44 protein-coding genes, 2 tRNA genes and 1 pseudogene (1 of these 47 running past the window's edge) are annotated in these 57,671 nt (G+C 70.4%); 19 read left to right on the top strand and 28 right to left on the bottom strand.

Features of this window, described 5'->3' with window-relative positions:
* The 11 genes from ACLJQF_RS40715 to ACLJQF_RS40665 form a co-directional block, all read right to left on the bottom strand.
* Positions 1-201: the 5' end (the start) of a transglutaminase domain-containing protein gene (locus ACLJQF_RS40715; RefSeq protein WP_410615636.1), read on the bottom strand. The gene continues 372 nt to the left of window position 1, outside the view; 201 of the gene's 573 nt are visible here — the first part of the coding sequence; it begins with the start codon at positions 199-201; its stop codon lies beyond the left edge, outside the window.
* A gap of 74 nt (positions 202-275) precedes the next feature.
* The gene (locus ACLJQF_RS40710; protein WP_410615635.1) at positions 276-881 is read right to left on the bottom strand and encodes a histidine phosphatase family protein; all 606 of its coding nucleotides are present in this window, start codon (positions 879-881) and stop codon (positions 276-278) included.
* A 143-nt stretch (positions 882-1,024) separates the two neighbouring features.
* Positions 1,025-2,458, bottom strand: a complete 1,434-nt coding sequence (locus ACLJQF_RS40705; RefSeq protein WP_410615634.1) for an MBOAT family O-acyltransferase — start codon at positions 2,456-2,458, stop codon at positions 1,025-1,027.
* Positions 2,459-2,574: 116 nt separating this feature from the next.
* The gene (gene rlmB / locus ACLJQF_RS40700) at positions 2,575-3,531 is read right to left on the bottom strand and encodes a 23S rRNA (guanosine(2251)-2'-O)-methyltransferase RlmB (RefSeq protein WP_410615633.1); all 957 of its coding nucleotides are present in this window, start codon (positions 3,529-3,531) and stop codon (positions 2,575-2,577) included.
* A gap of 29 nt (positions 3,532-3,560) precedes the next feature.
* Positions 3,561-4,949 (bottom strand): cysteine--tRNA ligase, encoded by a 1,389-nt coding sequence (cysS, locus tag ACLJQF_RS40695; RefSeq protein ID WP_410615632.1) that lies wholly within the window; start codon positions 4,947-4,949, stop codon positions 3,561-3,563.
* Positions 4,950-4,990: 41 nt separating this feature from the next.
* Complete coding sequence (locus tag ACLJQF_RS40690; RefSeq protein ID WP_410615631.1) at positions 4,991-5,677, bottom strand: HAD family hydrolase; 687 nt, start codon at positions 5,675-5,677, stop codon at positions 4,991-4,993.
* 57 nt (positions 5,678-5,734) lie between these two features.
* The gene (locus ACLJQF_RS40685) at positions 5,735-6,130 is read right to left on the bottom strand and encodes a PPOX class F420-dependent oxidoreductase (RefSeq protein WP_410615630.1); all 396 of its coding nucleotides are present in this window, start codon (positions 6,128-6,130) and stop codon (positions 5,735-5,737) included.
* Between the two features lie 10 nt (positions 6,131-6,140).
* A complete protein-coding gene (locus ACLJQF_RS40680) occupies positions 6,141-6,536 on the bottom strand; it encodes a PPOX class F420-dependent oxidoreductase (RefSeq protein WP_410615629.1) in 396 nt (131 codons plus the stop codon).
* A gap of 28 nt (positions 6,537-6,564) precedes the next feature.
* On the bottom strand, positions 6,565-7,044 hold the full coding sequence (gene ispF / locus ACLJQF_RS40675; RefSeq protein ID WP_410615628.1) for a 2-C-methyl-D-erythritol 2,4-cyclodiphosphate synthase: 480 nt from the start codon (positions 7,042-7,044) through the stop codon (positions 6,565-6,567).
* Positions 7,041-7,655, bottom strand: coding sequence for a 2-C-methyl-D-erythritol 4-phosphate cytidylyltransferase (locus tag ACLJQF_RS40670; protein WP_410615627.1), 615 nt, complete (start codon positions 7,653-7,655; stop codon positions 7,041-7,043). The genes ispF and ACLJQF_RS40670 overlap by 4 nt, the downstream gene beginning before the upstream one ends.
* Positions 7,656-7,709: 54 nt before the next feature.
* The gene (locus ACLJQF_RS40665) at positions 7,710-8,201 is read right to left on the bottom strand and encodes a CarD family transcriptional regulator (RefSeq protein ID WP_004559016.1); all 492 of its coding nucleotides are present in this window, start codon (positions 8,199-8,201) and stop codon (positions 7,710-7,712) included.
* A gap of 285 nt (positions 8,202-8,486) precedes the next feature.
* Between ACLJQF_RS40665 and ACLJQF_RS40660 the strand changes: the two genes are divergently transcribed.
* Both ACLJQF_RS40660 and radA read left to right on the top strand, forming a co-directional pair.
* Positions 8,487-9,176, top strand: a complete 690-nt coding sequence (locus tag ACLJQF_RS40660; RefSeq protein WP_410615626.1) for a hypothetical protein — start codon at positions 8,487-8,489, stop codon at positions 9,174-9,176.
* Between the two features lie 39 nt (positions 9,177-9,215).
* Positions 9,216-10,574 (top strand): DNA repair protein RadA, encoded by a 1,359-nt coding sequence (radA, locus tag ACLJQF_RS40655; RefSeq protein WP_410615625.1) that lies wholly within the window; start codon positions 9,216-9,218, stop codon positions 10,572-10,574.
* On the opposite strand, the gene ACLJQF_RS40650 is transcribed toward radA, so the two are convergent.
* The 8 genes from ACLJQF_RS40650 to ACLJQF_RS40615 all read right to left on the bottom strand — a co-directional run bounded on the left by ACLJQF_RS40650 (position 10,575) and on the right by ACLJQF_RS40615 (position 20,775).
* On the bottom strand, positions 10,575-11,693 hold the full coding sequence (locus tag ACLJQF_RS40650; protein WP_410615624.1) for a hypothetical protein: 1,119 nt from the start codon (positions 11,691-11,693) through the stop codon (positions 10,575-10,577).
* Complete coding sequence (locus ACLJQF_RS40645) at positions 11,686-12,279, bottom strand: RNA polymerase sigma factor (protein WP_410615686.1); 594 nt, start codon at positions 12,277-12,279, stop codon at positions 11,686-11,688. Before ACLJQF_RS40645 ends, ACLJQF_RS40650 begins: the two co-directional genes overlap by 8 nt.
* Before the next feature lie 229 nt (positions 12,280-12,508).
* Positions 12,509-13,783: an alpha/beta hydrolase family protein gene (locus ACLJQF_RS40640; RefSeq protein WP_410615685.1), complete on the bottom strand. Its 1,275-nt coding sequence runs from the start codon at positions 13,781-13,783 to the stop codon at positions 12,509-12,511.
* Positions 13,784-13,831: 48 nt separating this feature from the next.
* Positions 13,832-14,410 (bottom strand): ArsR/SmtB family transcription factor, encoded by a 579-nt coding sequence (locus ACLJQF_RS40635; protein WP_410615623.1) that lies wholly within the window; start codon positions 14,408-14,410, stop codon positions 13,832-13,834.
* A gap of 157 nt (positions 14,411-14,567) precedes the next feature.
* Positions 14,568-15,104: a hypothetical protein gene (locus ACLJQF_RS40630; RefSeq protein ID WP_410615622.1), complete on the bottom strand. Its 537-nt coding sequence runs from the start codon at positions 15,102-15,104 to the stop codon at positions 14,568-14,570.
* 78 nt (positions 15,105-15,182) lie between these two features.
* Positions 15,183-17,717 carry a trehalose-phosphatase gene (otsB, locus tag ACLJQF_RS40625; RefSeq protein ID WP_410615621.1) on the bottom strand — a complete coding sequence of 845 codons (2,535 nt, stop codon included), beginning with the start codon at positions 17,715-17,717 and terminating at the stop codon, positions 15,183-15,185.
* Positions 17,718-17,750: 33 nt separating this feature from the next.
* Positions 17,751-19,193, bottom strand: coding sequence for a trehalose-6-phosphate synthase (locus ACLJQF_RS40620; RefSeq protein ID WP_410615620.1), 1,443 nt, complete (start codon positions 19,191-19,193; stop codon positions 17,751-17,753).
* 82 nt (positions 19,194-19,275) lie between these two features.
* Positions 19,276-20,775 carry a threonine/serine exporter ThrE family protein gene (locus ACLJQF_RS40615; protein ID WP_410615619.1) on the bottom strand — a complete coding sequence of 500 codons (1,500 nt, stop codon included), beginning with the start codon at positions 20,773-20,775 and terminating at the stop codon, positions 19,276-19,278.
* 180 nt (positions 20,776-20,955) lie between these two features.
* Between ACLJQF_RS40615 and ACLJQF_RS40610 the strand changes: the two genes are divergently transcribed.
* A tRNA-Thr gene (locus ACLJQF_RS40610) sits at positions 20,956-21,028 on the top strand.
* A 74-nt stretch (positions 21,029-21,102) separates the two neighbouring features.
* On the opposite strand, the gene ACLJQF_RS40605 is transcribed toward ACLJQF_RS40610, so the two are convergent.
* Positions 21,103-22,245, bottom strand: coding sequence for a Fic family protein (locus tag ACLJQF_RS40605; RefSeq protein WP_410615618.1), 1,143 nt, complete (start codon positions 22,243-22,245; stop codon positions 21,103-21,105).
* 235 nt (positions 22,246-22,480) lie between these two features.
* Here ACLJQF_RS40605 and ACLJQF_RS40600 point away from each other — a divergent pair, with 235 nt between their 5' ends.
* The 7 genes and pseudogenes from ACLJQF_RS40600 to ACLJQF_RS40570 all read left to right on the top strand — a co-directional run bounded on the left by ACLJQF_RS40600 (position 22,481) and on the right by ACLJQF_RS40570 (position 33,484).
* On the top strand, positions 22,481-23,050 hold the full coding sequence (locus tag ACLJQF_RS40600; protein ID WP_410615617.1) for a hypothetical protein: 570 nt from the start codon (positions 22,481-22,483) through the stop codon (positions 23,048-23,050).
* Positions 23,051-23,055: 5 nt separating this feature from the next.
* Complete coding sequence (locus ACLJQF_RS40595) at positions 23,056-25,065, top strand: flotillin family protein (RefSeq protein ID WP_410615616.1); 2,010 nt, start codon at positions 23,056-23,058, stop codon at positions 25,063-25,065.
* Entirely contained in the window at positions 25,062-29,927 is a 4,866-nt protein-coding gene (locus ACLJQF_RS40590; protein ID WP_410615615.1) for a DNA repair ATPase, read from the top strand. Before ACLJQF_RS40595 ends, ACLJQF_RS40590 begins: the two co-directional genes overlap by 4 nt.
* Before the next feature lie 240 nt (positions 29,928-30,167).
* Positions 30,168-30,239: transfer RNA gene (locus tag ACLJQF_RS40585), tRNA-Glu, on the top strand.
* Between the two features lie 231 nt (positions 30,240-30,470).
* Positions 30,471-31,335: pseudogene (locus ACLJQF_RS40580) on the top strand (alpha/beta fold hydrolase).
* A 112-nt stretch (positions 31,336-31,447) separates the two neighbouring features.
* Positions 31,448-32,845 (top strand): MFS transporter, encoded by a 1,398-nt coding sequence (locus ACLJQF_RS40575; RefSeq protein ID WP_410615614.1) that lies wholly within the window; start codon positions 31,448-31,450, stop codon positions 32,843-32,845.
* 15 nt (positions 32,846-32,860) lie between these two features.
* Positions 32,861-33,484: a TetR/AcrR family transcriptional regulator gene (locus tag ACLJQF_RS40570; RefSeq protein ID WP_410615613.1), complete on the top strand. Its 624-nt coding sequence runs from the start codon at positions 32,861-32,863 to the stop codon at positions 33,482-33,484.
* A 6-nt stretch (positions 33,485-33,490) separates the two neighbouring features.
* Here ACLJQF_RS40570 and ACLJQF_RS40565 read toward each other — a convergent pair whose 3' ends face one another.
* Positions 33,491-33,655 carry a hypothetical protein gene (locus tag ACLJQF_RS40565; protein WP_410615612.1) on the bottom strand — a complete coding sequence of 55 codons (165 nt, stop codon included), beginning with the start codon at positions 33,653-33,655 and terminating at the stop codon, positions 33,491-33,493.
* 161 nt (positions 33,656-33,816) lie between these two features.
* Positions 33,817-36,015, bottom strand: a complete 2,199-nt coding sequence (locus ACLJQF_RS40560; protein WP_410615611.1) for a tetratricopeptide repeat protein — start codon at positions 36,013-36,015, stop codon at positions 33,817-33,819.
* 379 nt (positions 36,016-36,394) lie between these two features.
* Between ACLJQF_RS40560 and ACLJQF_RS40555 the strand changes: the two genes are divergently transcribed.
* Together ACLJQF_RS40555 and ACLJQF_RS40550 are read left to right on the top strand one after the other, a co-directional pair.
* On the top strand, positions 36,395-37,378 hold the full coding sequence (locus ACLJQF_RS40555) for a hypothetical protein (protein ID WP_410615610.1): 984 nt from the start codon (positions 36,395-36,397) through the stop codon (positions 37,376-37,378).
* 184 nt (positions 37,379-37,562) lie between these two features.
* The gene (locus tag ACLJQF_RS40550; RefSeq protein WP_410615609.1) at positions 37,563-38,405 is read left to right on the top strand and encodes an ion transporter; all 843 of its coding nucleotides are present in this window, start codon (positions 37,563-37,565) and stop codon (positions 38,403-38,405) included.
* Here ACLJQF_RS40550 and ACLJQF_RS40545 read toward each other — a convergent pair.
* Positions 38,394-39,083 carry a MerR family transcriptional regulator gene (locus ACLJQF_RS40545; RefSeq protein ID WP_410615608.1) on the bottom strand — a complete coding sequence of 230 codons (690 nt, stop codon included), beginning with the start codon at positions 39,081-39,083 and terminating at the stop codon, positions 38,394-38,396. The two genes, ACLJQF_RS40550 and ACLJQF_RS40545, sit on opposite strands and share 12 nt — an antisense overlap.
* Before the next feature lie 29 nt (positions 39,084-39,112).
* Here ACLJQF_RS40545 and ACLJQF_RS40540 point away from each other — a divergent pair, with 29 nt between their 5' ends.
* Positions 39,113-40,108 carry an erythromycin esterase family protein gene (locus tag ACLJQF_RS40540; RefSeq protein ID WP_410615607.1) on the top strand — a complete coding sequence of 332 codons (996 nt, stop codon included), beginning with the start codon at positions 39,113-39,115 and terminating at the stop codon, positions 40,106-40,108.
* A gap of 108 nt (positions 40,109-40,216) precedes the next feature.
* Here the strand turns inward: ACLJQF_RS40540 and ACLJQF_RS40535 are convergent, their stop codons facing one another.
* Positions 40,217-42,541, bottom strand: a complete 2,325-nt coding sequence (locus tag ACLJQF_RS40535; protein ID WP_410615606.1) for a chitobiase/beta-hexosaminidase C-terminal domain-containing protein — start codon at positions 42,539-42,541, stop codon at positions 40,217-40,219.
* 266 nt (positions 42,542-42,807) lie between these two features.
* On the opposite strand from ACLJQF_RS40535, the gene ACLJQF_RS40530 reads away from it, so the two are divergent.
* Entirely contained in the window at positions 42,808-44,040 is a 1,233-nt protein-coding gene (locus ACLJQF_RS40530) for a peptidase S8 (protein ID WP_410615605.1), read from the top strand.
* Here ACLJQF_RS40530 and ACLJQF_RS40525 read toward each other — a convergent pair.
* Positions 44,029-45,192 (bottom strand): DUF2716 domain-containing protein, encoded by a 1,164-nt coding sequence (locus ACLJQF_RS40525; RefSeq protein WP_410615604.1) that lies wholly within the window; start codon positions 45,190-45,192, stop codon positions 44,029-44,031. The genes ACLJQF_RS40530 and ACLJQF_RS40525 overlap by 12 nt on opposite strands.
* Before the next feature lie 77 nt (positions 45,193-45,269).
* Between ACLJQF_RS40525 and ACLJQF_RS40520 the strand changes: the two genes are divergently transcribed.
* A complete protein-coding gene (locus ACLJQF_RS40520; protein ID WP_410615603.1) occupies positions 45,270-45,926 on the top strand; it encodes a hypothetical protein in 657 nt (218 codons plus the stop codon).
* Between the two features lie 58 nt (positions 45,927-45,984).
* Here the strand turns inward: ACLJQF_RS40520 and ACLJQF_RS40515 are convergent, their stop codons facing one another.
* Positions 45,985-48,789 (bottom strand): alpha-L-fucosidase, encoded by a 2,805-nt coding sequence (locus tag ACLJQF_RS40515; protein ID WP_410615602.1) that lies wholly within the window; start codon positions 48,787-48,789, stop codon positions 45,985-45,987.
* 594 nt (positions 48,790-49,383) lie between these two features.
* A complete protein-coding gene (locus tag ACLJQF_RS40510) occupies positions 49,384-50,265 on the bottom strand; it encodes a hypothetical protein (protein WP_410615601.1) in 882 nt (293 codons plus the stop codon).
* A 332-nt stretch (positions 50,266-50,597) separates the two neighbouring features.
* Between ACLJQF_RS40510 and sigJ the strand changes: the two genes are divergently transcribed.
* Complete coding sequence (gene sigJ, locus ACLJQF_RS40505; RefSeq protein WP_410615600.1) at positions 50,598-51,479, top strand: RNA polymerase sigma factor SigJ; 882 nt, start codon at positions 50,598-50,600, stop codon at positions 51,477-51,479.
* On the opposite strand, the gene ACLJQF_RS40500 is transcribed toward sigJ, so the two are convergent.
* Positions 51,448-54,585 (bottom strand): SpvB/TcaC N-terminal domain-containing protein, encoded by a 3,138-nt coding sequence (locus ACLJQF_RS40500; protein WP_410615599.1) that lies wholly within the window; start codon positions 54,583-54,585, stop codon positions 51,448-51,450. The genes sigJ and ACLJQF_RS40500 overlap by 32 nt on opposite strands.
* 198 nt (positions 54,586-54,783) lie before the next feature.
* Between ACLJQF_RS40500 and ACLJQF_RS40495 the strand changes: the two genes are divergently transcribed.
* Genes ACLJQF_RS40495 through ACLJQF_RS40485 form a run of 3 tightly spaced genes read left to right on the top strand, consistent with a single transcriptional unit; the run spans position 54,784 to position 57,469 of the window.
* A complete protein-coding gene (locus tag ACLJQF_RS40495) occupies positions 54,784-56,415 on the top strand; it encodes a S8 family serine peptidase (RefSeq protein WP_410615598.1) in 1,632 nt (543 codons plus the stop codon).
* On the top strand, positions 56,412-56,987 hold the full coding sequence (locus tag ACLJQF_RS40490) for an RNA polymerase sigma factor (RefSeq protein WP_410615597.1): 576 nt from the start codon (positions 56,412-56,414) through the stop codon (positions 56,985-56,987). Before ACLJQF_RS40495 ends, ACLJQF_RS40490 begins: the two co-directional genes overlap by 4 nt.
* The gene (locus ACLJQF_RS40485; RefSeq protein ID WP_410615596.1) at positions 56,984-57,469 is read left to right on the top strand and encodes a hypothetical protein; all 486 of its coding nucleotides are present in this window, start codon (positions 56,984-56,986) and stop codon (positions 57,467-57,469) included. Before ACLJQF_RS40490 ends, ACLJQF_RS40485 begins: the two co-directional genes overlap by 4 nt.
* The last annotated feature ends 202 nt before the right edge of the window (positions 57,470-57,671 follow it).

Here is a 57,671-nt window from a genome sequence, read left to right as displayed (position 1 = left end):
GGTGACGCGGGGATCGGCGGCGTCGATGACGTGTTCGACCTCGTCCCGCACGAAGAGGAACGCGGCTTCGGCGGGGTCGCCCCCGGCGGGGCGCAACGCGTCGGCCAGTGCTCGGATCGACGGGTGCCCGTGATCGACGACGGCGTCGGCGGCGAGGTAGTCGCTCAGCCGATCGGACGTGGGCGTCGGGGTGGGATTCATCCACGCATCCTGACAGGCTCGGCCATTCGGGCGAGAGCCGTTTTTCCGGGGCGGCCACGCTCCGCGTCCGGCGATTACGGAACGTAGAAATCGGGTGGGAAGCCGGTCCAGCGGAGATCGGCGGGGAGGTGGCTCAGGTCGTTGTAGGTCAGCAGCGCCGCGGGGCGGCCCGGGGAGTACCGGATGACGGTCAGGCCCGCGTTGGCGTGGGTCAGGGTGAGCCAGCGCCACGGCGGCGCGTCCTGCGAGGCGCGGATGAGCCAGCCGACGAGGAAGTTGTGCGTGACGACGACTTCGTACCTCGGCTCGCTTCCCGGCACCGGTCCGGTGAACCGGCGTTCGGCCTCGGTGGCCAGGTCTTCGTCGGCCGGGGGGAACTGGCGGGTGAAGGCGAGCAGGAGGTCGCCGGACGTCTCGGGGAGTTCTTCTCGCTTCGGCGTGTACGGGACGAAGTCGTCTGCCGCTTTGTCGACGTGGAGCGGCACGCCGGGGAGCTGGTCGGCGATGAGGTGGGCGGTCTGGGTGGCGCGCGGGAGGGGGCCGTGGTGGATCGAGGTGACCGGCACGTCCCGGAGGCGGCGGCCCAGCAGAACGGCTTGGCGTCGGCCCGCTTCGGTGAGGCTTCCGTCCCGGCCTGCTTCCGCGTGGCGGGTGAGGAAGAGGTACCGCGTGGTCAGCACGGGGTCAGGGTGTCACGCATGGGCCGTTCGGGTGAGCGGGTTGGGCATACTCAGCCGACCTGCGGTTCATTGCTTGGATCATGCCGCCAGGAGCCCCCACCGACCCGAGCGCCGGATTGTTCAACGGCCGTCTGACGACGGCGCTAGAATTGGTAGTACAAGAACGGGCTGAACGTCCCTGTCGCTATCAGGATTGCCGCGTACAGCAAGCCCACCGTCATCACGCCGATGCGCAGGGCCGTCGCCGAGCGGCTTCGGGACGACTCCAGCAGTGGTCCGGTCACCGGGTGGGCCGGGAGCAGGAACACCGCCAGTGCGGCCAGCAGCAGGACCAGGCGCTGGTTCGTGAATGCCTGCTCCACGCCCGCTCCCAGGCCGTCGGCGTCCGGGATCAGCATGTGGCCGAGCATCGACCATGCGTGGGTCAGGTCCGCTGACCTGAAGAACACCCAGCCGATCACCACCAGCAGCATGGTCAGGGCCCTGCGGAGATAGCGCTTCCAGGGGGTCGCCGGGTTCAGGTCAAGGCCGAACCGGCGCTCGATCACCAGGAGCGCTCCGTGGTAGCAGCCCCACACCAGGAACGTCCACTGGGCGCCGTGCCAGAAGCCCGTCAGGACGAACACGATGCAGAGGTTTCGGTAGGTGCGGGCCGCTCCGTGGCGGTTGCCGCCCAGGGGGATGTACACGTAGTCGCGGAACCAGCGGCTCAGGCTCATGTGCCAGCGGCGCCAGAACTCCGTGATCGTCACCGAGGAATACGGCCTCGCGAAGTTCTCCGGGAGGCGGAAGCCCAGCATCCGGCCGAGGCCGATGGCCATGTCCGAATAACCCGAGAAGTCGAAGAACAGCTGGAGGGTGTAGCCGATTGCGCCCAGCCAGGCCGTGGCGAACGTCATCTGGTCCGGGGGGACCTTGAAGCACGCGTCCACCAGCGGGCCCAGTGAGTCCGCGATGATCGCCTTCTTGCACAGCCCGAGCGCGAACCTCGGGAAGCCCGCCGCGATGTCGTCGAGGCGGTGGGAACGCTGCTGGGGGAGCTGGTCGGCGATCTCGCGGTACCGGACGATCGGGCCCGCCACCAGCTGCGGGAACATCGCGATGTACGCCGTGAACGACACCGGGTTGCGCAGGGCCTGGCGCTCGCCGCGGTAGATGTCGACCACGTACGAAATGTGGTGGAACGTGTAGAACGAGATGCCGATCGGGACCACCAGGCTCGCCACCGGCACGCTGCCGCCGAACCAGTGGGCCACCGCCGCGATCTGCTGGGTCGCGAAGCCCGCGTACTTCCAGATCAGCAGCACCGCGACGTCGAGGGACACCACCGCGATGAGGATCCGGCGCCTTCGGACGCCGTGGACATCCCAGGGGTTCGGGGCCAGCAACGGCCCCACCAGGAAGTTGACGACCATGCAGCCGAGCAGCAGGAACACGAAGCCGCCGGCGCCGATCGTGTAGAACAGCAGGCTGGCGACCGCGATGATGCCGTTTCGCCAGCTCCGCGGGCACACCAGCACGGCGATGAGCACCGCCGGCATGAAGTACCACAGGAAGAGCGGCGAAACGAACGACATCGGGTCCCCTCGATTTATCCGACGGTGACCTTAACCCGACTGGGTGGTCTGCCGCGGCCGGGGTCGTGAGTGGTAATTCGGGTTCTAACCCGAATTACCACTCACGAGGAGCCGCGTCAGACTCGACCGGTGAGACGACGGCGGCGCGCGACCTCCGCGAGCAGGACGCCCGCCGCCACCGAAGCGTTGAGGGACTCGACGCCCGCCGCCATCGGAATCGACACCGTCGCGTCGCACGTCTCGCGGACCAGACGGGACAGGCCGCGGCCCTCCGAGCCGAGCACGATGACCAGCGGGTCGGCCGCCAGTTCCAGCTCGTCGATGCCCACCGAACCGTCCGCGTCCAGGCCGACCAGCATCAGGCCGTCGTTCGCCCACGTCTTGAGCTGGCGCGTCAGGTTCGTCGCCACCGCGATCGGCAGCTTCGCCGCCGTGCCCGCGCTCGTGCGCCACGCCACCGCCGTCATGCCCGCGCTGCGCCGCTCCGGCAACAGCACGCCGTGCGCGCCGAACGCGGCCGCCGAGCGGATCACCGCACCCAGGTTGCGCGGGTCGGTGACGCCGTCGAGCGCGACGAACAGCGGGACCTCGCCCGAGTTGCGCGCCACCGCCATCAGGTCGTCCGGGTGGGCGTACTCGAACGGCGGGACCTGCAGGCCCAGTCCCTGGTGCATGGCCCGGTTCGTCTTGCGGTCCAGCTCCTCGCGCGGGATCTCCAGGATGGAGATGCCCTTGTCGCCGGCCAGCCGGACGGCGTCGTTGACGCGGTCGTCGACGTCGATGTTCAGCGCGACGTACAGTGCCGTCGCCGGGACGTCGGCGCGCAGCGCCTCGACCACCGGGTTGCGCCCGGCGATCAGCTCCGGCTTGTCGGCCTTCTTCTGCCGGGCCTGGTCGCGCTTGGCCTGGGCGTTATTCTGGCGGTAGGCCTTGTGCCCGGGGCGGTCCTCCGCCTTCGGGGTCGGGCCCTTGCCTTCGAGAGCCTTGCGGCGCTGACCGCCCGAGCCGACGACGGCGCCCTTCTTGGTGCCCGTCTTGCGGATCGCGCCCTGGCGCCGCGAGTTGCCTGCCATGGTGAAAGTTCCTTGCGTAGAAAGCCGGTTCAGTCGGACTTCACAGTCCACTGAGGACCGTTGGGGGTGTCCTCCACCACGATGCCCGCCTGCTGGAGGCGGTCACGGGCGGCGTCCGCGCGCGCGAAGTCCTTCTCGGCCCGGGCCTGCTGGCGCTCGGCCAGCAGCCCTTCGACGATCCGGGACAGCGCTTCTTTGGTGGGCGTTTCGGAACCGCCCGCCTCGGACCAGCGCGCGGACAGGGGGTCGAGGCCGAGCACGTCGGTCATCGCGCGGACGGCCGCGGCGAATTCGAGTGCCTTGGAGGTGTCGCCCGCGTCGAGGGCGGCGTTACCGTCGCGCACCGTGTTGTGCACCACGGCGAACGCCTGCGGGGTGGCGAGGTCGTCGTCGAGCGCGTTCGCGAACGCCGCGGGGACCGTGCCGACCGGCACTTCGCCCGACGCGACGGCGCGGCGCAGGAACGTCTCGATCCGCCGGTAGCCCTGTGCGGCTTCGGAGACCGCGGCGTCGGAGTACTCGATGGTCGACCGGTAGTGCGGCTGGACCAGGTAGTACCGCAGCTCCGGGGCCCGGTAGCGGTCCAGCATCGCGGGGATCGACACGGTGTTGCCGAGCGACTTCGACATCTTCTCGCCCGACATGGTCACCCACGCGTTGTGCAGCCAGAACCGCGCGAACTCGTCGCCCGCCGCGTTGGACTGGGCACGCTCGTTCTCGTGGTGCGGGAAGACCAGGTCGATGCCGCCGCCGTGGATGTCGAACTCCGCGCCGAGGTACGCCGTCGCCATCGCCGAGCACTCGAGGTGCCAGCCCGGGCGGCCGTTCCCCCACGGCGTCGGCCACGACGGCTCGCCCGGCTTCGCGCTCTTCCACATGGTGAAGTCGCGCGGGTCGCGCTTGCCGCGGGTCGGCGTCTCGCCCTGCTGGACGTCCTCCAGGACCTGGCCGGAGAGCTTGCCGTAGCCGTCGAACGACTTCACCGAGAAGTAGACGTCGCCGTCCGCGACGTAGCCGTGGCCGCTCTCGATGAGGCGTTCCATCAGCTCGACCATCTGGGTGACGTGCCCGGTCGCGCGCGGGTTGATCGACGGCGGCAGGCAGCCCAGCTGCTCGTACGCGGTCTCGAAGGCGCGCTCGTGCGTCGCGCCCCACTCCCACCAGGGCCGCTCGTTCTCGGCGGCCTTGGTCAGGATCTTGTCGTCGATGTCCGTGACGTTGCGGACCAGCAGCACGTCCAGTCCACTGTGGACGAGCCAGCGGCGCAGGATGTCGTAGTTCAGGACGCCGCGGACGTGCCCGATGTGCGGAACGCCCTGCACGGTGGCTCCACACACGTAGATCGACGCCGTTCCGCTACGGACGGGGTGGAACTCCCGTACGCTCCGGGTCGCTGTGTCGAAAAGGTGAAGGGCCACCCTCGAAGGGTACGGGGTCGGCGTGAGGGACGTCGCAGCCCCTAGCCGATGCCGAAGCCTCGCAACGCCGTGAGCAGGGCATCCGGCCGGCCGGCCGTCGGCAGCGGATCGACCAGCGCGAACTCGCAGCCGAGCGCGCGGGCACCGCCGTCGGCCTCTTCGCTGTCGCCGACCATCAGCGTTTCGGTGGCGGGTACGCCGAGGCTGCCGACGGCCTTGCGGAAGATCTCCAGCTCCGGCTTCACCGCGCCGACCTCGAAGGACAGCACGAACTCGTCGACGTAGGCGTCCCACCCGCGAGCCGTGAAGGCGGGCCGGATGTCGAAGGCGATGTTGCTGAGCACGCCCACCTTCAGGCCCCGCTCGGCGGCGGCTTTGAGCGCCGCTTCGGTGTCCGGGTACGGCGTCCACTGGCTGGGATCGATGAGCCGGTCGTACAGCGCGACGGCCTGCTCGGCCCGCGGCACGCCCGACTTCTTGAGCACCTCGAGGTACACCTTCCGGTGCAGCACCGGGTCGCGATCGCGGTGCTGCCAGGCGTGCAGGTGCTCGGCGTCGAGTTCGACGACCTGCCCGACCGGGGCGGTCATCCGGCGCATCAGCTCGGCCTGCGCCTCGATGTCGAGCGGCGAGCCGGCGTGGTCGGTGAGCTCGGTGAGCCACGACTCGTCCTGCTCGAGCCGGAACAGCGTGCCGGAGAAGTCGAACAACACCGCCCTGATCGTCATGGCGTTCAGCCTAGCGAGGTCGCGGGCACCCGAGCGGCGCCCGCGACCCGCGTCACGTCACGCGGCGTAGCCGGTGACCTTGTCGGGGACCAGGCGCACGACCACGCGGACGGCCTCCGGCGGTTCGGTGCGGAAGTCCTTGCCGTCGTACTTGTGCGAGAGCTCGTTGATGAGCTCGCGGCCGCCTTCCTCGGTGATCTCGACGCGGCCGCGGACCTCCACGTACTTGAGCGGGTCCTCGAGGTCGAACACCGACAGCGAGACTCGCGGGTCGCGCTGCATGTTCCGCTCCTTGAGCCGCCCGCGGAGGGTCGCGAAGAGGACGGTGTCGCCGTCCCGCTTGGCCCAGACCACGGAGGTCTGCACCGAGCCGTCGGCGTTGATGGTGGCGACCACCGGGAAGTTCTTGCCGTCGAAGAGGGCCTTGGTGGCCTCGTTGAAAGTCACACCCATGGTCTGGACCCTATTTCACGTTGCCGGCGATTTTTTCGGTTTTCAGGCGCACGACCACCCGCTGGACGTCGGCGCTCTCGGGTGGCGGGTCCTGGGCGAGGTACTTGTGGCTCAGCGCGCGGGGGAGCGCCTTGTCCGGGTCGGGGGTGATCGTCACGGTGCCGCGCAGCTGCGTGTGCCGGTACGGGTTCTCCGCGTCGGTGATCGAGACGCTGATGCGGGGATCGCGCCGCAGGTTGCGGACCTTCCGGCGGTCCTCGGTCGCGCTGAAGACGAGCTCGCCGTCGTCGAGGCCGACCCAGACGACGGAGGTCTGGGGGCCGCCGTCCGGGTCGAGGGTGGCGACCGTGGCGAAGTTCCGGCCGTCGACCAGCGCGCGGACGGCGTCCGGGAGTGTGAGGGACATATCACGCCGAACCGGCGCGGGCGAGGGCCTATTCCGTCCCCGACGTCCGAGCCAGGAGCAATGCCGTCGCGAAGGCCGCGATGCCCTCGCCGCGGCCGGTCAGGCCCAGGCCGTCGGACGTCGTGCCGGAGACGCTCACCGGGCCGCCCACCGCCTCCGACAGCACCTGCTGGGCCTCGTCCCGGCGCTTCCCGACCCGCGGGGCGTTGCCGACGATCTGGACCGTCGCGTTCCCGACCCGCCAGCCCGCCGCCTCGATCAGGCCCCGGACCTCGACCAGCATGTCCGTGCCGTGCGCGCCGTCCATCCGGGGGTCGCCCGTGCCGAACACCGCGCCCAGGTCGCCGAGGCCCGCTGCCGACAGCAGGGCGTCGCACAACGCGTGCGCCGCGACGTCGCCGTCCGAATGGCCCGCGCAGCCGTCGGCGTCCGGCCAGCGCAGGCCCGCCATCCAGCACTCGCGGCCCGGTTCGATCGGGTGGACGTCCACCCCGTTGCCGATCCTCACAGCGTCTCCTCGTTCTTCGGTGCCGCCGCGATCGCCTCGGCCAGAGACAGTTCGAACCCGGTGGTGACGCGCATCGCGTCCGGGTGGCCCGGAACCGTCGCCGCGTCGGCGGGCGCGAAGTCCGGGCGGAACGCCGCGAGCGCGTAGCCCACCGGCGTCTGGACCGTGCGCAGCCGCGTCCGGTCCTCCGTGCCGACGATGAGCGAGGCCGCGTCGGTCACCTTCACCGTGTCGGCCATCGGCAGCACCGGCACCACCACGGGCGCGCCGTCACGGACCGCGCTGATCACGTCACGCACCGTTTGCGCAGGAATGAAAGCCCGCAGCGCGTCGTGGAGGAGTACAACTGAATCACGGGCGAGTTCCGGCTCGACGGCAGCGAAGGCCTGCCGGAGCGAGCCGGGTACGACCCGGCAACCGAGGCCGCGGACGGCCTCGGAAAACGACAAAGCACACCGCTGGGGGGCCGCCACGAGCACCAGATCGATCTCCGGTACGTCGAGCAGCCCCCGCACGGTGTGCGTGAGTAGCGGCTCACCATGGACCGGCGTGAGAGCGAGCTCTCCGTCGGAGGCATGATGTGCGACGGTCACGATCGCGAGGACGTTCATCGGTTCGCGATCGTAGAGGCACCCACCCGCCCGTCGAGCGGGATGCCCCTGGGCTCAAACCGTCGCGGTTTCCAGAACTTCGTCGAGGAGGACCTCAGCCTTGTCCTCGTCGGTGCCCTCCGCGAGCGCGAGCTCGCTGACCAGAATTTGCCGCGCCTTCGCCAGCATGCGCTTCTCACCGGCTGAAAGTCCGCGGTCCTTCTCTCGCCGCCAGAGGTCGCGCACCACTTCGGCCACCTTGTTCACATCGCCGGAGGCGAGCTTCTCGAGGTTGGCCTTGTACCGACGAGACCAGTTGGTGGGCTCTTCGGTGTGCGGAGCACGCAGCACGTCGAACACCTTGTCCAGTCCTTCTTGCCCGACGACATCGCGCACGCCTACGATCTCGGCGTTGTCAGCGGGCACGCGAACCGTGAGATCCCCTTGCGCGACTTTGAGGACGAGGTACTTCTTTTCCTCGCCCTTGATCACGCGGGTCTCGATGGCTTCGATGAGTGCGGCACCGTGGTGCGGGTAGACGACGGTCTCTCCGACCTTGAAAACCATGTGTCCTCTGCCCCTTTCGCTGACTCCATCCTAGCACGGGCCGCCAGTGCCCACCTAGCGGGCCGGACTGTCCTCGCAGGTCAGCGGCCTGGCCGGGGGTTGACAAACGTCGGACCCCCGTGCTCACGCAGGTAGCGGGGAAGGGTTTCGTCACAGGCCGGGAATTCCTTTGTGGACGGTTGATCTTGGTCGCCCCGTCCCGGCAACGCACACCCGTTCCGCAGCGGAGATCGACCCCGGCTAGTCTTCGGGGCGACGAGGCCGTGAAAAGGGAAGGACTGCGACGTGAGGCTGCAGAATCGTCGCGTGCTCGGCGCGGGCGTGCTGGCGCTCGGTGCCGCGCTCGTGCTCGCCGGGTGCGGGGCCGGCCAGATCACCCAGACCGACTCGCAGCAGCCCGCGGTCAACGGCACGCACGCCCAGGTCAAGACCATTGACCTGCGCAACGCCGCGGTCCAGTACCCGAAGTCGGGCCCGGGCTACCCGGCCGGTGCGACCCCGGCGCTGACCCTGACGATCGTCAACCGCGGTGCGCAGGACGACACGCTCGTCGCGGTGACCACCGAAGACGGCGCCCAGGCGACCATCGCGGGGTCCAAGACCATCGTCGCCATGCACTCGCTGGTGATCGGCCCGGACGACGCCGTCGAGTCCACGAACGAGGTGCAGGCCACGTCCTCGGGCGCGCCGGCGTCGTCGAGCGCTCCGGCCTCCAGCAGCACCCCGGCCGGCAGCAGCTCGGCGAGCAACAGCCCGGGCAACCTGACCGCCACGGCCACCTCCGAGGTGCCGTCGTCCGGCCCGGCCGCGACGCCGACCGCGCCCGAGAAGATCGGCCAGGCCTCCGTGACGCTGCCCCCGCTGAAGCAGCCGCTGTGGCCGGGCCAGGTCATCAAGGTCACCTTCGTCTTCCAGAACGCCGGACCGGTCACGGTCGAGCTGCCGATCGCGGCGCCGGCGCACGCCAAGGAGTAGGTCCCCAGTTTTGTCGGTGGTCGCCGATAGCCTCGCGGGGTGAAGAAGGGGACCACCTACCGCTGCGGCAGCTGCGGGTACGAAGCGGCCAAGTGGCTGGGCCGATGTCCGGAGTGCCAGGAATGGGGCTCGTTCGAGGAGCGCGGGGCGCCGGCCAGGCCGGCCATCCAGCGCGTCGCGGCCGGGGCGCCGAGTGCGCCCGCGCGGCCGATCGGCGAGGTCGACGTCGAAACGGCGCGGGCCCGGCACACCGGCGTCCCGGAGCTCGACCGGGTGCTCGGCGGCGGCCTGGTGCCGGGCGCGGTGGTGCTGCTCGCGGGTGAGCCGGGGGTCGGCAAGTCGACGCTGCTGCTCGAGGTCGCCTACCAGTGGGCCAAGACGGTCGACCGATCCCTCTACGTCACCGGCGAGGAGTCCGCGGGCCAGGTCCGGTTGCGCGCGGAGCGAACGGGCAACGTCCACGACCGGATGTACCTGGCCGCCGAGAGCGACCTTTCGGCCATCCTCGGGCACGTCGACGACGTCAAACCCGGCATGCTGATCGTCGACTCGGTGCAGACCATGGCGTCCCCGCAGGTCGACGGCTCACCCGGCGGCGTGACGCAGGTCCGCGCGGTGACGTCCGGGCTGGTCGCGCTGGCCAAGGAGCGCGGGCTGCCGGTGGTGCTCGTGGGGCACGTCACGAAGGATGGCTCGGTGGCCGGCCCGCGCGTGCTGGAGCACCTGGTGGACGTCGTGCTGCAGTTCGAGGGCGACAAGCACTCGACCCTGCGGATGCTCCGCGGCATCAAGAACCGGTTCGGCGCGTCCGACGAGATCGGCTGCTTCGAGCTGCAGGAAGAAGGCATCGTCGGGGTGCCGGACCCGTCGGGGCTGTTCATGAGCCACACGGCCGAGCCGGTGTCCGGCACGGCGATCACCGTCTCGATGGAGGGCAAGCGGCCGTTGCTGGGCGAGGTGCAGGCGCTGGTGTCGTCGACGGCGGCCCCGCAGCCGCGGCGCGCGGTCAGCGGCCTCGACTCCGCGCGGGTGGCGATGGTGCTGGCGGTGCTGGAGAAGCGCGGCGGGCTGAAGCTCGGCGACAAGGACGTCTACGCGGCCACGGTCGGCGGCATGAAGATCACCGAGCCGGGCATCGACCTGGCGCTGGTGCTGGCGCTGACGTCATCGTTCGAGGACGTCGCTTTGTCGCCACGGCTCGTGTCGGTCGGCGAGGTCGGGCTGGCGGGTGAGATCCGGCGCGTGCCGAGCGTGGGCCGCCGCCTGGCGGAGGCGGCCCGGCTCGGGTTCACGCACGCGCTGGTCCCACCCGACTCGGGCAAGCCGCCCGCCGGGATCCGGGTGCTGGAGGTGGCGAACGTCGCGGACGCGCTGAACGCGGCCGGCCACGCACGCTGATCACCCCGAGGTCCGCGTGATGGCGAACGAGTACGTCGCCGCCGGCTCGCCCAGCATCTCCGGTGTCGGCGGCTTCGGCCGTTCCGTAGTCGTCGTTCGCGAGTTCGGGGCGCTCGGCGGCGGGATGGACGTGGTGGTCAGCGGCACCTGGTCGGAGCGGATGATCGCCGGAGTGGGCTGCGCCGCGTCCCAGGCGAGCAGCTGAGCCGTCGACGGGTCGAGGTACAGCCGCTGGTCCGAGTCCTTGGCGATGAGGACCATGGCGGCCCGGCCGTCCGGGGCGTGCCCCGACGTCACGAATCCGCCGTGGACGTCGCCGAATGCGTCGGACAGCGCGAACCGGACGTTCTTGGGCGCCAGCCCCAGCTCCAGCACGCTGCGCACCATGGTGAGCGACTCGGTGGGGGTGTGCTGCCGGCCGTTGTCGGTGCGGGTGATGGTGTCGAGCGCCAGCCGTTTTGCCAGCCTCCCCCGGTCCGGGACCAGCGCGGCGACGAAGGCGGCATCGGGCTGCAGCCATTTCTGCAGCGGCGTGTTCCAGCGCGGATCGACGACGCCGGTGGGCGGATCGCCGGGGAACGAGCCACCCGGGCCGAACTCGTCCTTGGGCGTCAGGTTCACCTGGACGTCCTTGCTCGCCTCCGGGCCGAGGCCCTGCACGACCCCCGTCCACATTGTCCGCCGGTGCCAGACGCCCGCGGGGTCGGCGGGGATCCACAGCTCCACCTTCTGCTGGACCCAGGCCGGGCGCCCGAACATGATCTCGGGAGACCAGCCGAGCTTCTGCGCGTAGCGGAACTCGCCGGGCACCAGCGGGCGGTCGAGGTCGACGAGCGCGGCGGGCCGGGACGTCTCCGGCGGGTCCGGCGTCCACAGGGCGGCGGCGACGCCGAGCCCGCCGACCAGGGTGACGACGGCCGCGGCCACCGCGAGCCACCGCCACGCCCCGGCGCGCCGCGGCTCGGCGGGCGGAGCTTCCTCGACGCCGGCTGCCGCGAGCAGGGACGCGCGGGCGAAGGCCAGCCCGTCGTCTTCGCCGACGTCGTTGTTCAGGTCCGTGAGCGCCTCGTCGAGTTCGGCTTCGGACCAGACTTTCCGGACGTTGTTGTCTTCACGCAAGGTCCTGCACCTCCTCTTGGGCCGGGGCGTTCGTCCTGAGCCAGCGTCTGATCCGGTGCAACCGGGACCGGACGGTACCTGGCGGGATACCGAGGGCCTCGGCGACCTCGGCCGGTTCCAGCCCGGCCCACGAGACGAGCAGCAGCGTGTCGCGATCGGCGGGGTTGAGCCGGGCCAGTGCCCCGGCCAGCTGTGCGGCACGTACCTGGGCGTCGACCTGCTCGGCGACGCGGCCGTCGTGACCGGCGTGGCTGGCTTCGCCGGTCCGGGCGAGCCGCGCGGTGGCCTGCAGCCCGCGCAGTTCGGACCGCACGTGGTGGCGCAGCAGGTTGGTGGCGATGCCGTAGAGCCACGACCGGGCGGTGCCCAGCTCGGGCCGGTAGGTCTCCCGCCGCCGCAGCGCGACGAGGAAGGTCTCGGCGACGAGATCGTTCGCCGGTTCGGCCCCGACGCGGCGCGCCAGGTATCGCCGCAGCTGCGCGGCATGGGCGTCGAAAAGCCGCCCGAACGCCGGCCCGGGCTCGGGTCCGCCCAGGTCCGGGCGATCGTGCCCCCAGAGCTCCGAGCCCTCGTGGATCACCTGCATGCCCCCAGTTGCCCGCAGCGCTCGCGAGCGTTCACGGGCGAACTGTGCCATGCCGTGCTGGGCATCGACAACGGCCACCCGATCGTCCCCGACATCGTCGCGCCCGTTGTTTGACGTCGGGCCGATGCGCCCCAATGTGGCGTTCGGTGCGTTGGACGCACCCAACGCCACATTGGGGCGTTTGAGCCGGGGCCGGTGCCGGTGTCAACGAACCTCGGACGCGCGCCGCCTAAATGCCCAGCAGGCCCCAATAGACCGCCCACGGGACGAACACCACGCCGCCGGCCAGCGGGAGGCCGAGCCGGAAACCGCGGTTCCGCCACCACGCCACCGCCGTGCCGATGGTGGCGGCCACCGCGCCGATCGACAGCAGTTGCAGCGCCGGCCACGGCAGCGGCCGGCCGGCGACGACCGGGCCCAGCCCCTTGCCCATGGTCAGTTGGATCAGCACGTCGACCACGAGAAAACCGAGCACGGTGAGCAGCCCGGTCGCCGACAGCCAGCGCGCCGCCCGGGCCCCGGGACCGCGCCGGACCAGCGGGTACCAGGCGAACGCCACCAGCAGGAACGCCAGTGCGGCGAGCTGCAGCCACGTCGGCTCGTACCAGGCGAGCGGCGTCACGGCGTTGCTCGGCCGGTCCTGCGCCGGCGGTGCGTCGGCCGTCGACGCGGCGGGCGGGTTGTTCACCCAGCTGCCCACCAGCTCGAGGTAGCCGGGCGCGTACCCGGGCAGCTTGTCGAAGCCGTCGGTGGTCCGGCGCAGCTGGTGCTGCGCGTCCGGGAAGACCCGCAAGGTGTGGTGCGCCACCGATTCCCGGAAGATCCGGACCGCCTCGCCCGGCGGCGTCAGGATGTCCTTCGCGCCCCAGATCCCGAGCACCGGCTGGTGCAGGCTCTTCAGCACCGGCACCGGGTCGTAGTGCGCCTCCGGGAACACCCCGCCGCCGGCGAGCTGGCGCAGCATCGTCGACGACGCCATCCGCACGAGCGAACCGTCCATCCCCAGCCGCCGCAACTGGTTCTCGATCGCCCACGACTGCTGCCGCGACGGCTCGACCCCGTTCGCGCCGAGCGTCACGACGAAGGCGACGTCCGAGGAACGCGAAGCCGCCAATGGTGCCACCCAGCCGCCTTCGCTCAGCCCCCAGACGCCGACCCGCGCCGGGTCGACGTCGGATCGCTTGCGCAGTAAGGAAACCGCGGCCAGTGCGTCGTCCGCCAGCGTCGAGTACGACCGTTCGAACTGCGAGTAGCCGTCGGTGCGCTTGTCGTAGATGAGCGTCGCGATGCCCTGCCGTGCAAAGGCTTCGGCTTGTTCGCGGTAGTCGTCCCGGCTGTGTGCCCCCGAGCCGTGGACCATCACCAGGCCCGGCAGTTTCGCGCCGCCGGGCGGGGCGACGACGGTGCCGTGCAAGGTCACCCCGCCGTTTTGGAACGTCACGTCGTCGTTGGTCACGTCCGCGGCCGAAGCCGGTGGCGCGAGCGCCGTGACCGCCAGGATCACCCCGGCCAGTAGAACTCCTCTACGCATGGAAATCCCCTTGGTGTCATGTCATTCCCCTGGATCCGGGAACGCGAGCCAGCGCACGAGCACGCGCCGCGCTTCCGGTGACCGGTCGTCTGACCGGTCGCCTTCGGTTCGCCAGTACCGGCGGAACAGCTCCATGTAGTCGTGCCAAAGCCGCTGCAGCTCCTCTTCGGTGAGCCACGTGGCGCCGCGCGCGAAGAGCAGCGCGTCCGGCCAGCCGCCGGGCAGCTCTTCGCGCTCTTCCGCGAACCGGTTGAGCTTTTCGAGGTCGTCCTCGAACCCCTGCCGCTGCATGTCGTCGAACAGCATCCGGGATTCGGCGCTCTGCTCACTGCGACGCGGCCAGCGGATGTCCCGCCGCCGCGTCCGCCACCACCGTTCCTTGCCCCGCGCGAGCTCCGGGACGTCCTCGACGAACCCGAACCGGGCCAGCTCCCGCAGGTGGTAGCTGGTCGCGCCGGTGTTCTCACCCAGCGCTTGGGCGAGCTTCGTGGCTGTCGCCGGGCCCGCCGACAACACGCCGAGGATCCGGCGGCGCAGCGGGTGCGTGACGGCCTTGAGGGCGTCCGGGTCGAGCTCTTCCGGTGGTGGAGCGCTGGTCATGGCCCCACTGTAGCCGTGCAAAGAAGTTTGTGCAAAGAAAAGTCTGCAACTTGGCGCAGGCCGGTGCCCGGGAGCGTCTTGAATGACTCATTCAGGACGTCCGAGGTCCTGAATGAGTCATTCAAGACCTCGGGGCGGGCGGGTGTCTAAAGTGGACTCACCAGATCGGGTGGTCGCTGAACTTCCTGAGCGTCTGCACGGACGGCCGCACGTACAGCATCCCGGCCAGGAAGCCCGTGGTGGCGAACGCGAGCGTCGAGAACGTCGTCAGCAGGTCCGGAGCCTGCAGTTCCGAGGTGTCGCGCCACACCCGGAACACGATCGGCACCGCGAACGAGCCGAGGATCAGCACCAGCGTGAGGACGTACGTGAACAGCAGTGCGCTGCGGGTCGCCGTGGCGCTGGCCACCACGAGGTAGTCGCCGCGGAGGCAGCGGCGGCACGTCAGGACCAGTACCGCGATCGCCAGCACGCCCAGTGGCGGGAGCACCGCGGCGGCCTTGCCGAGCAGGGTGTCCGGGAACGCGTGGCCGTGCACGATGCCCTGCAGGTACGTCGTGAGGCCGAACAGCAGCACCATTCCGGCGATCATCGAGCACCCGACGACCACCGAGCCCACGCGAACCCGGCCGGCGAACCGGGGCGGCAGCGGTACGAACTCGACCTGTCCGAACGTCCCCTGCACCCAGCTCACCTCCGAATGCTCCGAAGGCCACCATAAGGGCACTGGATGCCCTGGTGGTGGCCTTCGGAGGCTTTCGGACCGAAAGGGCTAACTCGCCGCCAGCAAGTTGGCGCACCGGATGAGCCCGATGTGGGAATACGCCTGCGGATGATTGCCGAGGGACCGTTCCGCGATCGGGTCGTACTGCTCCGGCAGCAGGCCGGTCGGGCCGGCCGCCGCGACGATCTGGTCGAACAGCTCCTGCGCCTCGGTGCGCCGCCCGGTGAGCAGGTACGCCTCGATCAGCCACGCCGCGCAGATGTGGAAGCCGCCCTCGCCGCCCGGCAGGCCGTCGTCGCGGCGGTAACGGTACACAGTGGACCCACTGCGCAGCTCCGCCTCGATCGCCGTCACCGTCTGCTGGAAGCGCTCGTCGGCCGGGTCGATCAGCCCGGTGAGCCCGACGAACAGCGAGGCCGCGTCGAGGTCCGTGCCGTCGTAGGCCGTGGTGAAGGCCTGGACCTCGTCGTTCCAGCCGTGCGTGAGGACGTCGTGCTTGATCTCCTCGCGCAGGCCGTGCCAGTTGCCCGGGATCTCCCGGCCGTACTGCTCGCCCAGCTTGATCGCGCGGTCGATGGTGACCCAGCACATGACCCGCGAGTAGACCCGGTGGCGCGGCACGTGCCGCTCCTCCCAGATCCCGTGGTCCGGCTCGTTCCAGCGCCGCGTCACGGCTTCCGCCATCGCGCGGACCAGCTGCCAGTCCTCGTCGCGCAGCTCGTGGCGCGCCGACGCGAGCGTCTGCACGAGCTCGACGACCGGGCCGAACACGTCCAGCTGCACCTGGTGGTTCGCCAGGTTGCCGACGCGAACCGGGCGCGAACCGGCATAACCGGGCAGGGATTCGATGACCGCTTCGGCGCCGATGACGCTGCCGGCGAGGGTGTACAGCGGGTGCAGGCGCTCCGGGCCGGCCAGCGTGGCGAGCACGCCGTGCAGCCAGCGCAGGTAGCCCTCGGCCTCCTCGACCGAGCCCAGGTGCACGAGCTCCCGCACGGTCATCGCGGCGTCGCGGATCCAGCAGTAGCGGTAGTCCCAGTTGCGGACGCCGCCGATCTCCTCCGGCAGCGACGACGTCGCCGCCGCCAGCACGCCGCCGGTGTCGGTGTTGACCAGGCCGCGCAACGTCAGCGCCGAACGCAGCACCAGGTCGGTCTGTACGGCCGGGAGCTGCAGCTTCGACGTCCACTCGCTCCAGTAGCGGCCCGCGCGGTCCCGGCGTTCCACTTCGGACAGTTCGTGCGGGCCGAGGTCCGTGGTGCCGCAGCGCAGCTCCAGCACGACCGGCTGGGTCGGCGTCGGCTGCACCAGCGCGGACGCGGTGTCGTGCAGGCCGTCGGAGGTGATGGTCCACTCGACGCCCGGCGAATACAGCACGAACGGTTCCGACGTGCCGAGCACCCGCACGCCGCCTTCGGTGACTTCGAGCTTCACCGGCACACCGCCGAACTCGGGCCGCGGCGCGAACTTGACGCTCGCCGCCGCCTCGCCCGAGATCACCCGGACGAGGTCCGTCCGGTGCGGCGCGCTTTCCGGCTCGAGGTAGTCGGTGACGAGCAGGCGCGACCAGCGCGTCTCGACCGTCATCGTGTTCGGCAGGTAGCGCTGGCCGAGCGGGAGGCCGTTGCGGTGCGGCTTGATGGAGAAGTGGCCGGCACCTTCGCCGCCGAGCAGGTCGGCGAACACCGCGGGCGCGTCCGGCCCGGGGTGGCACAGCCAGGTCAGCTTGGCGTCCGGCGTCAGCAGCGCGACCGAGCGTTCGTTGGCCAGCATCGACAGCCGCTCGATCGGCGGGGCCGACTCGCCGTACAGCCAGTTGCGGCGCTCCTCGAGGAGGAAGCCGAGCACCAGCGCGACGTCGACGGTGTCGGGCACGCGGAACGCGGCGAGCGTCTCGCCGTCGCCGACCTTGATGCCCAGGTCGGGGCCGGACAGCCGGGCGAAGGCCTTCTCGTCGGTGACGTCGTCGCCGAGGAAGATCCCCGCCGTGGCGCCCACCTGGTGGCGCAGAATGTCCAGTGCGCGGCCTTTGTCCGTTTGGACGACCGCCAGCTCGACCACCTCCTTGCCGTCGGTGGTCGAGACGCCTTCCCACGTGGACGGTCCGGAGTGGACGGCCGCGAGCACGCGGCGGCCGGCCTCGTGCTCGGCGCGGCGGACGTGCACCGCGATGCTCGCCGGCTTGACCTCCAGCGACACCCCCGGGACGTCCAGCACGAGTTGTTCGAGCTCGGACTCCAGCCGCCGGTGCAGCTCCCGCGCCTTCTCGTCGAGGGCGTGGATGAAGCCGATGTCGAACTCCGAGCCGTGGCTGCCGACGAGGTTCACCTCGGACGGCAGCCGCGAGAGCGTGGCCAGATCACGCAGCGCACGGCCGGAGATGACCGCCGTGGTGGTCTCGTGCAGACCGGCGAGCGATCTGAGGGCCCCGACGGACTCGGGCAGCGGGCGTGCCTCGTCGGGGTTGAGGGTGATGGGTGCCAGCGTGCCGTCATAGTCGCAAGCGACCAGCAGGCGCGGCGTGCGGGCGATCTGGACGATCGCACGCCGCAGCTCGGCGGGCAGGGCCTCGGCAGTCAACACTCCTCCTCGGGAGCTCGTGCGTGGTCGTTCGGGTCAATCGACCGCTTCGGCACCCAGAGCCTGCAGGAAGGAGCGCGCCCAACGATCGACATCGTGCGTGAGGACCTGGCGACGCATGGCGCGCATCCGGCGACGGCCCTCTGCCGGGTCGAGGGTAATGGCAGCCACTAGTGCGTCCTTCACCCCGTCCAGGTCGTGGGGGTTGACGAGGAATGCGCTAGAGAGCTCCGCGGCCGCACCCGCGAACTCGGAAAGCACCAGCGCTCCGCCCAGATCGTGCCGCGTGGCGACGTACTCCTTGCACACCAGGTTCATGCCGTCGCGCAGCGGCGTCACCACCATGACATCGGCAGCGGAGAAGAAGCCGGCCAGCTCGGTGCGGTCCACGGACTGGTGCAAATAGTGCACGACCGGGTGGCCGACGCGGGCGAACTCGCCGTTGATCCGCCCGACCATCTGCTCGATCTCGCCGCGCATCCGCTGGTAGTGCTCGACGCGCTCGCGGCTCGGGGTGGCGAGCTGGACGAACGTGACGTCGTCCGGCTGCAGCCTGCCCTCGTGCAGCAGCTCGTGCAGCGCCTGCAGCCGCAGGTCGATGCCCTTGGTGTAGTCGAGCCGGTCGACGCCGAGCATGACGGTCTTGGGGTTGCCCAGGTCGCGCCGCAGCTGGGCGGCCCGCTCCTGGACGCCCTTGGTGCGCGCGAGGCTGTCGAGGCCGGCGGCGTCGATGGAGATCGGGAAGGCGCCGACCCGCACGGTCCGGTCGCCGACCTGCATGGTGCCCGGCCGCGACCGGACGCCGACCGCACCGCGCGTCGACTCGAGGCCGATCAGCTGGCGGCACAGCCAGAGGAAGTTCTGGGCCCCGCCGGGGCGGTGGAAGCCGACCAGGTCGGCGCCGGTGAGGCCGCGGATGATCGCGGCCCGCCACGGCATCTGCATGAACAGCTCGACCGGCGGGAACGGGATGTGCAGGAAGAAGCCGATGCGCAGGTCCGGTCTGAGCTCGCGCAGCATCGCCGGCACCAGCTGCAGTTGGTAGTCCTGGATCCACACGGTCGCGCCCGGGGCGGCGACCTCGGCGCTGGCCTGCGCGAACCGGCGGTTCACCTTGACGTAGCTGTTCCACCACGCGCGGTCGAACACCGGGCGCTCGACGACGTCGTGGTAGAGCGGCCACAGCGTCGCGTTGGAGAAACCTTCGTAGTAGTCGCGGACTTCGTCGGCGCTCAACGAAACCGGGTGCAGCACGAGACCGTCGTCGTCGAATTCCTCGACGTCGACGTCGGGCACGCCCGGCCAGCCCACCCAGGCGCCCTTGCGCGACCGCAGGAACGGCTCCAGCGCCGATACCAGCCCGCCGGGGCTGGCCGTCCAGCGACGGTCGCCCTCGGAGGTGCGTTCGAGGTCCACCGGTAGCCGGTTCGCCACCACGACGAAATCGGCCTGGTTCCCGTTCTCCTTCTGCTCACTCACAGCTGCTGCTCCTCGCGTCCTGGGTCGCGGCCCCAGAGTGAAACCCTATCGCGTGAGCGATGAACAGCCCGTGACGTCTGGGTTACTCCAAGCTTCGTTCGGTCGGTTCGAGCGGACCAGCCATGCGCGGTCCGGCGAACCGCCGCTCGAGCCTGCCCAGGCCGGTGCGGACCGGCTGGGCGAGCCATTCCCCGAGTACCACGCCCGCTGCCAGGGCAAGCCCGATTGCGACGGCCGTCATGAGCGTCGAGATGTTGCCGCTCGGGTCGACCCCGATCTGGTACAGACCACGGTAGGTCGACAGGCCCGGAAGCAGTGGAGTGATCCCGGACACGGCGACCACCAGCGGCGTAACGCCCAGTCGCCGCGCGAGCACGCCCCCGCAGAAGCCGACCAGCGTCGCGGCCACCGCGGACGAGCTGACACCGTCCAGCCGGGCCAGCATGAGCGCGCCGTAGACGGCGGCGCCGATGCCGCCCGCGGCCGCCGCGACCAGCATCGCGCGCATCTTGGCGTAGCTCGCGAGCGCGAAGCACGCGGCGGCGCCCGCCCCGCCGAGCACGACGAGCGGCAACTGCTGCGGCGTCGACCCGGTCACCTCGGGCAACGGGGTGCGCGGCAGGCCGAGCATGACGGCGATCCGCAGGGCGAGGACGACCCCGGCGATCAGGCCCGCCGACATCAGCGCGGTCTCCATGGTGCGACCGGCGGCGGTGACGTTGTAGCCGGTGATCGCGTCCTGCACGGCCGAGACGGTGGACAGCCCGGACAGCAGCACGGTGACCGCGGCCGCGACGACCAGCGTCGGCTTGTCGGTGGTCAGCACGTTGCTGCTGACGATGACCATGGCCGAGAGCGTCGCGACCAGGCCGCCGATCACCTGCTGGAAGAAGAACGGCAGCCCGTAGCGGTTCACCACCCGGCCGACCCGGTCGATGACACCGCTGATGACGAACGCGACGAGCGCGATGTCGAACCCGCCGCCGAGCAGGATGGTGACGAACGCGGCCACGCCACCCCACGACAGCGTCGCGACCCAGCGCGGGTACGGGTGCGGCGCGGAGGTGATCCGCTCCAGCTCGGTCTGCGCCTGCTCGGCCCCCATGTGGCCGCGCACGATCCGGCGGACGAGCTTCTCGGTCTCGGTCAGCCGCGTGTAGTCGAGGCTCCGGCTCCGCACGACGCGCAGCGCGGTGATGGGCGTCAGGTCGGTGCCGCGGTGGCAGGTCACGGTGATCGACGTGAAGATAACGTCGACCTCGCAGTGCGGCAGCCCGAGGGCGCCGGCGATGGCGATGATCGTCGCGGTGACGTCCGACGCGCCGGCGCCGCTGGCCATCTGGACCTCGCCGATGCGCAGGCTCAGGTCGAGGACGAAGTTGACGGTGGCCTCGTCGGGCAGCTGCGGCCCCATCGCCTCTTCGGCGTCGACGGCGGGGAACTCGCCGGTGGGCGCTTCGAGGACGTGCCACGGCCTTCTTTTGAGCAGGTTCGGGCGGTGGACCCGGGGTCGTTGCGCGGGGGGTTCGAGCAGCGGCCATCTGGTCGCCGAGTCCCCGTTGGTGCGCTCGTTGATCTTCATGATCCATCCACCTCCTCGCTCGTTCCTCGATGACCATCGACGGCTACCCGTCGACCGTTGCACGGATCATGGAGTGGCGTCCACCACGTTGCCCGACGGTGGGCTGGACCTGCGGATCCTGCCTCCCGAGCGGATCACGGACGGCGGCTCGGTACACTGTGTCCGGCGTCTTGGCGCCAGGCCGCTATAGCTCAGCTGGTAGAGCATCTGTCTTGTAAACAGAAGGTCAGGGGTTCGAGCCCCCTTGGCGGCTCAGTCCCGATCCGGGAGTCTCCGTGGTGCGGGAATTCCCTGGTCGGTTTCGGTCCCATCGGCCGCCGAGGCAGTTCAGGTTGCGAACGGGTCGGCCGTGTCTTCCGGGGCACGCGCTGCCCGCGCCCGCTGCCTGATCTCGACCAGGGGTGGCTTGGCGACGTAGTGCCGTCCTCGCTTTTCGCCTTTCGCTTCGAGCAGGCCGGCGGCGACGAGGGCGCGCAGATCGCGGCTCGCGGTGGCTTCCGTGATTTCGTCGGGGCTGTCTTCGAAGTAGGAACGGTAAGTGGCATTGCGCACGCGGAGGCCGATCATCGCGTCGAACAGCGCCATGGAGCTCCGCTCGGGAAGGCTCCGGCCGCGGACGAGCGTTTCCAGCTCCGCCCACATTCGTTCGCTTTCCTTGACGCGCCGGAGCATCGTGCGTGCCTGGTGCAGGTGTGCGGTCAGCGTGAACCGGACCCACGGGCGCGCGTCGCGCCGAGGTTGCCAAGAACCGCCGCCCACTTCGCCGAGTACGTCGTAGTAAGCCTGCGTGTGCTGCCCCAAGTACTCCTCGATGCTCATGAACACCGGGCTCAGCACCCCGCTCCGCGCCAGTACCAGGCTTTGCAGGCAGCGGGCCATGCGCCCGTTTCCATCGCGGAACGGGTGCACCATGACCAGGTTCAGGTGGGCCATGGCGGCGCGAACGACGTCCGGGCACTCGCTTGCGGTGTTCAACTCCGCGGCCAGTTCCCGCATCAGCACCGGCACCAGGCTCAGGTCCGCCCCCTCGTGGACGATCTCACCCGTCTTGTCGTTCCGAACGTAGATACTCCCGGCCCGCCAACGGCCAGGGCGGTTCTTCAGCGCGTAGTTCGTCATCATGTAGTGAAGGCTTTTCAGCAGCTGGTCGCTGTACTGGAATCCGTCGTCTTCGGCCAGTTGCAGCACGTATGTCATGGCTTCGCGGTAGCCGCGCAGCGCCAGGCGGGTTTCTTCGTCGACTTCGAGTGGTTCCTCGCCGGCGGCGACGTCGACCGCGTCGTCAAGGCCGGCTTCGTAGCCCTCGATGCTGTTGGATCCCTGGATGGCCCGGGCGAGGGATACCCGGCGCAGGGAACCCGCCCAGCGGCGGGGCTCGGTCAGTTGGAAGCGCAGGGCCGCCTTGAGCTCCTCGACCTGCGCCAGGACCTCCCGCTCGCGTTCGTCGAGTTCCGGTGCCTCGAACAACATGTCTGTAACTCGGATAGGCGCCATCGGTGTGATGGTCAGCTAACCGCCTCCATGTCGGATAGTATACCAACATGTCGATGGTTTGATTTCAATAGTAGCGGCTTAACCGACGAGCCGGGCGACACCGTGGCGAGATGAGCTCGTGTCCGAAATGTTCGTCCCCTCTCCCCGCTGCCGGATATAGTCGCTGGCCAGGGCCCCGTGCTGCCGGGCCCGCCATGGGGGGATGGAAACGATGAGCGGGTTCGTCACCGCGGCCTTGGCTTTTCCTGCCGTGCTGTTCAGCTTCCTGCTGGTCGTCGTGGTCGGCTACTGGGCGCTGGCGCTGCTCGGCGTCCTCGACATCGAAGACGGGGAGATCGGGTTCTTCGGCGGCGTCCCGCTGTCCATCTCGCTGTCGCTGCTCGTCGCGTTCAGCTGGTTCCTCAGCTTCGTCGGCACGGTTCTCATCGAAGGCGCGCCCCTACGGATCCTGCTCGGCTTCGTGGTGCTCCTGGCCGCGCTCGTCGGTGGGGCGCTCGCCACCCGGGTGATCATCCTGCCGTTGCGCCGGGTCTTCGCCGGGGCCGAGCCGACGCGGCAGGACTTCGTCGGCCGGGTTGCCGTCGTGCGGACGTCGAGTGTCACCGAGGACTTCGGGCAGGCCGAGGCCACCGCTGCCGACGGGTCGTCGGCGATCGTCCAAATTCGACTGGCCGGCGAAGGCAACCTCGGGGTGGGCAGCCGCGTTGTCATCTACGACTACGACTCCGCGGGTGAGTTCTTCTGGGTCAGCCCCATGGAACTCGAAGCAGAAAAGGACTGAACTGAATGGATGCCATCGGCCTGGGGGCCGGCGTGTTGATCGCCGTCGTGGTCCTGATCGTCCTCGTGCTGCTGTTCGTCGTGAGCCGGTTGTTCCGCAAGGTGCCGCAGGGCAAAGCGCTGATCATCTCGAAGGTGCGCAAGGTCGACGTCACCTTCACCGGCGCGGTCGTGCTGCCCGTGCTGCACAAGTCCGAGGTCATGGACATCTCGGTGAAGACGATCGACATCGAGCGCACCGGCCGGGAAGGCCTGATCTGCCGCGACAACATCCGCGCCGACATCCGGATCTCGTTCTTCGTGCGAGTCAACAAAACGGTCGAGGACGTCGTGAAGGTCGCGCAGGCGATCGGCACCGAACGCGCGAGCGACGAGGGCACCCTGCAGGAACTGTTCAACGCGAAGTTCTCCGAGGCGCTGAAGACCGTCGGCAAGCAGCTCGACTTCGTCGACCTCTACACCAAGCGCAACGAGTTCCGCGACCAGATCATCCGTGTCATCGGCACCGACCTCAACGGCTACAGCCTGGAAGACGCGGCCATCGACTACCTCGAGCAGACCCCGATGGCGTCGCTCGATTCGGCGAACATCCTGGACGCGCAGGGTATCCGCAAGATCACCGAGCTGACGGCGATCGAGCACGTGCGCACCAACGAATTCCGCCGTCACGAAGAAAAGGAGATCACGCGCCAGAACGTCGACGCGCGTGAGGCGATCCTCGAACTGGAGCGGCGCCAGGCCGACGCGGAAATCAAGCAGCGTCGTGAAATAGAGACCATGCGGGCGCGCGAAGAAGCGGAAACCCTCAAGGTGCAGGCGGAGGAGCGGCTCAAGTCGCAGGCCGCGCAGCTGCGCACCGACGAGCAGCTCGGCATCCAGCAGCAGAACCAGCAGCGCGAAATCGAAGTTGCGGGCAAGAACCGCGAACGCGTCATCGCCATCGAGTCCGAGCGGATCGAAAAGGACCGCCTGCTCGAAGTGATCGGCCGCGAGCGCGAGACCGAGCTGTCCCGGATTTCCAAGGACAAGGAACTCGAGACCGAAAAGCGGTCGATCGCCGAGGTGATCCGGGAGCGGATCGCCGTCGAGAAGACCGTCGCCGAGCAGGAAGAGAACATCAAGAAGCTGCGCGTGGTCGAGGAGGCCCAGCGTAACCGCGAGGCGGTCGTCATCCGCGCCGAGGCCGAAGCCCAGGAGAACCTGGTCAAGGGCATCAAGGCCGCCGAGGCCGCGGAGCAGGCCGCCAAGTTCAAGGCCCGCGAGGAGCTGACCCTCGCCGAGGCGCGCCAGCAGGCAGCCGAGCTGGAGACGCGGGCCAAGATCCGGCTCGCCGAAGGCATCCAGGCCGAAGAGGCCGCCGCGGGTCTCGCCGCCGCGCAGGTCCGGGAGCGTGACGCCGTCGCGCTGGAGAAGGTCGGCCGCGCCGAGGCGATCGTCGAACGCGAGAAGGCGACCGTGCTCGCCGATGCCCTGCGCGACAAGCTGAAGGGCGAGGCCGAGGGGCTCACCGAGAAGGCCGCTGCATTGGCCGCGCTCGACAGCGCGAGCCGGGAGCACGAGGAGTACCGGCTGCGGCTGGACGCCGAGAAGGAGATCCGGCTGGCCGCGCTCGACGTGCAGCGGGACGTCGCCGAGGCGCAGGCGGTCGTGCTCAGCGCCGGCTTGGAGAAGGCCGACATCGACATCGTCGGCGGCGAGACCACGTTCTTCGACCGGATCGTCGGCTCGATCGGCCTCGGCAAGAGCGTGGACGGCTTCGTGGAGCACTCCGACGTCGTCGGATCGCTCGCGCGGCCCTACCTCAACGGGTCGGCGAACTTCACCGACGACCTCGCCAAGCTGATCGGCGCGGTCAGCACCGAAGACGTGAAGAACCTGACGCTGTCGGCCTTCCTGGCGAAGCAGCTGCAGGCCGGCGGGCCGGACAGCGACAAGCTCCGTGAGCTGATGACCACGGCGCAGCGGCTCGGCCTCGCCGAGACGTCGGTCGCCACCGTCGTCGCCGCGAAGCAGTGACGGCGGCCGAGACGAAGCTGGACGCGGGCACCTATGACGTGCTCCGCGTCCGGCTGGCCGCCCAGGCCGCCGAGCTGGCGAAACGCGCGGACGAGCTCAACGCGCGGCGGGTGGCGGTCTTCGGCAGCGCGCAGCTCGCGCTGGTCGGCACCGAACGCATCCGCACCGCCAACAACTGCGTGCCCCGGGACATCGTCGCGGTCGACGGGCGGATGCTGTTCGGCTACAACGTCTTCATCGGGCTGAAACCCGAGACGGCGATCGACGACGTCTTCTCGCTGCAGCGCTTCAGCCGCGACGAAGACGCATTCCGCTTCGACGACGTCAGCGCGGAAGAGCTGCCCGAGCTGCTTCGTGACGAGCAGTTCGGGCGGGACTTCGGGGAGCTCTACCGGTACTACCGGCAGGCGAAGCTGCTGCAGCTGCGCCGGCTGGACGGGAAGCTGCTCGCGGTGTTCCAGATCGGCCCGCGCACCGAGGACATCCGGGTGCTGCGGTGGGCGATCGCGGCCGACGGCACGGTGTCCTACCTGGACAGTCGCGGCGAGCGGGACCACGTCTTCCCGCCGTCGCACGACTTCGAGTGGATCGAGACGACGCGCGAGGACCACGTCCTCGGCCGGCACCCGCACATCTCGATCGAGGACGAGGTGTTCGTCGAGACCGTCGGCGGCAACCTGACGGTCAAGGTCGAGAACAACACCGAGACCGGAGCCGGCGTGTACGCCGAGCCGGTGGACGAGCCGCTGCAGAGCCTCGCCGACGCCGAGGTCTCCTACGCCCGGATCGGCCCGCTGATCCTGCTGCGCATGCTGCCGTACAAGGAAACCACGTACCGCTACTTGGTGTTCAACACCCGCACCCAGGACGTCGTGCGGCTCGACGGCATCGGGCAGGCCTGCCAGCGCCTCCCCGAGGACCACGGCATCATCTTCCCCGGCGGCTACTACCTCGACACCGGCGTCAGCAAGACGTTCGACACCACTGTGGACGGTCTCGAGTTCGAGCGCGTGATCCGCTCGCCCAACGGCGAGGACGTGCTGTACGTCTTCCACGCGCGGGCCGAGGGGCGCTCGCTGCTGCTGCCGTACAACGTGATCCGCAAGGAGGTCGCCAACCCGATCCCGTGCCACGGGTACTCGCTGTTCGACGACGGCACGATGATCCTGTTCCGCGCGCTGTCCGACGAACCGAGCCGGGTCCACCCGATGCAGGTCTGGCGGACGCCGTTCCAGTCCGACACCTACGCCGCGGCGCAGCCGGCCGGCACCGGGCCGCTGGAGCGGGTCGGGAACGCCGACCTCGTCCGCGGGATCTCGGACTGCCTGTCGGTCACCCGGATGATCGGCGAGATGGCGCCGTCGGCGGCGGTGTTCGAGGCGCTGATCGCCGCCTGCGCCCGGGTCTTCGACCACTACCACTGGCTCGGCGAGACCGAGCTGGGCGACCTGCGCTCGCCGCTGTCCGACGTCCGCGTCACCGCCGAGCAGGTGCTGGACGAGTTCGAGACGGTCACCTCGCTCACCGCGCAGGCGGCCGAGGCGGTCGACACCGCGGCGGCCGACACCGCGTCGCTCGTGCGGCGGGTGCGGGGCGAAGCGCTGAACGCGGCGGACGCGTGGGTGCGCCGCCTCGCCGAGATGCACCGGGCGCGCGGGCGCCTGGTCACGGTGCGGGAGCTGCGGTACGCCGACACCGCGCGCGTGGACACGCTGATCGCCGAACTGGATCGCGAGTTCGCCGAGGCCGCCCAGCGGGCCGTGCGGTTCCTGCAGGGCGAGGAGGCGTTCACCGGCTACCACGCCGAAGTAGACGGGCTCATCGCGGCGGCGGGCGCGATCAAGACCGTCGCCGAGGCCGGTCCGGTCGCCGATCGGCTCGACGAGCAGTCTGCCGGCCTGGAGGTCCTCACCGACGTCGTGGGCGGGCTGGACATCGCCGACGCCGTGGTCCGGACGAAGATCCTGGAGCGCGTCGGCGAGGTGATCGGCGCCGTCAACCGCGCCCGGGCCACGCTCGACGCGCGTCGCAAGGAGCTCCTGGAGACCGAGGGCCGGGCGGAGTTCGCGGCCGAGTTCGCGCTGCTCGCGCAGGCCATCACGGGCGGGCTCGCGGTCGCGGACACGCCGGAGCGCTGCGACGAGCAGCTGGGCCGGCTGCTGCTGCAGCTGGAGAACCTCGAATCGCGGTTCGGGGAGTTCGACGACTTCCTGACCGCGCTCGGCGAGAAGCGCACCGACGTCTACGAGGCGTTCTCCTCGCGCAAGCAGGCGCTGCTCGACGAGCGGGCGCGCCGGGCGGACAGGCTGGTCGAGTCGGCCGGACGCATCCTCGGCAGCGTGACGCGCCGGGTCGGTTCGCTCGGCTCGGCCGAGGAGATCAACACCTACTTCGCGGCCGATCCGATGGTCTCGAAGCTGCGCAGCGTCGTCGCGGACCTGCGGGCGCTCGGCGACCAGGTGCGGGCCGAGGAGCTCGAAGGCCGGGTGAAGGCCGCTCGCCAGGAGGCCGGCCGGGCCCTGCGCGACCGGCTCGACCTCTACGGCGAGGGCGGCGAGACGATCCGCCTCGGCCGCCACACCTTCGCCGTCAACACCCAGGACATCGACCTGACGCTGGTGCCGCACGAAGGCACGATGAAGTTCGCGATCACCGGCACCGACTACCGGGCGCCGGTGCGGGACTCCTCGTTCGAGGCGACGCGGCCGTACTGGGACCAGCTGCTGGTCTCGGAGTCGCCGGAGGTCTACCGGGCCGAGTACCTCGCGACGTCGATCCTCGCCGAACGGCCGGTGGCCGAGCTGGTCGAGGCCGACCTGCTCGACGTCGTGCGGAGCGTGGCCGGGGAGCGCTACGACGAGGGGTACGCGCGCGGGGTGCACGACCACGACGCCGCCGCGATCCTGGCGGCGCTGCTGCGGCTGCGGTCCGCCGCCGGGCTGCTGCGCTACCCGCCTACCGCTCGGGCGGCGGCCCAGCTGTTCTGGGCGTTCGGTGCCGACGAGCGGGCCAAGGCCGCGTGGACGACGCGGGCCGCGTCGCTCGCGCGGGTGCGGGAGGCGTTCGGCCCCACCCGGGCGATCGACGAGCTGGCGCGGGAGCTCACCGACGCGGTGACGGCGTTCACCGGCGGACTTGGGCTCGAGACCGAGTTTTCCGGGGAGTACCTGGTCGAGGAGCTCGCCGTCACCCCGTCCGGGTTCGTCACCAGCGGCGGCGCGCGGGCGGTGCTGGACAAGTTCCGGCTCGACCGGCGGAGCTTCGCCGAAGACCTGGGTTCCCTCGACGACCTGGCCGACCGGTACCAGCTCGCCGACGCCTGGCTTCGGTCCTTTGTGGACTCGGTCGGGCTGCCGGTCGACGAGCTGCCCGAAGCCGTCGCGATCGAGCTGTGCGACCTGCCGCGGTACGACTCGTCGGCGACGCTGACGGCCACTGTGGACGGCCTGCTCGGCGCGCACCCGCGGATCACCGGGCGATCGGTGCCGGTCCGGCTCGACGAGACACTCGCCAGGACGCACCGCTTCCGGCGTGACCGCGTGCCGGGTTTCCGCGCCTACCAGCGGCTGCGCAACGAGCTGGTAGCGGCCGAACGCGACCGGCTCCGGCTGGCCGAGTACCAGCCGAAGGTGATGAGCGCCTTCGTGCGGAACCGGCTGCTCGACGAGGTCTACCTGCCGCTGATCGGCGACAACCTGGCCAAGCAGCTCGGCGCGGCCGGGGACGCCAAGCGCACCGACCAGTCCGGGCTGCTGCTGCTCATCTCACCGCCGGGGTACGGCAAGACGACGCTGATGGAGTACGTCGCCAGCCGCCTCGGGCTCGTCTTCGTCAAGGTCAACGGGCCGGCGTTGGGCCACGACGTCACTTCGGTCGACCCGGCCGATGCGCCGAACGCGACCGCGCGGCAGGAGGTCGAGAAGATCTCGTTCGCGCTGGAGCAGGGCAACAACGTGCTGCTCTACCTCGACGACATCCAGCACACCTCGCCGGAACTGCTGCAGAAGTTCATCTCGTTGTGCGACGCGCAGCGGCGGATGGAAGGCGTATGGGAGGGCCGCACCCGGACCTACGACCTGCGCGGCAAGCGGTTCGCGGTGTGCATGGCCGGCAACCCGTACACCGAGCAGGGCAAGCGGTTCCGCATCCCGGACATGCTCGCCAACCGCGCGGACGTGTGGAACCTCGGCGACGTGCTGTCGGGCAAGGAAGAGCTCTTCGCGCTGAGCTACGTCGAGAACTCGTTGACGTCGAACGCCGTGCTGGCTCCGCTCGTGGCCCGGGAGCGGTCCGATGTGGACGTTCTGGTGCGGATGGCGCGCGGCGACGGTTCCGTGCGCGCCGACCAGCTTTCGCAGGCGTATTCGGCGACGGAGCTGGAGCAGATCCTCGCCGTGCTCCGGAAGCTGCTGCGGGTGCAGCGGACGGTGCTGGCGAACAACCAGGCCTACATCGCCTCGGCGGCGCAGGCGGATGCTTCGCGGACCGAACCGCCGTTCCAGCTGCAGGGTTCGTACCGGAACATGAACAAGCTGGCCGAGCGGATCGTGCCCGTCATGGACGACGCGGAGCTCGAGGCCCTGATCGACGACCACTACGCCGGGGAGGCCCAGACGTTGACCTCGGGCGCCGAGGCCAACCTGCTCAAGCTGGCCGAGTTGCGGGGACGGCTGTCCGCGGAGCAGGCCCGGCGGTGGGCCGACGTCAAGGCCGCGTACCTGCGGGCGCAGGCGCTCGGCGGGGACGGCGCGGACCCGCTGAGCCGCGCGGTCGGCGCGGTGGGCCTGCTGGCCGATCGGGTGGGTGCGGTCGAGACGGCCATCGGGCGCGCGGCACAGCGGCTAGCCCGGGAAGACGCTTAATTGCGTTGACGCCGGCGCTCGGCGGCGGCGAGGATGGGTGCCACCCGAACCGAGGAGGGCAGCATGATGGCCATGGAATGGCGACACATGCCGCATTCCTCGGGGGTTCCCGCCATGACGTAGCCGCGTCGTGGTCGAGGGAGCCGCCCATCGGGAAACCGATCCGGGCGGCTTTCTTTTTGAGCTTTTTTCCCCAGCGCTCGTCTTCGTCGCAATCAGTGCACGGACGCGGGCGCGCCCAGCGCGTTGGTCCAGCGGTACGGATCCCCGGTTCTCACCCGGGAGACCCGGGTTCGACTCCCGGACGCGCTACCTTGGCCGAAGCCGAAGGAGACGAGGCCCCGGGCTGTGACCCCGGGCGAAGCCGGTGCGAGTCCGGTCGGCCAACCCACGCGCGCGGCTCGGCAGCCAGCGGGGCTTCATAAGCCTCGCCGACGTGGTTCGACACCACGGCGCGCGACCACCGATCCCTGGGATCCGTGCGACGGAAATTGTCGGTCCCCCGGTCTACCGTCTCGATGAGACCAGACGAGGGGAGTCCCGATGACCACGCACACACTGGAAACACCCGAAGCCGACATCGTCTACGACGTCCATGGCCCCGGCGCCCGCCGAGAGCCCGCGGCCACCGCTGTTCATGCTCCGGCAGCCGATGACCGCCGAGGGGTTCGGCTCGCTGGCGTCGCACTTCGCCGATCGCACCGTGGTCACCTACGACCCGCGCGGGCTCGGGCGCAGCGTCCGCAAGGACGGGCGGGAGGACCACGTGCCCGCCGTCCAGGCAGAGGACATCCATGCCGTCGTCCAGGCGCTGGGGGCCGGCGCCGTCGAGGTGTTCGGCAGCAGCGGGGGTGCGGTCGCCGGGTTCGCGCTGGTCACGGCGTACCCGGCGGACGTGAGCACATTCGTCGCCCATGAGCCGCCGCTCACCGGGTCGCTGCCGGACGCCGCGGCGGCCGAGCGCGCCGGCCAGGCGATGCGGGATGCCTACCAGGCCAAGGGTTTCGGCGCCGGGATGGCGGCGTTCTTCGCGATGACGTCGTGGCAGGGCGAGTTCACCGACGCCTACTTCGCGCTCCCACCGGCGGACCCGGCCCAGTTCGGCTTGCCCACCGAAGACGACGGCCGCCGCGACGATCCGCTGCTGACCGACCGCTCGCTCGCGGTGACCGCCTACCGGCTCGACGTCGAGGCACTGGCCGCGGCGCCGACGCGGATCGTCGTCGCGGTCGGCGAAGAGTCCCGGGAAGTGTTCACCGGGCGGGCCGCGATCGGGACGGCCGCGCTGCTCGGGCAGGAGGCGACCGTGTTCCCGAGTCACCACGGCGGTTTCCTCGGTGGCGAGTTCGGCTACGCCGGCCAGCCGGAAGCCTTTGCCAAGAAACTCCGGGAGGTGCTCGAAGGCTGACCTTCACCTCTCTCCGCCACTCGACGGACTCAATCAAACGTTTAGTTGACAGAGTCGTCGAGTTGGTTGACCATGGCTGCGGCACGGTCACTGCGGGGAGAAGAGGTACGTCGTGGAGAAGCACGCGCTCAGGTGGTGGGCACTGGCGGTCGCGGTGCTCGCGGTACTGGTCGACATGATCGACAACCAGATCGTCGCGGTGGCGCTGCCGACCATCCGGCGGGAGCTCGGCACCGGCGAGTCCGCGCTGCAGTGGATCTCGGCCGGATACGCGCTGGGCTTCGCGCTCACGCTGATCACCGGCGGACGGCTGGGCGACCGCCACGGGCCGAAGAAGCTGTTCGTGGCGGGCATGCTCGTCTTCACGGCCGCCTCGCTCGCCGCCGGGCTCGCCGGGCACGTCGGCGTGCTGATCGCCGCGCGCGTGGTGCAGGGCGTCGGATCCGGGCTGATGGTGCCGCAGGTGCTGTCGTTCGTCCACGCGGAGTTCGACGAGCGGGAGCGGCCGAAGGCGATGACCTGGTACGCGGCCGCGTTCCCGGTCGGCGGGCTCGCCGGGCCGCTGCTGGGCGGCGCGCTGACCGAGGCCGACCTGTTCGGGACCGGCTGGCGGGCGATCTTCCTGGTGAACCTGCCGATCGGCGTGCTCGCCCTGGCCGGCGCGCTGGTCACCATGCCGGCCCGGCCGGGGTTCTTCCGGCACCGCATGGACCCCGTCGGGCTGGCGCTGCTGACCGCCGCGCTGTTCGCGGTGTTCTACCCGCTGGTGCAGGGCCGTGAGCTGGGCTGGCCGATGTGGTCGGTCGTGCTGCTCGCGGCCGCCGTCCCGCTGTTCGGCGTGTTCGCCTGGCACCAGCGGCGGCAGTTCCGCCGCGGCGGCGAACCGCTGCTCCCGCCGGACCTGCTGCGGCACGTCGCCGGCAGCCAGGCCGTCCTGTTCTGCGTCAACACCGCGGTCGGCGTCTTCTTCGTGCTGACCCTGCACCTGCAGCTCGGGCTCGGCTTCACGCCGTGGGAAGCGGCTTTGACGTTCGCGCCGTCGACGCTGGGCATCGTCGTGGGCAACGTCCTGGCGATGCGCCTGGCCCCGAAACTCGGGCGGGCGTTCACCGCCGGCGCCGTCGCGGTGCTCCTGGCCGGGCTGGTGCTGCTCGCGGTCCTGGTGTCCTTCATGGACTCCGCGTTGAGCGGGTGGGCCTTGGTGGTGCCGGTGATCGCCGTCGGGCTCGGCCTGGGCGCGGTGCTGAACACGCTGTTCGCCGCCTCGATGGCGGGGATCCGGCCCGAGCGGGCCGGTGCGGCGTCCGGCGTCGTGAACACGACCGTCCAGCTCGGCACGGCGACCGGGATCGCCTTGTTCGGCACGGTGTTCTTCACCCGGCTCGACAGCGGATCGGCGACCGCGACGGCGGGCGCGCTCGCGGTCAGCGCCGGGGTGCTCGTGCCGGCCCTGGTCCTGACGGCGGTACTGCCTCAACCGTCCGTTCCGCAGAGTCAAGCGGTTGGTTGACGTATAGTTCGCGGCGTGACCGCGTCGAAGCCCCGCCGTTCGCCGAAGCCGCAGGAGCGTCAGCGGGATCCGGAGCGCACCCGGCGGCTGATCCTGGAGGCGGCGGGCGCGGAGTTCGCGGCGAAGGGCTACGCCGGCGCGCGGATCGCGGCGATCGCGGCGCGGGCCGGGGTGAACCAGCAGCTGATCTCGTACTACTTCGACGGCAAAGAAGGCCTGTACCGGGCGATGTCGGAAGGGTGGGGGCAGCGGCAGAGCGAGCTGATGGCGCCGGACCTGCCGCTGTCCGAACAGGTGCGGCGGATGGCGCTGGAGGCGCCGGCCAACCGCGACGGCGTCCGGTTGCTGGCGTGGTCCGGCCTGGAGTACGAGGGCCCGGACACCGACCCCGACCACGCGCCGCGCTCGCAGCGCCTGACGGGGACGGTGGAGCAGATCGGCGCCCTGAAGGCCGAGGGCCGCCTGCCGGACTGGGTCGACCCGGAGTGCCTGACGGTGCTGCTGATGGCGGCGGCGATGGCCCCGGTGACGCTGCCGCACGTGGTGGACGGATTGACCGGGACCGGCGCGGACTCGCCCGAGTTCGTCCGGCGGTACGCCGACCAGCTGGCCAGGCTGATCGAGCACCTGGGGCCGTGACGGCGCTCAGTGCGTGACGGGCTCGGCGGTGGCGGTGGACATGGCGGGGCCGGAGCCGGGCGTGCTTTCCGGCGCGGCCGGCCCGGCGAGTGCCAGCCCGGCGACCAGTGCCAGCGCGACGATGCCCAGGGCGGTGCGGACGAGGGCGGAAAGGGAACAGACGACCATCATGGCAGGCTCCTCGGAATTCCCCGCTCAACGGGATTTTGTGGATTTCGCGGTGTCGGCGAAATTCGTTCTGCTTTGATGGTGCGCGCCGGAAGTGGGGTGCGACAAGGCGTTTCCCGTTACCTGAACCGGCTTTCCCCCGGGGAAACCCCCGGCCGGTGGCGCTACTCCGCGAACGCCGGCCGGTTCCGGTATTCGGCCTCGCCGAGCACCGCCGGGTCGAGCGTCACCCGGTACGCGGCCGCCTCCGCCCACCAGCGATCCGCTTCCGTCCGGTCTCCGCGGGCGGCCGCGGTGTTTCCCAGGCCCGTCAACGCCCGGGCCCGCTCGTACTCGCTGCCCGCGTCGTCGGCCACCTCGGCCGCCCGGTGGTAACCGCGCGTGGCCTCTTCCCAGCGGCCCGCGCGGAAGTGGATCCAGGCCTCGCAACTGGCCGACATCGCCCGGTCGACCGGCAATTGGGCGAGCCCGGCCGCCTCCTGCGCCGCGGCCAGCGCCTCGGGAAACCGGTCCAAGGCCACCGAAGCGAGCGCGATGCCGCGCAGCGCGATGACCACGTTCCGGGTGCGGCCGGTCCGGCGGTAGACGGCCAGCACCGTCGTCAGATCGGCCAGGGCCGGCTCGGCCTCGCCGCGGTACAGGCGCGCCCACGCCAGGCTGGACAGCGCGTCGATCGTGCCTCGGTCGTCGCGGGCCAGCGCGAACTGCTCCTGCGCCTGCTGGTGGAAGCGGACCGCGTCGTCGGCGCGGCCCGACTCGATGTAAGCCATGCCTAGGTTGTTGAGGATCATGCCGGTCGCACTCGGGTCGCCGGCCGCGCGCGCGGCTTCGAGTGCGCACTCGTGCGTCCGGATCCAGGGCTCGAACAGCTTCTCGCGGAAGAAGAACGCGCGGAGCACGAACGCGAGTTGCCAGCAGCGGTCCGGCAGCCCGTGCCGGGCCGCGGATTCGACGATGTCGGCGAGCGTCGGCCACTGTGCGCCCAGCCAGGCGAGGGCGCTCTCGGCGTCCGAGAAGGGCACGGCGGCCGGTGCCGGCAGGCCGGTGGGCGGGCGGAACCGGTAGGGCTCGGCGAGCTCGTCGGCCGCCACCGTCAGCGCGACGAGGTGCTCGACCAGCCGGCGTACGGCGACTTCGCGGTCGTCCGGTTCCACCTGGGGAAGGGCGTGCTTCGCCGCGAAGGTGCGCATCAGGTCGTGGAGTTCGACGTACCCCCGTTCGTCGCGGACGACCAGGTGGGCGTCGTGCAGCCGGTCGACCAGCCGGTCCGTTTCGCCCGGGTCGAGACCGGCGAGCGCTTCGACGGCGCTGGTTTCCGCGGCGGCCGCCGGGTGCAGGGCGAGCAACCCGAGCAGCCGCCGCTGGTCGCCGGGCAGGGCTTCGTACGAGACGGCGAACGCGGTGGCGACGCTTCGCTCGCCGTCCTCCAGCGCGCCGAGCCGGGTGGTTTCGTCGGCCAGCCGGTCGCGCAGCTTCGCCGCCGTCCAGCCGCCGGCCGTGAACCGGGCGGCCACGATCCGGACCGCGAGCGGCAACTGGCCGCAGTGCCGGACGATCTCGGTCGCCACGTCGTCGTCGGCCGGTGCGTGGTCGCCGGCGACGGACCGCAGCAGTCGCACGGAGTCGCCCAGCGGCAGCACCCCGACCGGGAAGTGCCAGGCGTCGTCGAGTGCGGGCAGCCGGCCGCGGCTGGTCACCAGGATCCGCGACGACGTCTCGCCGTCGGCGATGGCCCGGATCTGTTCGGCGGACCGGACGTTGTCGAGCACGAGGATCATCCGCCGCCCGCGCAGCTGGTCGCGGACGAGGTTGGCCAGGCCGTCTTCGTCGACGGGGAGCTGATCGGCCGAGACGTCCAGCAGGCACAGCAGCCGGTGCAGGGCTTCGCAGGACGAGAGCTCGACGGCCCCGGGGGTGTGCCCCCGGAGGTCGAAGAACAGGCAGCCGTCCGGGAACGTGCCCGCGACCTGCCGGGCCGCGGCGACGGCCAGTGCCGTCTTGCCGGCTCCCGCCATTCCGTGCACCACGCCGACCCGGGCCTCGTCCGGGCCGAGGAGCAGCGCGGAAAGCGCTTCTAGTTCGGTTTCGCGGCCGACGAAGTACCGGCCGCTGTCCGGCAGCCCGACGATGCCACCGGCGCTGCGGCGCGCGGGGAATGCCGATTCCGCGACGAGGGCGAGCAGTTCTCCGCCGGCCCCCAGTGCCTGGTCGCAGGCCTTGGCGAGGTCCCGGTTCACGCGGGCCTTGCCGTTCTCCACCTTGCTGAGGTAGCCCTTGGTGAAATGGACGGACGCTGCGAGTCCGGTCAGTGACATGCCGACCGACATCCGTCGACGCTTCAATTCCGCTCCAAAGTCCGGCATGGCTCGATCATCCTGTAATCAGCGAACGGGGGGAAGGTCTGCCGGCGGCCCGGGCCCGCCGGCGACGTGCTGGTCAGCCCAGCAGGGAGACCAGCTGGCCGAGCACGATGACGAGGTGCGTGTGCATCGCGTTCCCCTTTCCGGATCGCCGTCGCCGCGGTCAATTCAGCGGCGACTTACTTGGTTGCCGAAGGATTCCGGCACACCAAGCTTGACCCGGCGAATTGTCCGGCGACAGACGTTTCCCGTTGCCTCTCAAAGGAAATCGCTGACCTGCACGGTTTCCCGGATCCGGAAACAACGGAAACAGGCGACGGCGTCGTGGAGTGCCGCGAAGGTGGGTAGACTTCCACGCAACGACCAAGACGGAGGTGACGGCTTGGCTCAGAAGGCGGCCGAAGCGAAGATCAACGCGCTCTCAGCGGAGTTGAAACTGCTTCGCAAGGGGCTCGGCATCCAAGCGAAGAACCTGCCTGCGCTCATCGGGGAACAGTTGCGCGAAGTGTGCGGTGTCCAGGAAGACGACACCCCGGGAACGGTTCGCGGCAAGGTGGTCGAAACGCTTCGCCGGTTGATCGAAAGCCTGTCCGAATCGCACCGGCGGACGGCGCGGATCGTGCTGGGCTTCGGCACCGGCGCGAACGAGCGCTACACCCAGCGCCTCGCACTGCTGGGCACGGGAGCCGACCGGAACGTCCGCACGATGCAGCGCCGCGCCGATGACGTCATCTACCTGATCGCCGAGGCCGCGTACGGGGACCCGTCGCCGTACGGGGTGTCCGCCATCAGCGACGACGGCCCGTGGCACACGTCGGCACTGGCGGTCCGGCTGACCTTGACGGGGGTGGCCGCCGCCGAGGTCTTCGAGACGCGCCGGGTGGTCAGTCACGTGGCCGGCCTCGCCGACGTCGAGCACGCGATCTCGCTGGCCCGCCCGGCCAGCACCACCGGCCAGCCGGACCTTTCGGATTTCGGCATCGACGTCGTCGCCGGCGGCGAAGTGCATTCCGTGCGGATGGTCAGCTCGTCCCGGGTCGCCTTCAGCCTGCGCCCGCCGCAGCCGCTGGACGCGGGCGACGAGCACGAGTTCTTCTTCCGCATCCGGGTCGACGAGCTGCCGTCGCCGTTCTACTGCTGCACGCCGGAGTTCCCGTGCCAGAGCTTCGACCTCAACGTCCGGTTCGACCGGCGGCAGCCACCGCAGCGCGTCTGGCGCATCGACGGCGAGTTCTCCAAGGACGCCCAGGATCCGCTGACCGCGCGCAAGCCGCTCTTCCTCGACAACGCGGGCGAGGTCCACACCGGCTTCCGCGACCTGCGGCCGGCGAGGTCCTACGGGGTGGGCTGGCAGCCCGCTTCTTGAACCGCCAGCCGCTTCCCCGGGAGCCGGAGCGAACCGGCGGTGCGGTGTGCGCTCCATGCTCCTCCTCGCCGTGACCGCCGGTGTCCACGATGCCGTATCGGGCGGAGCTGCGACGCGACAAAAACACGACACTTCGAGCGCCGTCCGGACCGGCTGATCAGCCGCGTCCGTGCCATCATCGGGCATGGTCACCACTGAACCCGAGCTCAACAGCGGGGTGCTGCCCGGGAACGTGCGCGCCGACGACTGGATCATGCTCGTGCTCGCCGCCGGGTCGGTCGGGTTGCTGGGGTTCATGGTGCTCAGCCCGCCCGCGCGGGACGTCGGGCTCATCATCTTCTACGTCGACTGCGGGATCTGCGGGATCTTCCTGCTCGAGTTCTTGTTGCGGTGGCGGAAACGGCGGTGGGCCAGGAAGTTCCTCGTGCGCAACTGGTACGAGCTGTTCGCCATGATCCCGGTCGCGCACCCCGCGATGACCGCGCACAAGTTCGTCAGCGTCGTGCTGCTGCTGGTGCGGATCGGACGAGCCGCGGACCGGGCCGTCGGCGAGCAGTTCACCTACCGGCTCGTCGACAAGCTCTCCGAACCGATCGTGAAGGCGATCAAGAAGCCGATCACCGTCGCGGTGCTCGACGAGGTCGTCAAGGTGCTGGAAACCGGCAACTACCCGGAAAACCTGGCCAAGTCGCTCGGGGCGCACAAGGACGAGCTGCGCTCGATCATCGCCGAGAAGATCGCCGCGGACCCGCAGCTCGGGAAGCTCAAGCGGCTGCCGTTCCACGACGAGATCGTGCGGGCCTGCGTCGACACCTCGTTCCGCGTGCTGCTCGAAGTCCTCCTCGACCCGCGGATCGACGACTTCTTCTCCGCCGTGGTCCGCGACAACCGCGAGCAGATCCGGCTGGCCGTGCAGCTCGGGCTCAACGAGATCGACGACGAAAACGAGGAAAAGGCGCTGCCGGTGCGCACCCAGCGCGCCGCCGCGCACGAGTACGACCGGCTGCACCCGGGTTCACGACCGTGAGGCCAGGTACGCGCTGAGCAGGGCGGCCGCGTCGAGCATCGCCAGGCCACGGGCGGTCAGCCGGTCCCGCCAGGTCGCGAGCGCCTCGGCCAGTGAGTCCGTGCCGCCCGCGGTGCGGACCTGCGCGACCACCGTCGCGATGTGGGCCAGCGGGTAGCCGCCCCGGCGGAGCAGGTGGGCGAGTTCCGCGTCCCGGATGTCGGCCGCCCGGAAGACCCGGTAGCCGGTCGCCCGGTCGCGCTCGGGGCGCAGGATGTCCGCGCGTTCCCAGGCGCGCACGGTCGCCGCGGTGACGCCGAGCCGGTGCGCGAGTTCGCCGATCGACCAGCCGGTGGTGGCCGGTCCGGGTGCCGTCCCGGTGGTCAGCGACCCGATCGCGGTGCGGACCGTGTTGAGGGTTTCGCGGTCCCGGAGCAGCTGCTCGTGGCCGCGGTCGACGAGGGTCAGCGCGCGGGCGAGGTCGCCGTCGTTGACGGCGTGCATGATGCCGCCGGCTGTCGCGTGCCCGTAGGCCGGGACCAGCGCCAGGAACGCCCGGAGTGCTCTCGCGTGCGCCTCCGTGTAAACCCGGTAGCCGCTCGGGGTGCGCGCGGCCGGCGGGAGGAAGCCGTCCTGTTCGTAGTTGCGGACCGCCTGCGTGGAGATACCGTGCTCGCGGGCGAGGTCCGCAGGTCTCAACCGAGTCTTCAAGGATACGATTCAACCACATGGACGTCACCGACTTCACCGCCGAACTGCTCGCGCTGGGCGAGCCGACGCACTTCGAGCCGGCCTGCGCACGGCTCCGCAACGACCTCTTCGCCCAGCTCGCCGAGCACGGCTTCCGGTCGATCGCGCTGGAGACCGACCGCGTCGCCGCCCTCGACGGCGGCTTCTCGCACGACCTGGGCGAAGTGGCCGCCAACCGGCAGCTGCTCGACTGGCTGCGCGAGTACAACGAGACCGCCGAAGAACCGCTGGCCTGCCACGGCTTCGACGCCCCGGCCGAGATGTTCAGCGCCCCCAGCCCGCGCACCTACCTCGAGCACGTCCGCGACTACCTGGGCTTCGACGCCGACATCGCCGCGCTGACCGGCGACGACGAGCGGTGGAGCCGGTCCGAGGCGATCCTCGACCCGGACCGGTCGCCCGGGGCCGCCGCGGAAGCCCGTGAACTGCGGGTCATTGCCGACGACCTGCTCGTCGCCCTGCACGCCCAGGCACCGCGGCTGGACACGGCTTGGTGGCGGGCCCAGGCCAACGCCACCGCCGGCCGCGGCCTGCTGCGCTACCACGCGGCGTCGGCCCGGCCCGGTGACCGCGACACGCGGATCGCGCGGCTGGCGGGGATGCGCGCGGTGCTCATGGCCGAGAACCTCCTCGACATCCGGGCCATCGAGGCCCGCCGCGGCCCGACGCTGGTGTTCGCACACAACGGCCACCTGCAACGCTCGGGGTCGGGCACGGGCGCGATCGTCGGAGCACTGCTCGGCGAGCGGTACGCCTTCATCGCCGGCAGCCTCGGCCACAGCGAAGCGATCGGCCTCGGCGAGCCGGCGCCGGACACCTACGAAGGCCTGCTGCAGCACGGCACGAAGACCTGGAAACTGACCGCCGACCTCCCGGCCGGTCGCAAGCGCACCGACACCAAACCCGAACGCGGCTACTTCGGCCTCGACGCCGACGTGCTCGACGGCGCCGCCGCGGTGTGGCACATCGCCTGACCGCGGCGGGCCCCAAGCGCCCCAATGTGGCCTTCGGTGCGTCTGACGCACCCAAGGCGGCCTTCGGTGCGTCAGACGCAACCAAGGCCGCCTTGGGGCGCTCGGGGGTTACGGGTAGCTGACCAGGTTGACCGGCACCGTGCCCGAAGGTGTCACGCCGCCGGTGTCGTTGATGACGTGCGTGATCGTGCCGCGGTAGTTGAGCGACACCGTCAGCAGGCTGTGGAACCGCACGCCGGAGTTGTTCGGCACCTCGAACGCGTGGTAGCTGGACACCGCCGGGTTCGTGTCGAAGAAGCAGTAACTCCCGAGTCCCCAAGCCTCATGGGACGTCACGTTCGACGCGACCTTGTACGCGGCATACCCGGCGACGCCCGATGGCGCGTTCCACGACGCCTGGTTCGGCACGTCGTAGGGCATCTCGTTCTGGAAGAAAATCGTCCGGCCGCCCTGGCCGTTCCAGATCACCTGGTACTTCTGGTAGTGCTCGACGAACAGGCCGGTGGCCAGCACGTTCACGCCGTTGACGACGAGCCCGGTGTCGGCCGTGTTGGTGTTCCAGCCGTACGTGCCCGCGTTGCCGTGGTCGGCGCGCCACGCCCAGATGTGGTCGATGATCGTGTTCGCGCTGTTGACGATCAGGCTGTTCGTCGCCTTGCCCGCGATCGCACCGCCGATCCGGAAGAACACGTCCTGGACCGTCGTCGGGTTCGACGCGTGCGACGCCGACGAGCCGGACTGGCCGACCGTCAGCAGCGCCTGCGAGTTCGTCGTGCCCGCGTCGAAGAGCAGGCCCTTGAGCCGGACGCCGTCCACATCGGACACCTGCATCGCGTTGACGCCGTTGTCGGGCACCAGCGTCGGGTAGCCGATGCCGAGGATGGTGGTGTTCGCCTTGGTCACGTTGAGGGTCTGGTTGAGGTGGTAGACGCCCGGCGTGAAGAACAGGTTGCAGCCCGCGGCGAGGGCGTTGTTGATCGAGGCGGCCGTGTCACCGGACTTGACGACGTAGAACTGGCTCATCGGCGCCGACGTACCCGGGGTGCTGCCGTTCGCCCAGCTCGGGCCGGACGCGTTCGTGCGCAGGGACGGCAGGAAGACGCGGTACTTGCCGGTGCCGTCGACGTAGAGGTAGGGCACGTCGCGGGAGACCGGGGTGGTCGCCAGCGTGGTCTCCGGCGGGTTCGGGAACGTGTTCGCCGGCGCGCCGCCGGTACCGGAGAAGACCATGTTCCAGACGCCGCCGTTCCAGCTGCCGAGCTGCGAGTCGCGGGTGTACCACTGCTGCTGCGAGACCGACGCGGCCTGGCCGGCCACCTTCGTGTCGGCGATGTAGCCGCCGCTGGCAAAGCCGTAGCTCGCCGGGTACAGCTGCAGCCCGCCGCGGACGTCCATCCGGCGGAACGGCGCGGCCTGCGCCACCGCCCAGCGCTCGTTGCCGCCGGACGGGTTGACCGCCATGTTCTCCGCCGAGCGCCAGAAGTTCTGCAGCGCGACGCCGTTGTCGGAGGCGTTGAAGGCGTCGACGGTGACGTCACCGTTGATCAGCACGTCCCCGGGGTTCTGGCCGAGCCCGGCCACCGAGGTGTAGAAGCCGACGTTGTCGTGCACGTTGTTGTAGGTACCCGGCTTGAACAGGTGCGCGACCCGCCGGTCCGCCATCTGCGCGGTCAGCGTGTCCTTCTGGTTGGCGAAGTCCGTGTCCAGCTGCGCCTGGATCGTCGCCGCCGGCATGCCCGGGTCGAAGATCCGCACGTTCGAACCGAAGTTCGGGGTGTCGGACTGCGCCGGGCAGCCCGCCTGGGTGCCGATCGTGTAGGTCGCGCTCGACACCGGGGACGTCGTCGAGCCGGACTTCAGCGCGATCGCGTTGACCGTGCGGGAGTCCGGGACGCTGATCGGTCCACTGTAGAGCGTCGAGGACGCGGTGGGCGTCGAGCCGTCCACGGTGTACCGGATGGTCGCACCGGAGGTGGCGCTGCTGATCGTCACCGTCTGGGCGGACGAGTACGTGCCGCCGGGCGGGCTGAACGTCGGCGCCGCGACCGTCGACGTGCCGCCGCCGACGGTGTAGCTGAAGTGCGGGGTATCGTACTGCGGGCCGCTCTTCTCGTAGGTGAACCAGTAGTCGAGGACGTTTCCGCTGCTCAGGCCGTTGACTCCGGCCCGCCAGGTGCCGGAGCCGTTGGTCATCCGGACGTTCTGCTGGCCGACGCCGGGGACGCCGGTGTAGTGGACGTCCACGTACAGCGCCGGGGTCGTCGGGGTGAAGCTGATCTGCACCTGACTGGCGCTGGGCTGGGTGACGCTCTGGGTGTAGTCGTCCGCGGCCAGCGCGGCCGGGGCGCTCAGCCCGGCTGCCACCAGCACTGCCGAGGCGACGAGCGCGAGGCCCGGGCCGCGTCGTCGTAACTTGTCCAAGGTCCGGTTCACGCCGTGACACCTCCGCCGTTGGGGATCCACGAGGTATTTGTTGCCAGTCGCAACAAAGTAGCTCCCACTCAGCGAGGCTTCGATCACTTTTTGATAACACTTGTCTGGACCAATACGCAAACGGGTGAGCCGGTTCGTCACTCTTCGTCGGATTGCGGCCACGGTGGGCGAATGACTGAACCGAGAAACATTCTTCCGACGGGTGACCTCGACCGGGTGACATGCGACGATCCGCTGCCACCTCGTCCCCTACCGAGGAGTAGGCCATGGCGTCTCCACGGGTGTTCCGGTCCCTCGTCGTCCTCTCCCTGATCGCGGCTCCGCTGACGGTGGCCACGACCTCGACCGCCGAAGCCGCGTCGCTGCAGAGCGGCGGCATCGTCAACTTCGGCTGCGCCACCTCCGGCAAGTTCCACTGCCTCGGCAAGGCGATCCGGTCGCCGAAGGGCAACGGCCCGCTGGTCGTCTCGACGCCGGTCGGCTACGGACCGGCCGAGATCCAAGCCGCGTACAACCTCGGCGGACTGCACGCGAACGGCCGCACGGTGGCCATTGTGGACGCTCAGGACGCGCCGACCGCGGAGGCCGACCTGGCCAAGTTCCGGTCGGCGCGCGGACTTTCGCCGTGCACGACGGCCAACGGCTGCTTCAAGAAGGTCAACCAGAACGGCGCGGCGAGCCCGCTGCCCGCGCCCGACTACGGCTGGGCCGAGGAGATCAGCCTCGACCTCGACGCGGTGTCGGCGACCTGCCCGGACTGCCACATCCTGCTGGTCGAAGCGAACACCCCGGACACCGACCCGCTGATGACGGCGGTCGACACGGCCGCGGCGACACCGGGCGTGGTGGCGATCTCCAACAGCTACGGCGGCGCCGAGGACTCGACGATCCTCGCCGCGGACGCGCACCTGAACCACCCGGGCATCGCGGTCACGGCCTCCTCGGGCGACTCCGGCTACGGCGTCAGCTGGCCGGCCTCCTCGCCGTACGTCACGGCGGTCGGCGGCACGACGCTGAAGAAGGCGGCGACCACCACCCGCGGCTGGACCGAAACGGCGTGGAACGGCAGCGGCAGCGGGTGTTCGACCCTGGAGGCGAAACCGTCCTGGCAGCACGACACAGCCTGCGCGAAGCGGACGGTCGCGGACGTCTCGGCGGTCGCGGACCCGGCCACCGGGCTCGGCGTGTACGACACGTACAACAGCTGCGGCAGCTCGTCGTGGTGCGACTTCCTGCTGTCGCTGGGCCTGGCCCAGGGCGCGGACGGCTGGGTGCAGGTCGGCGGCACGAGCCTGTCGTCCCCGGTGATCGCGAGCGTGTACGCGCTGGCGGGCAACTCGGTGACGTCGGGTTCGTACCCGTACGCGCACACCGGCGGGCTGTACGACGTGACGTCGGGCTCGAACGGCAGCTGCGGCGGGACGTACCTGTGCACCGCGGGCGCCGGCTACGACGGGCCGACCGGGCTCGGCACGCCGAACGGGACGTCAGGGTTCTGAGCGGCGGATCGGGTTGCCGAGCGCCGCGGTCAGTTCCGGGTCGATCCGGGTGAGCAGGTCGCCGAAGACGCAGACCGTCTCCTCCCACGGGTGCCCGAAAGTGCCCAGGCGGAGGTCTCGGGTCAGGTAGCTGTGGTAATCCCCGTCCGGGAAGACGGCGCCGGGCCAGCGAGGTCCGGTGCCGTCGACCCGCGCGGGGTCGAAGCGGTAGCCGACGTGGTGCCAGTCGAGCCAGTACAGCTCCTCGCCCGGCTCGACGGACTCGCGGAGTCCCTTGTGGACGATGTCGGACAGCGCGTCCAGCTGTGGGTCGTCGAGGTCGCCGACGTGCCAGGTCGCCGAGCCGGGTGGTTCGGTGATGCCGGGGAACGCCCGGGTGCCGGGCCGGAAGGCGAACTCCCCGGAGAAGCGCGCCCAGATGTCGTGGTGCTCCGGCTCCGCCAACAGCCGCCGGACCGGCCGGGTCCGCGCGGGTTCGCCGGGTGATGGCAGGTGGTAGCGGGTGACCGCGGTGATCGCCCGCATGCCGGCCGCTTCGAAGGCAGCCCGCAGGTCGCCGGTGGCTTCCGCGAGCAGGAACCGCACGTCCCGGTGCGGTCCGGCGAGCCGCCAGTCGTGGGCGACGAGCCTGGTGGCGAAGCCGGGGTCGGTGACCCCGCCGACCACCATGAACTCCCCGAGTTCTTCCAGCCAGGCGGCGCGATCGCCGTCGAGGACGACCTCGGCCGATCGGCGCAGGTGGGCGGCGTCGGCGAGGAACTCCGGGAACGGGCGGTGGTGCGGGCCGGTCTTCGCGGCCAGTTCCGCAACCCGCTGGTGCCCGGCCCAGTCGTGGCCGACCACGGGGAGCGCCGTGGTGTCCGTCCCGATCGGACAGCTGAGCACCGCACGTTCCGGCTCCGCCGCGAAGCCTGCGGCGACCAGGATCTCGGCGAGCCGGGCGTCGCCGTACACCGGCCAGACCACCGGCTCGGTGCGCTGCGCGAAGGCCTCGACCTGCCGGAACACCAGCGCTTCGAGGTCGCCCTCGGGCAGCGGCCCGTGACTCACCTCGCCGTGGGTGCCGTAGTGGGTTCGTACCACCGGGCCGTCGCGCTCGATCACCGCGCCCACGGGTGGGAGCTGCGACCGGCGGTTCAGTGCGTCGTTCACGAGACCGATCATCCCCGGTCGGGTGACGTTCGTGCAGCGCGTTTTCGCCGGTCGGCCCGCGGGGTAAGGATGTGTCCATGGTGGACACCGAAGTCCTCTCGCGGACGGCTCCGCGGGCGCTCGACGTCGTCACCCCGCTCGGGGACGTGCGGTTCGCCGTCCGCGTCGGGGACTGGGACGTGCCCGCGAGACCCGAGCTGACGTGGGGCCTCGCGTCCGGGGCGCGGCTGTGCCGGTGGCGATCCGACTCCGCGCGGCTCGACGTGCTGGGCGGGACCACCGCGTCCGGGCTGTCCGGCGTGACCCGCGAGACCACCATCCTCCGGGTGCTCGCCCGCGAAGACGTCGGCGAGTTCGTCGTCCAGGCCGAGCTGACCGGCGCGCCGGAGGAAGAGCGCGTCTGGGAAAGCGCCTTCACCGCCGAGACCGCCGACGCCGTGGTGAGCGTCGGCGGCCCCGGGGCCGAGCTGCTGCGGCGGTGTTCGCTGGCCGGGCAGCACGTGCCGCCGTACTGGTCGCGGCTGGTCGGCGGGGACGTCGTCGAGCGGACCGGGGGCCGGCTCACCTGGCGGCTGCCGCGCGTGGACCGCGGCGACTACGCCGAGCTGTGGGTGTCCGTCGCGTGGAGTGCGCCGGGTGGGGACCCGGGCCGCGCCGTCGACGTCGACGCGGCCCGGGTGCTGCGGGAGTTGACAAGCCGACCAAAAGCAGGCCGAGCCCCACTTGGCACGTAACCGTTGCTACAAAGCCATTAGGCCGTGGCTGTGGTCGGATTGGCAACCATCGACACAGCTAACCCACTGAAATCCGGTCCAGATCCGGGGCCCCGGCGCGGTCGTTGCCGATCCGGATCGTATTGGCGCCCGCGGTCAGCGGCACCGGGACCGAGGTGGTGTACGGGGTGTTGTTCCCGGCCCCGCTGACCTTGACCTCCACCGGCGTGCCGCCGTTCACCGACACGAAGTACGACCGGTCGCCGTTGACGGTGAAGTCCAGGTACAAGGTGTACTGGCCCGCCGCGGGCACCGTCACGCCGGGGAACGTGACCGCCGCACCAGGCCCGATGTTGCGCACCTTCTGCCCGCCCGAGCACGGCGAACAGTTGGTGACGCCGGCGTCGCCGATGTCGTTGGCCGAATCCTCGGCCTCGCGCATGAACACCCGGTCCGCGGGCCGCGGCTTGACCTGCACCGGCTTGCTGACGGACTTCGCGCGCCCGAGCGTCCGGAACGACGCCGTCACCGGGATGCTCACGTCCTGGGCCGCCGGTGCGGTGACCGTCCACGACCCACTCAGCACCTGGCCGAGCCCCAGTGCGGACGTCGTCGCCGGGTCGCCCGTGACCGTCCAGCCCGCCGGGACCACCGGCGCCAGCGACACGGCGTCGATCGGGTCGTCGACGTCGAGGCGCAGCGACGCCTCGATCCGCAGGGACTGCTGACCGGGCGAAACCCATTGCACACCGGCGGGCTTCACCGTCAACGTCGTCTTCGGCGTGTACGACTCGGGTGGCATCGGCGCCACCGCGATCCGGTCGAGGTCCGCCGTCCCGGAGACCTTGATCGTGTTGGCGCCGGCGGTCAGCGGCACCGGGATCGCCCCCGGCGTGGTGACCGCGATCGGCGCCGCGCCGTTGACGCTCACCGAGAGCGTGCCCGGCCCCGTGGTGTCCAGCTGCAGCCGGGACGGACCCGTGGCCTGGACGTCACGGAAGACGACCGCGCCCCGGTCGAGGCCGGTCACCGCGTTCGTACCCGAGCACGCCTCGCACCACACCGGCGTCGCTTTGCCCTCGAAGCCGTTGCGCCACGACTCCGCTTCCAGCGGCACCTCGCCGCGCGGGTCGGGGTAGCCGTAGGCGACGTCGATCTCGTCGAGCGCCAGCTGCCGGTAGTACGGTTTGGCCTGCGGCCCGGACCACGTGTTCAGCACCTCGAGTTTCAGGTACCGCGCGTGCACCTCGCCGACGTCGATGAACTGGACGCCGCGGTTGCTGGGCAGGGCGCCGGTGCGCACCGTGCGCCAGCTCTGCCCGTCGTCGCTGGCGTGGACGCGGTAGTCCTTGATCCGCGCGGAATCCTCGGCGCGGCCGAACGACTCCCGCGCGGACGTCGGCGACGACTCGCGCTCATGTACCGCGAGGTAGGCCGTCGACCGCTTCCGGCCCAGGTCCAGCGTCACGGAAACCGGGAGCTGACCGCCCGCGTCCCAGTAGTTCAGGTAGCTGCCGTCGACGAGGTTCGCCGCCGTTGCCCCGTTCGCGGACGCGGTGGCCTTGATCGTGCTCTTGTCGTAGAAGTACTGCTGCCCGGCGGAGTCCACTTTGAACACCGTGTCGTAGGTGTCCCAGTTCTGGACGTCCAGAATGGACAGATAGCCGCCGGACTGCGCGAAGCGCATCGGCTTCCCGGTGCGCAGGTCGGACACGCCGGTGACGCGGTAGCCGTTGTCCCGCAGCCGGACCAGGTTCGTCGACGGCCGCGTGACGACGTGCACGTACTGTGTTTTGGCGCCGGGACGAACGGTGATCACGCCGTGCGCGCCGTCGTTCCAGAAGCCGGGCTGCAGGCCGCCGTACATGTACCCGCCGCCCTCGGTGCCTTCCAGCGATTCGCGGATCGGCTGCGTCCAGGACGCCATGAAGTTGTTGAACGCCTCCTGCTGCGGCGGGAACTTGCCGTTGAGCATGGCGGTTTCGGCCATCAGCGACTTGATCGACGAGCCCGCGTTCGTGATGTAGCGGCCGGTGGAGAGCCGGAAGTCGACGGCCTGGTCGCCGCCGCTGTACCACCAGTCGCCGTTGGTCGGCAGCTTGTAGTCCGCCTCGGTGAGCCGCGGCATCGGCGTGTAGACGGCCTGCGGGTAGTCGTACGACGGTGTCATGCCGGTCTTCTGCTCGTTGCTGACCGTGTCCATGATCGGCGTGTCCTCGTTGTTGTTGCTCAGCAACCAGGACGGCCGCTTCTCGCGGATGCGCTCGTAGAGCCCGTGCTGCTCCCAGTACTCGTTGTCGTTGTCGATCCAGAAGCCGGCGAGGCCGGAGTAGCGGTCCATGACCTCGTCGAACAGGTCGTAGCTGTACTCGCCGAAGCCCGGGCGGGTGGTCAGGTCGACCGGCTTGCCCTTGTACGCGGAGTAGGCGGCCGAGTCGAGGGACTCGTGGCCGGTTTCGTTGTGCCACTGGGGATCGTCGGTCATGTAGAGCATGACGCGCACGCCCTTGGCCTGACCCGCGGCGATCAGCTCGCCGAGGAAGTCGCGCTGCGTCGAGCAGCTGCCGGGGATCTTCGAAGGCCACGGCCGCGCGTAGCCCAGCCGGCTGTGGAAGGTGGTGAGGACGACGTAGGACGCGCCCAGCTTCTTGGCCTCGTCGATCCAGTAGTCGGGCGTCCAGCCGCCGCCGGTGACGTCGCGCTCCCAGGCGGCGCAGTCGGTGTGCCGCGGCGCGGTGAACATGCCCCAGTGCAGGAACAGCCCGGCCGTCGAGGCCCGCAGCCAGTCCTGGCGCGGATGGTACAACTCGGCGTTCGCGGGACTGACCAGGCTCGCCACCAGCGCGACGGCGGCGGCGAGGCAGGCAAGCAGTCGGATTCTCAAAGGACCTCCTCGTCCGGAGAGATCCGATGATTCGTTCCTCATATATCGTACGTCAAGGGAAGATTCCGCTCATCGGCACACAGTCGTCTGATCTGTCACGTACCCACTCTTGGTGAAGAGTTCCGGAGCTCTCGGTGTGAGTTGTAACCAACCGCCCAGTCTGGGCGACACACGGGTGTAGTCGATCCGGGAGGTGTCGATGCACTGTTGTGCTGGAGGGGCGATTACCGGTCGGCGAATGCGCACAGTTGCGGCATGCGCACCCAGTGTTGCCGACGGTGGGCAGGTTCGCGCGAAGCGCCTGACCAGAGGTGTGCGCCGGAGCTTTATGCCTTCCGGGCAAGATCACTCGAAAGTTCGACGCTCAGTGTTCATTGTGGACACTCCGGCCGACTTTGCGCTAGCGTCGCCGCGTGCCGCAACTCGGGCTTCTTGCCCCGCGGCGCACGACAATCCATATCCCCGCAACTCATCGTTCGCCCATTCCCGGGTGGACGTGAGCCCTGCACGTGACACGAAGGTGACTCTTCCCATGGGCGGTTCCGAAGGCGGCGACTGACTGCCGTGGGGTAGTCCGCGCCGCCTCTGGACGGGCTACCCCAAGTCCAGCTTCATGCCGTACGTGGCGTCAGTGGGCACGTGGTCGATGTGCAGCGTGATGACCGTGCGGCCGTCGGCGTCGGTGTCCGATGTGATGAAGGTGCCGCTCGGTTGGTCGTCCTGGAACCCGATGGCATCGTAAGAGACGGTGAATTCGCCGGGGAAGACGACTCGGTGAGTCACCTTGTCGATCTGCAGGACCTTGCCCGAGTGGAAGTGGAAATCCTCGGCAACCCCGTCGCACATGATCGGCTTGCACTTCTTCGGCCAGAATCGCTCTATGTCGAGACGGATCTCCTCGCCCTGTCGGAAGGGTGCGTGGAGGTGAACGATCATCGCCATCTCCTTGTTGTTCAACCAGGATTTGGTGACGTTCCAGTGCGGCCCGGGCTTGCCGTTCACCTTCAGGCTACGGGCGTTGATCCGGACCTTGTCCCGGTACTTCTCCGGCTGGTCCCATTGGCTGCCGGCATAGAACCTGATGAAGTGGACTTCTTCGCGCAGCGCCACGGCCTTGATGATCAGCCTCTCGCGCACGTCGCCGTTCCGGTGGATGAACACCGTCTGGTCCCAGTCGTTCACCAGCACCAACGGCTCGGGCCGGTGGTCGATGATGAAATCGCAGTACTGGGCGAGCAGATCCCGGTACACGGCATAGTCCCGCCGCAAGCGCCGGTTGTTCGCCAAGACGACCAGGATCCCGACGATCATGAGCAGGCCCGCCGTCAGGAACGCGCCCGCGCGGACCATTTGACTGCCGAACAGTGTTCCCAATAGGCCCGCGAAACCCAGCAATCCGACAAGGCTGCCGATCACGCCTGATGCGCCGCGCTGAGCAGTATATGAATCGAGCCAGGAGACGAAGCTCTTCAACATACGCCCCGCCTCCTTCCGTGCGACCGAAACGAGCGAGCGACGCCGGGTCTGCTGTCGACCTTTGCGTCGATCATCAGATTAAGGCCAGGTCAGACCGTGTCAGCTAGTGCAACAGGGTGAAGTTCCAAATAGCCTTGACGGCTTTTGGTAACCCTCGGGAGCTTCTCCGAGCCGTTATCCACTCGTGCCGGAGAAGCGTCGAACCTCATTCACACTGGAGTTCCGTTTGCTGTGAAACAGGTCAAGAAGTGGACACCGGTCTCGGAGGTCTGTCACAAACGCGCGGCCGTGTTCGTCAGGGTGGTGATCGCACCCGCGAAAGGACGAACCCAGTGAACGATGAGCTCCTCGCCCGCAGCTTCGAGACCCACCGCCACCACCTGCGATCCGTCGCCTACCGGATGCTGGGTTCGGTGACCGAGGCCGAGGACGCCGTCCAGGAAGCGTGGCTGAAGCTGAGCCGGAGCGACACCGCGGCCGTCGAAAACCTGGCCGGGTGGCTCACCACCGTCGTCGGGCGGGTCTGCCTCGACATGCTGCGCTCCCGGAAGGCCCGGCGCGAGGAGCCGTGGGAAGCCCTGGTGCCCGACCCGATCGTCAGCCGCGAGGACGCCGGCCCCGAGCACGAGGTGCTGCTGGCGGACTCGGTCGGTCTCGCGCTGCTGGTCGTGCTCGACACGCTCACCCCGGCCGAGCGGCTGGCGTTCGTGCTGCGGGACATGTTCGCGATGCCCTTCGAGGAGATCGCCTCGGTCGTCGGCCGGTCCGAGGCGGCGACCCGGCAGCTGGCCAGCCGTGCCCGGCGGCGGGTCCAGGGTGCTCCGGTCGCGCCGGACCCGGACCTCGCCCGCCAGCGCGAAGTCGTCGACGCCTTCCTGGCGGCCGCCCGCGGTGGTGACTTCGACGCGCTCGTCTCGGTCCTCGACTCCGACGTCGTGCTGCGCGCCGACCGCGGCCCGGCGCAGGGCGGCTCGACCGAGGTCCGTGGCGCGGCGGCGGTGGCGAACCAGGCGCTGACCTTCTCCCGGCTCGGCGCCGGCGGCGGCGTGGTGCACCGGGCGCTGGTCAACGGTGCGGCGGGCGTGGTCGCGACGCGCGAAGGCCGGCCGTTCTCGGTGCTGGGCTTCACGGTCGCGGGCGGCCGGATCGTCGAGATCGACATCCTCGCCGACCCGGACCGCCTCAGCCGGCTGGACCTGGCCGTGCTGGACTGACCGCGCCCTGCTCGTCCGTCATCAGGGCGATCTCGCCGGCGTCGTCGAAGTGCAGGTAACGGGTGCGGCCGTCCGCGTAGCGCCGCACCATGCCCGCCACCACGACCACCAGTTCGCCGTCTTCGATGGTGTAGTGGTCGTCCGGGGTCAGGACTTCGTGGATGTGCGCGCCGTTGGTGACCAGGGTGCGGACGCGGCGGCCGGTGTGGTCGTAGCTGTACAACGCGTTGACGCCGTCGTCGCCGTGGACCCCGCGCAGCCGGCCGAACGCGTCCCGGATCTCGCTGCCGGACGGCGTCTCCGCGGCAGGCCCGGGCTCGATGTCGCGCACCAGCCCGTTCGGGCCGGTGAGCACGTGCCGCCCGTCGGCCCAGTGCTCGCTGACGCCGTTCGTGTAGTGCACCGCGGTGCGGCGGCCGCTCAGGTCGTGGTCGACGGCGTCGACGAAGCCGGGCACGCTGACCAGCCTGCCGACCTCGTCGTACTGGTGGTGCACGGTCAGCCGCCCGTCGCCGGCGTCGGGGTAGGCCACCTCCGACACCCGCCCGTCGGCCCGGCGGGTCACGTCGAGCCGGTACTCGACGGCGACGTGCGCCGGGCGCCAGCGCTTCTCCGCCGGCCGGCCGAGCGCGTCGTAGCCGAACTGGGTCACGCCGCATTCGTCGGTGACGCGCACCAGCCGTCCGCAGCTGTGCGGCCCGGCGCCGAGCGGCACCGCGAGCCCGCCGTCGTGGTGGGTGAAGGTGATGATCGGCGTGCCGCGCGGGTCGTCGACCAGCACCGCGACCACCCGGCCGGCCGCGTCGCGGATCCGGAACACCGTGCGCCCGCCCGCGCTCCGCGACTCGACGACGTTCCCGGCCGCGTCCCGGACGTGCACGGCGCCGTCCTCGCCGCGCACCTCCCGCCCGAGCAGGTCGTGAAGGCCACCTTCACGAACTTTAACTTCCTCAAGGTGGCCTTCACGAACTTTAACTTCCTCAAGGTGGCCTTCACGAACGTCGGCGAGCACCGGGCGGCCGAGGGCGTCGTAGCGGAACTCGGTGGGCGGTGGCAGGGGATCGCCGTCCCGGAACGCCCGGCTCGTCCGGCACACCAGGCCGCGCGCGCAGTACTCGTGGTGCTCGTCGACGACGTCGCCGAGCAGTTCCGCGTGCCGCCGCTCCAGCAGCCGCCCGGCGCCGTCGCGCAGTTCCGCCGTCACCAGCACCTCCGCCTCACCGGACACCGCCCGCTGCTCGGTGGTGACGCGGGTGCCGTCGTGGCGGTACCGGACGGTCGGCAGGTCCGCCGAGTCACCCGGCCGCACGACCGTTTCGGGCCGGCCCAGCGGGTCGTGGGTCAGCGTGGTCACCGCGCCCGCCGGATCGGTCACCTCGCAGACCTGTGCCGTGCGGACGTCGTGGCGCGTGATCGTCACGTTCCCCAGCGGGTCCGTGGCCACCTCGGGGAAGCAGCGGTCCGCCGAATACCGGACCTCCCGGGTGTGGCCGAGCGGATCGGTCGTCGTGGTGCGCAGCCCGGCGACGGTGTCCAGCCGCCCGTGGAACGTCGTGATCCACCAGCCTTCTTCGCCGGGACGGCGGTGGTAGCCGTGGTGGCGCAGGTCGGGTGGGTGCGCGCCGTAGACGTCGGCGACGAGCGCGTCGGTGAGCACCAGCTCCTCCCGCGCGGTGCGGTGGCCGTGCGAACCGGCGACGCCGTCGGGCTCTTCGTCGTACCGGAAGATCTTGTCGGACAACACTTTTCCGGTGCCGTCCAGCTCTCGCACCCGGGCCGGGAGCGCGGCGAACCGGTGGTCGGGATCGGCCGCGTACTTCGTCCGGGTCTCGCGCACGACCGGCTCGCGGCCGGGCCGCTCGGTCGTCTCCACCTCCCGGATCGGGTTCCCGGCCGAGTCGAACGCCGTCTCCTTCGTGGTGACCGAAACCGGCGTCTCCCGGCGTTCGAACTCCGTCGTCACCGAGCGGGTCCACTGTGGACGGCGGAGGTGTTCGACGCGGCGGTACGGCCGGTCCGCCGCCGGTGAACCGTCGAGGCCGTAGGTCTCCTCCTTGGCCAGGAGCCCCTCACCGCCGAACCAGCGCACGGTCCGCAGGGTCGGCGCGTACTCGTCGCCGAGGTCGTCCTGGACGACGCGGCCGAAGCCGGGTGGCCGGCTGTCGTGGTACTCGAACTCCGTCACGCCCACGTGGCCGGTGACCGACTCGCGCAGCGAGACCCGCCGGACCACCGGCATCGATTCGACGGTCGCGTACTCGATCGCGGTCCGCAGCCCCATCCCGTTGTCGATTTCGCTCAGCCGTCCGGTGCGGGGCGGGTCTTCGAAGGAGTGGTACGGCACCGCGTCGAGCACGGTCACCCCGCCGCCCGATCGCGCCCGCGCGGCCAGCTGGACCCGCCGCGGCGCCGGGGCTTCCGGGGAGGCGTAGGCCAGGCGCACGACCGGAGCCGCGGTTTCGGCGCCGTGCACGTCGAAGCCGGTGAGCGCCACCGATGTCAGCAGGGACGCGCCGGTGACGTCGTCGGCGTCGTAGCCGAGGGTCCACCGGCGGACGAGCGGCCGCGTCGAGGCGGGCACCCGCAGGTCGATCCGCGCGCACCGCAGCGCCGTCGTGACGAGCGTGCCGCCACGGCCCCGGCGCAGCACGTCCGGCCGCGGCTCGTAGCTGAACTCCACTTCGTACGGGCCGTAGGAGACGCGCGTGAGGTAGGCCTGGCCGCTGTGGTGCGCCCAGTCGAACGTCGCGGTCGCGCCGAACGCGTCCTCGGTCCGGTCGAGGTACCAGGTGGCGGCGTCGCCCGGCCCGAGGAAGTGCCGGAGACCCGATCGGGTGGTGAGCACGAAGCCGTCGCCGCGGCGGACGAGCCGGCCCGCCGCACTGGACGGAGGGTGGCCGTCGGCCGGCCCGACGTGCGGCAGCGGGAGCGTGAACCCGCCGCCGAACGGGCCGTTCGGCACGCCGGTCGCGTAGCGCAGCGCGAGCGCGGGTGCGCTGCCGCCGGGACCGGGCGGTAGGTCGAGTGGCACCGTGAAGCAGCCGCCGCCGGTCGCCGGTTCCGGTGTGAAGACGGCTTCGTGCGTGCTCGTCCCGAGCACAACCATGGTGATCTCCCCGACTGGATCCGTGACTTCCGGAGGCCAAGTGGGTGAGCCGGGGGCGCCAGATACGTCCTCACCCGTTTGCCGCCGTCGTTACGCATTCGTGATCTCAGTGTCGTATCCCAATGGCGGCCCACCGGTCTTTCCCGGGTGCCGTTGGTGATCAGTGACGGGGGCAGAGGCAGCAGGAGGGTGGACCCGATGGTCGTCAGGTTCGAACGGGACGAGACCGCGGAAGCAGCGGTGGAGGACGCGAGCACGCTCAACGAGCTCCCGGCCCCGCCAAGGCAGTTGCTGGACCGGCACGGTGCCCGGGTGCTCGACCCGGCGACGGCCGTCGTCGCGGCCGGGCAGCCGGCCCCGCGCACGACGGTGTACCGGCCGGGCGCGTTCCTCGTCCCGCAGCGGTACCTCCGCGACCAGCAGACGCTGGCCGCGATCAACCGCGTCCTCGCCCGCATCGGCCTGTTCGCCACGGCGGCCGGCCGCGACGGCGACACCAAGGAGGCCGCCCGCGTCCGGCAGCTCGACGACCTGCCCGTCCGCGCCCTGTTGCGCGTCCGCGAAGACGCCGACCCGGTGATCGTCGACTGCTGGAAGGCGCTGCAACTGCTGCGGTCCGCCGCTTCGGGCGAGCGGCCCGAGCTGGACCCGGACGTCGTCCGGGAGATGTCCGTCGAGCACCTGCTGTTCACGACGCCGGTGTTCGGCGGGGTCCCGTGGGAGACCAGCGGCCTCGGCGGCACGCCGTGGGAGACCAGCGGATTCGGCGCGGGCAGCTCGTACGGCCGCACCCACGGCGCCAACCGGATCCCGGTGACGCTGGCCGCGGCCCCGCCCTACCGCAACCGGAAGCCCGCCCACCGGCGGCCGGTGATCGCCGTGCTCGACACCGGTATCGGCCCGCACCCGTGGTTCGGGCTGGCCGACCGCTCCGGCCCGCCGCCGGCCGGCTCGGGGCTCGCCGTCGACCCGGACATCCAGGCCGCGATCCTGCAGGCCCAGCTCGCCTCCGCCACGACCGTGCCCACCCAGCTGCTGACCGACTACTGGGACGCGCCGACGACCGGCCAGCCGCTGATCGGCGACGTCGACACCGACACCGGGCACGGCCTGTTCATCGCCGGGATCGTCCGGCAGGCCTGCCCGGAGGCCGACACCCTCGCGATCCGTGTCGTGCACAGCGACGGCGTCGCGTACGAAGCCGACGTGCTGCTCGCGCTGCACCTGCTCGCCGACCGCGTCCGGAACGCGCAGGCGAACAACCGCCCGCAGGACATGGTGGACGTCGTCTCGATCTCGATGGGCTACTACGTGGAGGACCCGGCGGACGTCGCCTTCACCGGCCAGTTCGGTTCGGTGATCGCGGAGCTGCTCGGCCTCGGCGTGCTCGTCGTCGCCGCCGCGGGCAACGACGCCACCACGCGCCGGTTCTACCCGGCGGCCTTCGCCGACCAGCCGCTCGGCGCCGGCTGCGGCCCGCAGGTGATCAGCGTCGGGGCGCTCAACCCCGACGTCACCACGAGCAAGGCACTGTTCTCCAACGAAGGCCCGTGGGTGCACTGCTGGGCGACCGGCGCCGGCGTCGTCAGCACGTACCCGACCGACGTCCGCGGCACCGCGGCCGCCGACCACGAGGTGCCGGGCTTCGGCCGCAACTCCTTCGACCCCGACGACTACAGCGCCGGCTTCGCGGTCTGGGACGGGACGTCGTTCGCCGCGCCGCTCGCCGCCGCCGAGCTCGGCAAGGCGCTGCTGCAGTCCGGGGATCTGGCCACGGTCGACCGCGAAACCGTCGTCAAACGCGCCTGGACCGCGCTGGGCTCGCTGTGAACGTGGCCAAGACCGACCACGCTCGCGTGGCGACCCTGTTCGACGCCGCGCGGGAGGGCGACCGCGCGGCGCTGGACGAGCTGGTTTCCCTGCTCACGCCGTTGCTCTGGCAGGTGGCGCGTGACCAGGGCCTCGACGTCGACCAGGCGGCCGACGTCGTGCAGACGACGTGGCTGCGGCTGCTGGGGTCGTTCGCGGAAATCCGCTCGCCGGTCGCGCTGACCGGCTGGCTGATCACCGTCACCAAACGGGAGGCCTGGCGCACGGGGGAAAAGCGCCAGGTCGAACGGCCGCTGCCGGAACTTCCGGAACGGCTGACCGAAGCTTCGCCGGCACCCGAGGAGGGGGTGCTGCGTGAGGAGCAGCGCGTGCGGCTGTGGCGCGCGGTGGACAACCTGCCCGAACGCTGCCGCAGCCTGCTGCGGATCGTGGCGTTCGTGCACCGGCCGGACTACGCCGAAGTCGGCGCCCGGCTGGGTATGCCGAGGGGGAGTATCGGCCCGACCAGGGGACGCTGTCTCGCGCGCCTGCGCGAGCAGCTACTCGCCAACGGCGAAGGAGATTGGCTGTGACCACCGTCGAACCACCAGGCGCGAACGAGCCCTTGGACGAGCTCGACTTCCGGCTGCTGGCCGGCGTGCGCGAGCTGTGGGAAGACGCCGACCCGATGCCCGCCACGCTGGTGGACCAGATCCGGTTCGCGATCCGGCTGGAGGACGTCGACCTGGAGGTGATGCGCATCCGCGAGCAGGAGCAGCTCGCGGATGCGCGCAGTGCCGCCGAACAGGGCAGGCTCATCACGTTCGACAGCGAGAGCCTGACGATCATGGTGAACGTGAGCCCGGAGTCCGGGGGAACGATCCGGCTGGACGGCTGGCTCACCCCACCGGCCGAGCACCCGATCGAGGTCCGCACGGCGACCGGCCCGCTCACGACGACGTCGGACGCGGAGGGCCGGTTCGCCGTCAGCGGCGTGCCGCACGGAATGGTCCAGGTGCTGGTGCGCACGGCCGGCCGAGCGAGGACGGTGAGCACGCCGGCCATCGAACTCTGAGCGCGGGCCGGACAGGCTCGGCAAGGTCTTGAATGACTCATTCAGGACCTCGGACGTCCTGAATGAGTCATTCAGTGTCGGTGTCCCTGGCGGGACGTCCGTGCTGGGGTGAAAATCGTGTCTGGTCGCTTGCGTGACGTCGTGTGTCCTTGGCGCTGGGTCGAGGCCGTCATTCAGTCTGACGCTGGGAGCCGCCTGAGAG

Origin of the sequence: Amycolatopsis sp. lyj-109, assembly GCF_046548995.1 — a bacterium.
In the GTDB taxonomy this organism is placed as follows: domain Bacteria; phylum Actinomycetota; class Actinomycetes; order Mycobacteriales; family Pseudonocardiaceae; genus Amycolatopsis.
Note: the sequence above shows the minus strand (reverse complement) of the source record. Positions and strands in the feature narration are given on the sequence as shown.

Bases quoted from the DNA above. Each gene is read 5' to 3' on its own strand.
- ACLJQF_RS40615 (WP_410615619.1), bottom strand. From the start codon at position 20,775: ATGAAGATCAACGAGCGCACCAACGGGGACTCGGCGACCAGATGGCCG.
- ACLJQF_RS40670 (WP_410615627.1), bottom strand. From the start codon at position 7,655: ATGAACGTCCTCGCGATCGTGACCGTCGCACATCATGCCTCCGACGGA.
- ACLJQF_RS40680 (WP_410615629.1), bottom strand. From the start codon at position 6,536: ATGTCCCTCACACTCCCGGACGCCGTCCGCGCGCTGGTCGACGGCCGG.
- ACLJQF_RS40500 (WP_410615599.1), bottom strand. From the start codon at position 54,585: ATGGTTGTGCTCGGGACGAGCACGCACGAAGCCGTCTTCACACCGGAA.
- ACLJQF_RS40530 (WP_410615605.1), top strand. From the start codon at position 42,808: ATGGCGTCTCCACGGGTGTTCCGGTCCCTCGTCGTCCTCTCCCTGATC.
- ACLJQF_RS40690 (WP_410615631.1), bottom strand. From the start codon at position 5,677: ATGACGATCAGGGCGGTGTTGTTCGACTTCTCCGGCACGCTGTTCCGG.
- ACLJQF_RS40595 (WP_410615616.1), top strand. From the start codon at position 23,056: ATGGATGCCATCGGCCTGGGGGCCGGCGTGTTGATCGCCGTCGTGGTC.
- ACLJQF_RS40560 (WP_410615611.1), bottom strand. From the start codon at position 36,015: ATGCCGGACTTTGGAGCGGAATTGAAGCGTCGACGGATGTCGGTCGGC.
- ACLJQF_RS40705 (WP_410615634.1), bottom strand. From the start codon at position 2,458: ATGTCGTTCGTTTCGCCGCTCTTCCTGTGGTACTTCATGCCGGCGGTG.
- ACLJQF_RS40605 (WP_410615618.1), bottom strand. From the start codon at position 22,245: ATGTTGTTCGAGGCACCGGAACTCGACGAACGCGAGCGGGAGGTCCTG.
- ACLJQF_RS40520 (WP_410615603.1), top strand. From the start codon at position 45,270: ATGGTGGACACCGAAGTCCTCTCGCGGACGGCTCCGCGGGCGCTCGAC.
- ACLJQF_RS40645 (WP_410615686.1), bottom strand. From the start codon at position 12,279: ATGCAGGTGATCCACGAGGGCTCGGAGCTCTGGGGGCACGATCGCCCG.
- ACLJQF_RS40635 (WP_410615623.1), bottom strand. From the start codon at position 14,410: ATGACCAGCGCTCCACCACCGGAAGAGCTCGACCCGGACGCCCTCAAG.
- ACLJQF_RS40510 (WP_410615601.1), bottom strand. From the start codon at position 50,265: ATGTTGAAGAGCTTCGTCTCCTGGCTCGATTCATATACTGCTCAGCGC.
- ACLJQF_RS40600 (WP_410615617.1), top strand. From the start codon at position 22,481: ATGAGCGGGTTCGTCACCGCGGCCTTGGCTTTTCCTGCCGTGCTGTTC.
- ACLJQF_RS40495 (WP_410615598.1), top strand. From the start codon at position 54,784: ATGGTCGTCAGGTTCGAACGGGACGAGACCGCGGAAGCAGCGGTGGAG.
- rlmB (WP_410615633.1), bottom strand. From the start codon at position 3,531: ATGGCAGGCAACTCGCGGCGCCAGGGCGCGATCCGCAAGACGGGCACC.
- ACLJQF_RS40665 (WP_004559016.1), bottom strand. From the start codon at position 8,201: ATGGTTTTCAAGGTCGGAGAGACCGTCGTCTACCCGCACCACGGTGCC.
- ACLJQF_RS40550 (WP_410615609.1), top strand. From the start codon at position 37,563: ATGGTCACCACTGAACCCGAGCTCAACAGCGGGGTGCTGCCCGGGAAC.
- ACLJQF_RS40540 (WP_410615607.1), top strand. From the start codon at position 39,113: ATGGACGTCACCGACTTCACCGCCGAACTGCTCGCGCTGGGCGAGCCG.
- ACLJQF_RS40685 (WP_410615630.1), bottom strand. From the start codon at position 6,130: ATGGGTGTGACTTTCAACGAGGCCACCAAGGCCCTCTTCGACGGCAAG.
- ACLJQF_RS40565 (WP_410615612.1), bottom strand. From the start codon at position 33,655: ATGATGGTCGTCTGTTCCCTTTCCGCCCTCGTCCGCACCGCCCTGGGC.